Annotated in this window: 52 protein-coding genes and 4 tRNA genes (2 of these 56 cut by a window edge); 28 read left to right on the top strand and 28 right to left on the bottom strand. The window is 69.2% G+C overall.

Going from position 1 to position 55,849, the window contains the following annotated elements; all coding sequences use genetic code 11:
- The 4 genes from BMZ45_RS01260 to BMZ45_RS01250 form a co-directional block, all read left to right on the top strand.
- Window positions 1-473, top strand: partial view of a hypothetical protein gene (locus BMZ45_RS01260; protein ID WP_091631495.1) — the 3' portion only. Its footprint begins 370 nt before the window's first position; only the last 473 of its 843 coding nucleotides appear in the window; the start codon falls outside the window, past its left edge; it ends in the stop codon at window positions 471-473.
- Window positions 474-505: 32 nt separating this feature from the next.
- Window positions 506-1,228 carry a hypothetical protein gene (locus tag BMZ45_RS01255; protein WP_091631494.1) on the top strand — a complete coding sequence of 241 codons (723 nt, stop codon included), beginning with the start codon at window positions 506-508 and terminating at the stop codon, window positions 1,226-1,228.
- A 469-nt stretch (window positions 1,229-1,697) separates the two neighbouring features.
- Window positions 1,698-2,321 (top strand): DUF5343 domain-containing protein, encoded by a 624-nt coding sequence (locus BMZ45_RS21030; RefSeq protein ID WP_343124194.1) that lies wholly within the window; start codon window positions 1,698-1,700, stop codon window positions 2,319-2,321.
- A complete protein-coding gene (locus tag BMZ45_RS01250) occupies window positions 2,314-2,901 on the top strand; it encodes a Swt1 family HEPN domain-containing protein (protein WP_091631492.1) in 588 nt (195 codons plus the stop codon). Before BMZ45_RS21030 ends, BMZ45_RS01250 begins: the two co-directional genes overlap by 8 nt.
- A 126-nt stretch (window positions 2,902-3,027) precedes the next feature.
- On the opposite strand, the gene BMZ45_RS01245 is transcribed toward BMZ45_RS01250, so the two are convergent.
- Window positions 3,028-3,104 (bottom strand) — tRNA-Asn (locus tag BMZ45_RS01245).
- A gap of 755 nt (window positions 3,105-3,859) precedes the next feature.
- On the opposite strand from BMZ45_RS01245, the gene uvrB reads away from it, so the two are divergent.
- The 13 genes from uvrB to BMZ45_RS01180 all read left to right on the top strand — a co-directional run bounded on the left by uvrB (window position 3,860) and on the right by BMZ45_RS01180 (window position 16,639).
- Entirely contained in the window at window positions 3,860-5,893 is a 2,034-nt protein-coding gene (uvrB, locus tag BMZ45_RS01240) for an excinuclease ABC subunit UvrB (protein ID WP_091633940.1), read from the top strand.
- A gap of 121 nt (window positions 5,894-6,014) precedes the next feature.
- Window positions 6,015-6,089: transfer RNA gene (locus BMZ45_RS01235), tRNA-Val, on the top strand.
- Between the two features lie 447 nt (window positions 6,090-6,536).
- Window positions 6,537-8,438, top strand: coding sequence for a threonine--tRNA ligase (thrS, locus tag BMZ45_RS01230; protein ID WP_091631491.1), 1,902 nt, complete (start codon window positions 6,537-6,539; stop codon window positions 8,436-8,438).
- Window positions 8,439-8,540: 102 nt separating this feature from the next.
- Window positions 8,541-9,065 carry a translation initiation factor IF-3 gene (gene infC, locus BMZ45_RS01225; RefSeq protein ID WP_082576627.1) on the top strand — a complete coding sequence of 175 codons (525 nt, stop codon included), beginning with the start codon at window positions 8,541-8,543 and terminating at the stop codon, window positions 9,063-9,065.
- Between the two features lie 338 nt (window positions 9,066-9,403).
- Window positions 9,404-10,078: an ankyrin repeat domain-containing protein gene (locus tag BMZ45_RS01220; RefSeq protein WP_217643132.1), complete on the top strand. Its 675-nt coding sequence runs from the start codon at window positions 9,404-9,406 to the stop codon at window positions 10,076-10,078.
- A gap of 77 nt (window positions 10,079-10,155) precedes the next feature.
- Window positions 10,156-11,352: an XVIPCD domain-containing protein gene (locus BMZ45_RS01215; protein WP_091631488.1), complete on the top strand. Its 1,197-nt coding sequence runs from the start codon at window positions 10,156-10,158 to the stop codon at window positions 11,350-11,352.
- A 230-nt stretch (window positions 11,353-11,582) separates the two neighbouring features.
- Window positions 11,583-11,780, top strand: coding sequence for a 50S ribosomal protein L35 (gene rpmI / locus BMZ45_RS01210; protein WP_055902747.1), 198 nt, complete (start codon window positions 11,583-11,585; stop codon window positions 11,778-11,780).
- A 13-nt stretch (window positions 11,781-11,793) separates the two neighbouring features.
- Window positions 11,794-12,153, top strand: a complete 360-nt coding sequence (gene rplT, locus BMZ45_RS01205) for a 50S ribosomal protein L20 (protein WP_056181730.1) — start codon at window positions 11,794-11,796, stop codon at window positions 12,151-12,153.
- 157 nt (window positions 12,154-12,310) lie between these two features.
- Window positions 12,311-13,321 (top strand): phenylalanine--tRNA ligase subunit alpha, encoded by a 1,011-nt coding sequence (pheS, locus tag BMZ45_RS01200; protein WP_091631486.1) that lies wholly within the window; start codon window positions 12,311-12,313, stop codon window positions 13,319-13,321.
- A gap of 91 nt (window positions 13,322-13,412) precedes the next feature.
- Window positions 13,413-15,818 (top strand): phenylalanine--tRNA ligase subunit beta, encoded by a 2,406-nt coding sequence (gene pheT / locus BMZ45_RS01195; RefSeq protein ID WP_091631485.1) that lies wholly within the window; start codon window positions 13,413-13,415, stop codon window positions 15,816-15,818.
- Window positions 15,819-15,869: 51 nt separating this feature from the next.
- Window positions 15,870-16,169: an integration host factor subunit alpha gene (ihfA, locus tag BMZ45_RS01190; protein ID WP_055902738.1), complete on the top strand. Its 300-nt coding sequence runs from the start codon at window positions 15,870-15,872 to the stop codon at window positions 16,167-16,169.
- Window positions 16,150-16,506, top strand: coding sequence for a MerR family transcriptional regulator (locus BMZ45_RS01185; RefSeq protein WP_055902735.1), 357 nt, complete (start codon window positions 16,150-16,152; stop codon window positions 16,504-16,506). Before ihfA ends, BMZ45_RS01185 begins: the two co-directional genes overlap by 20 nt.
- Window positions 16,507-16,562: 56 nt before the next feature.
- Window positions 16,563-16,639, top strand: a tRNA-Pro gene (locus BMZ45_RS01180).
- A gap of 52 nt (window positions 16,640-16,691) precedes the next feature.
- Here the strand turns inward: BMZ45_RS01180 and BMZ45_RS01175 are convergent.
- Complete coding sequence (locus BMZ45_RS01175) at window positions 16,692-17,696, bottom strand: TraB/GumN family protein (protein WP_091631482.1); 1,005 nt, start codon at window positions 17,694-17,696, stop codon at window positions 16,692-16,694.
- Window positions 17,697-17,919: 223 nt separating this feature from the next.
- Here BMZ45_RS01175 and BMZ45_RS01170 point away from each other — a divergent pair, with 223 nt between their 5' ends.
- Genes BMZ45_RS01170 through BMZ45_RS01160 form a run of 3 tightly spaced genes read left to right on the top strand, consistent with a single transcriptional unit; the run spans window position 17,920 to window position 20,165 of the window.
- Window positions 17,920-18,255, top strand: a complete 336-nt coding sequence (locus tag BMZ45_RS01170) for a hypothetical protein (protein WP_217643131.1) — start codon at window positions 17,920-17,922, stop codon at window positions 18,253-18,255.
- Between the two features lie 10 nt (window positions 18,256-18,265).
- Window positions 18,266-19,825 (top strand): PepSY-associated TM helix domain-containing protein, encoded by a 1,560-nt coding sequence (locus BMZ45_RS01165; RefSeq protein WP_091631481.1) that lies wholly within the window; start codon window positions 18,266-18,268, stop codon window positions 19,823-19,825.
- Between the two features lie 10 nt (window positions 19,826-19,835).
- Entirely contained in the window at window positions 19,836-20,165 is a 330-nt protein-coding gene (locus tag BMZ45_RS01160; RefSeq protein WP_091631479.1) for a DUF3325 domain-containing protein, read from the top strand.
- Between the two features lie 308 nt (window positions 20,166-20,473).
- Here BMZ45_RS01160 and dxs read toward each other — a convergent pair whose 3' ends face one another.
- From dxs to BMZ45_RS01110, 10 genes are all read right to left on the bottom strand, one after another.
- A complete protein-coding gene (gene dxs / locus BMZ45_RS01155; RefSeq protein WP_091631478.1) occupies window positions 20,474-22,381 on the bottom strand; it encodes a 1-deoxy-D-xylulose-5-phosphate synthase in 1,908 nt (635 codons plus the stop codon).
- Window positions 22,382-22,497: 116 nt separating this feature from the next.
- Window positions 22,498-23,709, bottom strand: coding sequence for a hypothetical protein (locus tag BMZ45_RS21785; protein WP_217643130.1), 1,212 nt, complete (start codon window positions 23,707-23,709; stop codon window positions 22,498-22,500).
- A 247-nt stretch (window positions 23,710-23,956) separates the two neighbouring features.
- Window positions 23,957-24,571: an HNH endonuclease gene (locus BMZ45_RS01145; RefSeq protein ID WP_254776549.1), complete on the bottom strand. Its 615-nt coding sequence runs from the start codon at window positions 24,569-24,571 to the stop codon at window positions 23,957-23,959.
- A gap of 201 nt (window positions 24,572-24,772) precedes the next feature.
- Window positions 24,773-26,563 carry an acyl-CoA dehydrogenase C-terminal domain-containing protein gene (locus BMZ45_RS01140; RefSeq protein WP_091631475.1) on the bottom strand — a complete coding sequence of 597 codons (1,791 nt, stop codon included), beginning with the start codon at window positions 26,561-26,563 and terminating at the stop codon, window positions 24,773-24,775.
- Window positions 26,564-26,664: 101 nt separating this feature from the next.
- Window positions 26,665-27,138: an NDR1/HIN1-like protein gene (locus BMZ45_RS01135; RefSeq protein ID WP_091633933.1), complete on the bottom strand. Its 474-nt coding sequence runs from the start codon at window positions 27,136-27,138 to the stop codon at window positions 26,665-26,667.
- A 279-nt stretch (window positions 27,139-27,417) separates the two neighbouring features.
- Entirely contained in the window at window positions 27,418-28,068 is a 651-nt protein-coding gene (locus BMZ45_RS01130) for a response regulator (RefSeq protein WP_056181754.1), read from the bottom strand.
- 46 nt (window positions 28,069-28,114) lie between these two features.
- Window positions 28,115-28,831, bottom strand: a complete 717-nt coding sequence (locus tag BMZ45_RS01125; RefSeq protein ID WP_091631473.1) for a sensor histidine kinase — start codon at window positions 28,829-28,831, stop codon at window positions 28,115-28,117.
- An 8-nt stretch (window positions 28,832-28,839) separates the two neighbouring features.
- Entirely contained in the window at window positions 28,840-32,160 is a 3,321-nt protein-coding gene (locus tag BMZ45_RS01120) for a serine/threonine-protein kinase (RefSeq protein ID WP_091631472.1), read from the bottom strand.
- The gene (locus BMZ45_RS01115; RefSeq protein ID WP_091631470.1) at window positions 32,157-33,035 is read right to left on the bottom strand and encodes an FHA domain-containing protein; all 879 of its coding nucleotides are present in this window, start codon (window positions 33,033-33,035) and stop codon (window positions 32,157-32,159) included. The genes BMZ45_RS01120 and BMZ45_RS01115 overlap by 4 nt, the downstream gene beginning before the upstream one ends.
- A 44-nt stretch (window positions 33,036-33,079) precedes the next feature.
- The gene (locus tag BMZ45_RS01110; RefSeq protein WP_091631469.1) at window positions 33,080-33,913 is read right to left on the bottom strand and encodes a DUF6689 family protein; all 834 of its coding nucleotides are present in this window, start codon (window positions 33,911-33,913) and stop codon (window positions 33,080-33,082) included.
- 225 nt (window positions 33,914-34,138) lie between these two features.
- Here BMZ45_RS01110 and BMZ45_RS01105 point away from each other — a divergent pair, with 225 nt between their 5' ends.
- A complete protein-coding gene (locus BMZ45_RS01105) occupies window positions 34,139-35,530 on the top strand; it encodes a S8 family serine peptidase (protein ID WP_139215348.1) in 1,392 nt (463 codons plus the stop codon).
- A gap of 287 nt (window positions 35,531-35,817) precedes the next feature.
- Here BMZ45_RS01105 and BMZ45_RS01100 read toward each other — a convergent pair whose 3' ends face one another.
- From BMZ45_RS01100 to BMZ45_RS01050, 11 genes are all read right to left on the bottom strand, one after another.
- Entirely contained in the window at window positions 35,818-36,357 is a 540-nt protein-coding gene (locus BMZ45_RS01100) for a lipocalin family protein (RefSeq protein WP_091631467.1), read from the bottom strand.
- A gap of 20 nt (window positions 36,358-36,377) precedes the next feature.
- Window positions 36,378-37,463 (bottom strand): SAM-dependent methyltransferase, encoded by a 1,086-nt coding sequence (locus tag BMZ45_RS01095; protein ID WP_091631465.1) that lies wholly within the window; start codon window positions 37,461-37,463, stop codon window positions 36,378-36,380.
- Window positions 37,460-38,263 carry a DUF1295 domain-containing protein gene (locus BMZ45_RS01090; protein ID WP_091631464.1) on the bottom strand — a complete coding sequence of 268 codons (804 nt, stop codon included), beginning with the start codon at window positions 38,261-38,263 and terminating at the stop codon, window positions 37,460-37,462. The genes BMZ45_RS01095 and BMZ45_RS01090 overlap by 4 nt, the downstream gene beginning before the upstream one ends.
- Window positions 38,260-38,817, bottom strand: a complete 558-nt coding sequence (locus BMZ45_RS01085) for a DUF2878 domain-containing protein (protein ID WP_091631462.1) — start codon at window positions 38,815-38,817, stop codon at window positions 38,260-38,262. The genes BMZ45_RS01090 and BMZ45_RS01085 overlap by 4 nt, the downstream gene beginning before the upstream one ends.
- Window positions 38,814-40,091, bottom strand: coding sequence for an SAM-dependent methyltransferase (locus tag BMZ45_RS01080; RefSeq protein WP_091631460.1), 1,278 nt, complete (start codon window positions 40,089-40,091; stop codon window positions 38,814-38,816). The genes BMZ45_RS01085 and BMZ45_RS01080 overlap by 4 nt, the downstream gene beginning before the upstream one ends.
- Window positions 40,088-40,870 carry a DUF1365 domain-containing protein gene (locus BMZ45_RS01075; protein ID WP_254776496.1) on the bottom strand — a complete coding sequence of 261 codons (783 nt, stop codon included), beginning with the start codon at window positions 40,868-40,870 and terminating at the stop codon, window positions 40,088-40,090. Before BMZ45_RS01075 ends, BMZ45_RS01080 begins: the two co-directional genes overlap by 4 nt.
- Window positions 40,867-42,174 carry an NAD(P)/FAD-dependent oxidoreductase gene (locus BMZ45_RS01070; RefSeq protein ID WP_091631459.1) on the bottom strand — a complete coding sequence of 436 codons (1,308 nt, stop codon included), beginning with the start codon at window positions 42,172-42,174 and terminating at the stop codon, window positions 40,867-40,869. Before BMZ45_RS01070 ends, BMZ45_RS01075 begins: the two co-directional genes overlap by 4 nt.
- 3 nt (window positions 42,175-42,177) lie before the next feature.
- A complete protein-coding gene (locus BMZ45_RS01065; protein WP_091631457.1) occupies window positions 42,178-43,161 on the bottom strand; it encodes an acyl-CoA desaturase in 984 nt (327 codons plus the stop codon).
- A 68-nt stretch (window positions 43,162-43,229) separates the two neighbouring features.
- Window positions 43,230-44,000, bottom strand: coding sequence for an anti-sigma factor (locus tag BMZ45_RS01060; protein WP_091631455.1), 771 nt, complete (start codon window positions 43,998-44,000; stop codon window positions 43,230-43,232).
- Window positions 43,997-44,572, bottom strand: a complete 576-nt coding sequence (locus BMZ45_RS01055; RefSeq protein WP_091631454.1) for a sigma-70 family RNA polymerase sigma factor — start codon at window positions 44,570-44,572, stop codon at window positions 43,997-43,999. Before BMZ45_RS01055 ends, BMZ45_RS01060 begins: the two co-directional genes overlap by 4 nt.
- A gap of 167 nt (window positions 44,573-44,739) precedes the next feature.
- Entirely contained in the window at window positions 44,740-45,552 is an 813-nt protein-coding gene (locus BMZ45_RS01050; RefSeq protein ID WP_091631452.1) for a hypothetical protein, read from the bottom strand.
- Window positions 45,553-45,881: 329 nt separating this feature from the next.
- On the opposite strand from BMZ45_RS01050, the gene BMZ45_RS01045 reads away from it, so the two are divergent.
- Entirely contained in the window at window positions 45,882-46,940 is a 1,059-nt protein-coding gene (locus BMZ45_RS01045; protein ID WP_091631450.1) for an MBL fold metallo-hydrolase, read from the top strand.
- 229 nt (window positions 46,941-47,169) lie between these two features.
- Here BMZ45_RS01045 and BMZ45_RS01040 read toward each other — a convergent pair.
- Window positions 47,170-47,245: transfer RNA gene (locus BMZ45_RS01040), tRNA-Phe, on the bottom strand.
- Window positions 47,246-47,429: 184 nt separating this feature from the next.
- Here BMZ45_RS01040 and BMZ45_RS01035 point away from each other — a divergent pair.
- Entirely contained in the window at window positions 47,430-47,906 is a 477-nt protein-coding gene (locus BMZ45_RS01035; protein ID WP_091631448.1) for a DUF6491 family protein, read from the top strand.
- Window positions 47,907-47,924: 18 nt separating this feature from the next.
- On the opposite strand, the gene BMZ45_RS01030 is transcribed toward BMZ45_RS01035, so the two are convergent.
- The 4 genes from BMZ45_RS01030 to ftsY all read right to left on the bottom strand — a co-directional run bounded on the left by BMZ45_RS01030 (window position 47,925) and on the right by ftsY (window position 51,880).
- Window positions 47,925-48,197 carry an oxidative damage protection protein gene (locus tag BMZ45_RS01030; protein WP_056181800.1) on the bottom strand — a complete coding sequence of 91 codons (273 nt, stop codon included), beginning with the start codon at window positions 48,195-48,197 and terminating at the stop codon, window positions 47,925-47,927.
- Window positions 48,198-48,276: 79 nt separating this feature from the next.
- On the bottom strand, window positions 48,277-49,356 hold the full coding sequence (gene mutY, locus BMZ45_RS01025) for an A/G-specific adenine glycosylase (protein WP_175488957.1): 1,080 nt from the start codon (window positions 49,354-49,356) through the stop codon (window positions 48,277-48,279).
- 29 nt (window positions 49,357-49,385) lie between these two features.
- Window positions 49,386-50,675: a hypothetical protein gene (locus BMZ45_RS01020; RefSeq protein WP_091631447.1), complete on the bottom strand. Its 1,290-nt coding sequence runs from the start codon at window positions 50,673-50,675 to the stop codon at window positions 49,386-49,388.
- A gap of 20 nt (window positions 50,676-50,695) precedes the next feature.
- On the bottom strand, window positions 50,696-51,880 hold the full coding sequence (gene ftsY, locus BMZ45_RS01015; protein WP_091631445.1) for a signal recognition particle-docking protein FtsY: 1,185 nt from the start codon (window positions 51,878-51,880) through the stop codon (window positions 50,696-50,698).
- Between the two features lie 65 nt (window positions 51,881-51,945).
- On the opposite strand from ftsY, the gene rsmD reads away from it, so the two are divergent.
- The 5 genes from rsmD to ggt all read left to right on the top strand — a co-directional run.
- On the top strand, window positions 51,946-52,542 hold the full coding sequence (gene rsmD / locus BMZ45_RS01010) for a 16S rRNA (guanine(966)-N(2))-methyltransferase RsmD (protein WP_091631444.1): 597 nt from the start codon (window positions 51,946-51,948) through the stop codon (window positions 52,540-52,542).
- Window positions 52,543-52,728: 186 nt separating this feature from the next.
- Window positions 52,729-53,235, top strand: a complete 507-nt coding sequence (gene coaD / locus BMZ45_RS01005; RefSeq protein WP_091631442.1) for a pantetheine-phosphate adenylyltransferase — start codon at window positions 52,729-52,731, stop codon at window positions 53,233-53,235.
- A gap of 22 nt (window positions 53,236-53,257) precedes the next feature.
- Window positions 53,258-53,764, top strand: coding sequence for a hypothetical protein (locus tag BMZ45_RS01000; protein WP_091631440.1), 507 nt, complete (start codon window positions 53,258-53,260; stop codon window positions 53,762-53,764).
- A gap of 164 nt (window positions 53,765-53,928) precedes the next feature.
- Window positions 53,929-54,177 (top strand): YfhL family 4Fe-4S dicluster ferredoxin, encoded by a 249-nt coding sequence (locus BMZ45_RS00995; RefSeq protein ID WP_056181822.1) that lies wholly within the window; start codon window positions 53,929-53,931, stop codon window positions 54,175-54,177.
- A gap of 4 nt (window positions 54,178-54,181) precedes the next feature.
- Window positions 54,182-55,849, top strand: partial view of a gamma-glutamyltransferase gene (gene ggt / locus BMZ45_RS00990; protein WP_091631438.1) — the 5' portion only. Its footprint extends 57 nt past the window's final position; 1,668 of the gene's 1,725 nt are visible here — the first part of the coding sequence; its start codon is at window positions 54,182-54,184; its stop codon lies off the right edge, out of view.

Here is a 55,849-nt window from a genome sequence, read left to right as displayed (position 1 = left end):
GCAACTACAGCGTCGAGATCGACGCGGCTGGGCGTCCGTACAGCATCAAGCTAGAAAGCGACGAGCATTTGCTCGGATTCCCAAAGGGCGAGGGCGATTTCTGGAAGGAATTTCGCGCCGCCGTGCTTTCCGGCGAGTTCGCTCGGATCGAGCCATGGCTGCGGCCGGATGTCGAGGTGTATCGCGGCGGCAAGACCCTGTGGATCGACCGGCGCTATCGCGATTACGTGTCCGCGCCGGATGCCGAAATGCGACAGGCCCTGGTCGGCGACCGCCGCAGCCTGGTCTCCGCCCTGCGCCGCTTCGAGCCGGAGCAAAGCGTGCGCCTCACGGATACCATGGGGATAGGCATGGTGTTCAAGTTTCCCGCCGACGCCGAGCTGGAGGAACTGGCGTTCTTTCCGTATGCGGGGAGCTACCGACTGTACGAAGCCAAGTTCCGCGAAGGGTCGGAGCCGGTTACCCATAAGTAGAAGGAGCGTGTCATGACAGGGAGTGGTCTCAGGTGCTGACCGGCATTGCACTGATCGCGGCCACCGCTGCCTCGTCGTGGACGGTCGTCGAACCTGCGCGGACCGAGCTGGACTGGCACTGCACCAGCATGGCCCAGCAGGAGTGGAGCGCGCGCGTGGCCGGGGACCGGCTGATGTTCGCGCCGCGCGCGCAGGACGCCAGGAACGGCGACCTGGTGTGGGCGGTCGGCCAGCGCGGCCGGCTGGTGGGGCGCAATCAGGGCATGCTCGGCGGCACGGTGGAGTGGGTGACCGACGGGGGACGGCAGCGACGCACGCTGCTCGACGTCAATCCGATCGGCTTCGCCCAGCACCGCGGCGATGTCTATGTCGTCGGGCTGTCGAATCGCACCTTTCGCGACGGGTCCATCCATCGCCTGCGTTCGAACGGCGGCAAGGGCTGGCAGATCGAGCAGGTGCTGCGCCTGGAGGAACCGCCGCTGGCGGCCTATGCGCGCGGCGGCAGCTGGTACCTGGTGACCGTGGTGGGCGTGACCCGGCTGGATCTGCAGACGATGCAGGCCACGCGCCTGCATAACAACATGCAGTGGTGGCGGCTCAATCCGTCCAGCATCGTCGAACATCGCGGGCGCTGGTACATCGGCGCGCGCCGCGGCGTGATCCGGCTCACCCGCGACAGCGAGGGCTATCGCGAGCAATGGATGGTGCCCTCGGACTGCAAGGCCTACGCCGGAGACTGCCAGTGCGCATCCTGAGCGGGGCAGCGGGCTCCAGCGGGCCGGAATGTGGCGGCAGGTAGCGCAGGATGGCCACCGCGCGCGATTCAGGTCGCGTGATGTTGGACGGCCGCGCGAATTTTGAGCGGCGACGCCACCAAAGCAAAAAGGCCCGCATCGCTGCGAGCCTTGGTGCTTAAACGAATCTTGGCGCCCGAAGTTGGACTCGAACCAACGACCCCCTGATTAACAGTCAGCTCTATAGTGCATATAAATCAAATGGTTAGGGTTATTAATTTTATGTGCAGGCGCCATATAAGCCACTGAATTGCTTATGTGGCCAAGGCAATTTTAGGTGTGGGCTTGTTGCCGCAAACTCCTTCCAATAGGCTCAGCCGAGGAAGAGGGGACGGCATGGCCGACGGGCACTGGATGGGTACTCAACTGATCGGATGAGACCCGTGTTCACGGACGTGTTCCATCGGATTGGATCACAGGAGGACGGTAGATGCTCTCTAGTCGCTATATGACGAGCGTGAAGAATCTTCCCGCAATAATGCAGAAGATTATTGATGGCACGGCGCCGGACAAGTTCACCGTAGCTCATCTAAAGAGCATTGGTTTCAAGAGCAGCAACGATCAAGGAGTTCTGCCGGTCCTTAAGGATCTCGGCTTCTTGACAGCGGATGGATCGCCTACCAAACGATATCTCGATTACAGAGACAAATCGCGTTCGAAGCAAGTGCTGGGTCAAGCTCTTCGGGAAGCGTATGAAGACCTCTTCCATATCAATGAAAATCTCTCTGACTCCGACCGCCAGGCAATCATTGGTCGATTCAAGTCGGCGCACAATGTCTCGGACGTCGTAGCAGAACGGCAAGCTTCTACCTTCTTGAACCTGTTGAAGTTGGCTGACATATCCAGCTCGGTGGGGCATTCAAAGCATAAAACGGCTTCGGCTGCCAATGAGCCTATTCAAGAGGCCCCAAAGTCGGAGCGAGCTGCTTCGGCGCATCCGCTACATTTCAATGGCTTGCGATACAACATCGAGATACACCTTCCTGCCACGAAAGATGTCGAGGTCTATAACGCAATATTCAAATCATTGAAGGAGCATCTGCTCGATGATTGAAGCCAAGGATCTGCGTGATTGGCTTTTCCGTGGACTGATGTTCGAAGCCGAAGCCGATCGATTTCGTGCTGCTGGTATTCGAGTGGGCGCTAACACGGAAGATGCCGAGCGTGAGCTATTTGCTGAAACTCTTACGCCGTTTGGTGTCGACTTGCGGGGTGAGGCGATGCGCATGGCGCGCTTGTACTCGCTTCTTTACTGCTTTGAAAATTCGGTGCGCGCCCTCATCACAGAGCGCTTATTTGAGCGTCATGGCGCAGGGTGGTGGATTTCAAGAGTGCCGAAGAAGGTTCAGGAATTTGCTGCTGGTCGGCAAAAGGACGCGCAGGAAAATTCATGGCTCGAAGGTCAGAGCGCGGATCTGCTCGGCTTCGTGCAGTTCGGACATCTTGCGGACATCATCGTCGCGAATTGGGAAGACTTTTCAGATCTTGTCCCCACCCAGCATTGGTTGAAACAACGCCTAGATGAGCTTGAGCGCGCGCGAAATTTCATCGCGCACAACAGATTCCTTCTGTCCGCCGAGTTTCAGAGAATCGAGATGTACGTAAACGACTGGAATCGCATGGTGGGTCTGTGACGCTGTGTGACTAGCAAGACAGCTCAAACCGACGGACAACAATGAAGGACGTTGTCAACCTAGGAAAACCTATTTTAGGTGCACCTAAAAAGAAAGGCCTGCGATCGAATCGCAAGCCTTTGGTTTTGGCGCCCGAAGTTGGACTCGAACCAACGACCCCCTGATTAACAGTCAAGTGCTCTAACCGGCTGAGCTATTCGGGCGGGGACGCATATCCTAGGGGGAGGCCCCGGGAGGGTCAAGCCCTGGGCGCGTAATCGCGCGCAGGGCGGTCGCGATGGGCGGCGTGAGGGGTGTTTTGGTCGCTTGGTCTGAATCTGGCAGGCGCCGTCGCTGCGGATTTGGCCCGGCCAGGTCTCGCGGCCGAGCAGGCCGGAAACGAGAGCCCTTGACGGGATCGCAGTCGTCGCGGCCATAGCGCCGCAGGGGCCGGCTGCGAATGGAGCGAATGCTCGGCGCGCGCCGCGTGTCGGTGATTCGCACGATGGCTTAGCGGTGTCCGGGCCCCACCGCCGTCGCGGTCGTCGAAGATCGGCCAGCCTGACGGCCCGGAACCCGTTCGGCCGGCGGCGTCCATCTGCGCTGCGCAGGCGCCGCACGACTTGAGTCCGGCGCGCGGCGGCCGCACATCTTGCATAGGCGGCGCCGGCGCCGAGCGCCTGCAGGGTGTTGGACCGTTCTTGACGATCTCCAGCCTGCGCTCCGGCGCATCGTCGTCGGCCATCCCAGCCGCTGTTGCGCAACTCCAGGACCCACAGAAACTTCGCCCAACCACGGCCGCGTGCGCGACTTCGTTGCCCTGCGTTCATCTCGGCCGATGCCATTCGGGCCGGGCGCTAGCAACCACGCGGGCGCACCGCCCAAGCATCGCAAGGACCCTCGGGGTCGTGCAGCAAAACCGACCGATCGCGCTTCGCGCAGTCTGGGTACACTTGAGGATCGACCGCAGCCGATGACCATGAACGAGCTCATTCATCCCGCAGGTTTTCAACTGGTCGCGCCGTATTCGCCGGCCGGCGACCAACCGCTCGCGATCGACAGCCTGATCGCCGGCTTCGAGAACGGCCTGGCCCAGCAGACCCTGCTGGGCGTGACCGGCTCGGGCAAGACCTACACCATCGCCAACGTGATCCAGTCGGTGCAGAAGCCGACCCTGGTGATGGCGCCGAACAAGACCCTGGCGGCGCAGTTGTACGGTGAGTTCAAGGCTTTCTTCCCGCACAACGCGGTCGAGTACTTCGTCAGCTACTACGACTACTACCAGCCCGAAGCCTACGTTCCGTCCAGCGACACCTTCATCGAGAAGGACAGCTCGGTGAACGAGCACATCGAGCAGATGCGGCTGTCGGCGACCAAGGCCCTGCTGGAGCGTCGCGACACCATCATCGTGTGCACGGTGTCGGCGATCTACGGCCTGGGCGATCCCAACGAATACTTCCGCATGGTCCTGCACATGGTGCGCGGCGAGCGCATCGATCAGCGCGAGCTGATCCGCCGCCTGACCGAGATGCAGTACGCGCGCAACGATACCGAGCTGCGCCGCGGCACGTACCGGGTGCGCGGCGAGGTCATCGACGTGCATCCGGCCGAATCGGAGATGGAGGCGCTGCGCATCGAGCTGTTCGACGGCGAGATCGAGAACCTGACCGCGTTCGATCCGCTCACCGGCGAGACCCTGCGCAAGCTGCCGCGCTACACCATCTACCCCAAGTCGCATTACGTGACCACGCGCCGCACGGTGCTGGACGCGATCGATGCGATCAAGGACGAGCTGCGGCTGCGTCTGGAGCAGCTGTACGCGCAGAACAAGCTGGTCGAGGCGCAGCGCCTGGCCCAGCGCACCCAGTTCGATCTGGAGATGCTGGCCGAGGTCGGCTACTGCAACGGCATCGAGAACTACTCGCGCCATCTGACCGGGCACATGCCGGGCGAGCCGCCGCCGTGCCTGTTCGACTATCTGGCGCCGGACGCGCTGCTGGTGGTGGACGAATCGCACGTGACCGTGCCGCAGATCGGCGCGATGTACAAAGGCGACCGCTCGCGCAAGGAAACCCTGGTCGAGTTCGGCTTCCGCCTGCCGTCGGCGCTGGACAACCGGCCGCTGAAGTTCGAGGAGTGGGAAGGCCGTTCGCCGCGCGCGATCTTCGTCTCGGCCACGCCCGGCCCCTACGAGCTGCAGAAGTCGGAAGGGCAGATCACCGAGCTGGTGGTGCGCCCGACCGGCCTGATCGATCCGGTGGTCGAGATCCGCCCGGTCGGCACCCAGGTCGACGACGTGCTCAGCGAAATCAACGAGCGCGTCGCGATGGGCGATCGCGTGCTGATCACCACCCTCACCAAGCGCATGGCCGAGAACCTCACCGAATACCTCGGCGAGCACGGCGTGCGTGTGCGCTACCTGCACTCGGACGTGGATACGGTCGAGCGCGTCGAGATCATCCGCGACCTGCGCCTGGGCAAGTTCGACGTGCTGGTGGGCATCAACCTGCTGCGCGAGGGCCTGGACATGCCCGAGGTGTCGCTGGTGGCGATCCTGGACGCCGACAAGGAAGGCTTCCTGCGGTCGACCGGCTCGCTGATCCAGACCATCGGCCGCGCCGCGCGCAATCTGCGCGGCAAGGCGATCCTGTATGCCGACAAGGTCACCCGTTCGATGCAGGCCGCGATCGACGAGACCGACCGCCGCCGCGCGCGTCAGGTCGAATACAACCTCGAGCACAACATCACCCCGAAGTCGGTGTCCAAGACCGTGGTGGACCTGTTCGAGGGCGCGCGTGCCGATCCGTCCGAGACCGCGCGCGGGCGCGGCAAGACCCGCAAGGTCGCCGAGTCCATGGTCGACTACGCCGCGCTCAGCCCGGCCCAGTTCTCGGCCAAGATCAAGGCGCTGGAGCAGCAGATGTACCAGCACGCCCGCGACCTGGAATTCGAGGAGGCTGCGGCCGTGCGCGACCAGCTGCGCAAGCTCAAGGACGCCGGTTTCGCGGCCTGAGCGCGGTGGCCGGGCCGGCAGCCGCGCGCCGGTCGCGCGCGCCGCGCGGACGCTTGTCGGCCGCGCGCCGCTGGGCTACACTGCGCGCCCCTCGCCGGGGAGTTTTCGCAAGTTCGGCGACGGGCGATTAGCTCAGCGGTAGAGCACTACCTTGACATGGTAGGGGTCACAGGTTCGAACCCTGTATCGCCCACCAATTCGGTGACGAAAGGCCTGGCGCAAGCCGGGCCTTTCTGTTTTCGGGTTGCGGCCGATGGCGGGCGCGCCGATGCGCTCCAGGCCCGATCGGCGCGGCCGCCGGCGTCGCGCTCGTTGACTTGGCCCCTTCCGTCCCCAACTATTAGCAGTATCGACGCGGCATCCGGCCGCGTCCCGCGAACAGGTGGCCCGCCTAACCGCCGGCCTAGCGTGCGACATGGACACTACCCGCGCCCATCGTTGAACCGCCCGAGGCAGCTGCGTACGCAGGCGCCCTCGCGGCGCTTTTTTCTTGCTGCCGCCCCCGATCCCGCTTTGCACCGCCTTCCCTGAACGCCAGGGCGCCCGCGACCCGGGTCGCGCCCCCGCCGTCCAGGCGACGGTTCCCGCATCTCCCGGGCGCCACCCGCGCCGCTTCCCTACAAGAACCCAGATCCCGAACGCCATGATCGCCATTACGCTCCCCGACGGCAGCCGCCGCGAATTCGAACAGCCCGTATCCGTCATGGAGGTCGCCGCCTCGATCGGCGCCGGCCTGGCCAAGGCCACCGTCGCCGGCGAAGTCGACGGCAAGCTGGTCGACGCCAGCGACCGCATCGACCACGACGCCAAGCTGCGCATCATCACGCCCAAGGATCCGGAAGGCGTCGAGATCATCCGCCACTCCTGCGCCCACCTGGTCGGCCACGCGGTCAAGCAGCTGTATCCGAGCGCGAAGATGGTGATCGGCCCGGTGATCGAGGAGGGCTTCTATTACGACATCTGGTACGAGCGCCCGTTCACGCCCGAGGACCTGGCCGCGATCGAAGCGCGCATGATCGAGCTGATCGACAAGGACTACGACGTGATCAAGAAGGTCACGCCGCGCGATGAGGTCATCCAGGTGTTCGCCTCGCGCGGCGAGGACTACAAGCTGCGCCTGGTCGAGGACATGCCAGACGAGAAGGCCATGGGCCTGTACTACCACGAGGAATACGTCGACATGTGCCGCGGCCCGCACGTGCCGAACACGCGCTTCCTCAAGGCCTTCAAGCTGACCCGCATTTCCGGCGCCTACTGGCGCGGCGATTCCAAGAACGAGCAGTTGCAGCGCGTCTATGGCACGGCCTGGGCCGACAAGAAGCAGCTGTCGGCCTATATCCAGCGCATCGAGGAAGCCGAGAAGCGCGACCACCGCCGCATCGGCAAGCAGCAGGACCTGTTCCACCTGCAGGAAGAGGCGCCGGGCCTGGTGTTCTGGCACCCCAAGGGCTGGTCGATCTGGCAGGTGGTGGAGCAGTACATGCGCCGCGTCTACCGCGAAAGCGGCTACGGCGAGGTGCGTTGCCCGCAGATCCTGGACGTGTCGCTGTGGCAGAAGTCCGGCCACTGGGACAACTACAAGGAGAACATGTTCTTCACCGAGTCGGAGAAGCGCACCTACGCGGTCAAGCCGATGAACTGCCCGGGCCATGTCCAGGTGTTCAACCAGGGCCTGCACAGCTACCGCGACCTGCCGATCCGCTACGGCGAGTTCGGCTCCTGCCACCGCAACGAGCCCTCCGGCGCGCTGCACGGCATCCTGCGTGTGCGCGGCTTCACCCAGGACGACGGCCACATCTTCTGCCTGGAAGACCAGATCGAGGCCGAAGTCACGGCCTTCCACCAGCAGGCGCTGGCGGTCTACGGCGATTTCGGCTTTGAGGACATCCAGATCAAGATCGCCCTGCGCCCGGACTCGCGCCTGGGCGACGACGCCACCTGGGACAAGGCCGAGGCCGCCCTGCGCAGCGCCCTGGGCGCCTGCGGGGTGGAATGGCAGGAGCTGCCCGGCGAGGGCGCCTTCTACGGCCCCAAGATCGAATACCACCTCAAGGACGCGATCGGCCGGACCTGGCAGCTGGGCACCATGCAGGTCGATTTCATGATGCCGGGCCGTCTGGGCGCCGAATACGTGGACGAGCACAGCCAGCGCCGGACCCCGGTCATGCTGCACCGGGCCATCGTGGGCTCGATGGAGCGGTTCATCGGCATCCTGATCGAGCACCACGCCGGCCAGTTCCCGGCCTGGCTGGCCCCGATCCAGGCCACGGTGATGAACATTACCGACGCCCAGGCCGATTATGTGGAGGAGGTCCGGAAACTCCTTGCAAATCAAGGGTTCCGGGTTCAGTCCGATTTGCGGAACGAAAAGATCGGCTATAAGATTCGCGAGCACACGCTGCAGCGCGTGCCGTACCTGCTCGTGGCCGGCGATCGCGAGAAGGAAAATGGCATGATTGCGGTACGCACTCGGGGAGGGGAGGACCTGGGGACGATGACCGTCGCCGAGTTCGCCTCGCGTTTGCACGACGAGAGCGTCGCTTAAGCGCGCAGCACCCAGTTTCAGGCCAGCTTGTTCAGACTCCGTCCCGGTGTGATCCGGGACGGCCCGACACGGAAAGCCGTGTCTACATTGGAGATTGCAACAATCAGTACCCCCGAGAAGCCGAACCGTAAGAACCAGGAAATCCGCGTACCGCGCGTGCGCGTGATCGGCAGCGATGGCGAAATGATCGGCGTGCTCACGCGCGACGAAGCGTTGCGCCAGGCCGAAGAGGAAGGCCTGGATCTGGTCGAAATCCAGCCCAACGCCGATCCGCCGGTCTGCAAGATCATGGACTTCGGCAAGTTCCGCTTCGAGCAGCAGAAGAAGGCCAACGAGGCCAAGAAGAAGCAGAAGCAGGTCGAGATCAAGGAACTCAAGTTCCGTCCGGTGACCGACGAAGGCGACTACCAGATCAAGCTGCGCAACATGCGCCGGTTCCTGGAAGAAGGCGACAAGGTCAAGGTCAACATCCGCTTCCGTGGCCGCGAGATGAGCCATCAGGAACTCGGTCGCGAGATGGCGGCCCGGATCGAGGCCGACCTGGGCGAGGACATCGTGATCGAGTCGCGTCCGCGCCTGGAAGGGCGGCAGATGGTCATGATGATCGCGCCGAAGAAGAAGACCTGATCGCCCGGCATCCGCTGGGTCGGTCCGAAAGCCCCCGCCGCGTGCGGGGGTTTTTGTTTGTGGGCGGTCGTGCGGACTGTCGCGCAGGACGACGAGACGGCCGGGGCGGGCCGGCAAAACTGTGATACGCGGCCCAGACCCGCGCCGGCGACCCAGGGGGCGCGACTTGTCGCCGTCATCCCTACACGGCACCATGCGGTGGGGTAGGTGCGCACTGCGCGCGCCACGAGGTGCTGATGCGACTGGATCGCGCGAAGGCCCGAAGGATGGCGATGTCCGTCCTGTTGATGACCGCCGCATGCGCGGCCTGTACGACTTGCGCCATGGAGAACAACGCAATGCTCGCAACCGAAGCCCGCCCACGCGCGCAACAGATCTTCGCCGACCCGGCGGTCGCGGCCCTGGCCGAAGCCGTCGCCGAGGGCGATACCGCGCGCATCCGCACGCTGGCGCCCGGCGCCGATCTGTCCGCGCGCGGCGACAAGCAGGTGACCCTGCTGCAGTGGGCGCTGCTCAATCAACGCCTGGACAGCCTGAAGGCGCTGCTGGACGCGGGCGCGGATCCCAAGCAGCCCGGCGTGGATGGCGACACCGTGGTGCACATGGCCGCGGCCGCCAACGATGCCTCTTATCTGACCGAGCTGCTCGCGCGCCGCGTCGATGCGAACGTGCGCAATCCCGAATCCGGCGCCGGCCCGCTGCGCTCGGCGCTGATGGGCGAGCGCGAAGCGCAGTTCCGCGCGCTGCTGGCCGCGGGCGCGGATCCGAACCTGGCCGACCGCGTCGGCAATACGCCGCTGCATATCGCCGGCCAGATCAACGATCCCGAGCGCGCGCTCGACCTGCTCGAGGCCGGTGCCGACGCGAATGCGCGCAACGCCCAGGGCGAGACCTTCCAGCGCTATCTGTTCATGACCCGCGCCTCGCTGCTGAACGCGCAGACGCGCAAGCAGCGCGAAGCGGTCGAGGCGTGGTTGAGCGCGCATGGCATTGCGCTGGAGGGCGCGCGCTGAGCGCGTGAGAGCAGGACAGGGCGTCGGCCGAATGCGGCCGGCCGTATCCGGGGTGTGGGGTTAGGGGAGCGTCAAGGATGAATGCACAGATCGATCCGGACCGCGTGCGCGGACAGGCCCAGCGGCCTTCGTTCGCCGATGAGGTGCGCGGGCAGGGCGCGCTGCCGGTGGACATGACCCTGGCCAAGCTGATGCGCGACGTTTACGACTACGACCGCAGCGGCAGCCAGGAAGGCGTGGGCCCGTGGAAGCCGCTGGGCGAGGACGAGCTGCGCAAGGTCGGCATCGATCCGACCCTGCTGAAGAACCAGAGCAGCGGTTTCCTGGCGGTGGTCTACGGCGACGGCCAGGGCCGCCACGTGCTGGCCTACAGCGGCACCGACGAGCCCAAGGACTGGCTGACGAACTTCGGCCAGGGCCTGGGCTTCGAGACCTCGCAGTACAACCAGGCGATGGCGCTGGCGCGCCAGGCCAAGGTGGCGTTCGGCCAGGACATGGTGATCACCGGCCACTCGCTGGGCGGGGGCCTCGCGGCCGCCGCGGCCGTGGCCACCGACACCCCGGCGGTGACCTTCAACGCCTCGGGCGTGCACGACAAGACCTTGGAGCGCGTGGGCCTGGACCCGGACGTGGTCAAGCGCGAAGCCGGGCAGGGGCTGATCCGCCGTTACGCGGTGGACAACGAAATCCTGACCGAGCTGCAGGAGAACAAGCCGATCATCCGCCACCTGATGCCGGACGCGCTCGGTCACAAGATCGAGTTGCCCGATCCGGATCCGCTGAGTTTCTGGCAGAAGCTCAACCCGGTGAAGTCGATCAAGCACGGCGTCGAGATGCACTACATCGACTCGGTGATCGAGGCCCAGGAGAAGGTGTTCGGCAAGGATTTCGAAACCCGCAACGCGCGCATGAACGATCCCGCGCATCCGGCCAATCCGCTGTATCGCCAGTCCTACGACGGCGTGCAGGGCCATGCCGCGGCGCGCGGCCTCAACGGCGCGCAGACCGAGCAGCTGGCCGGGGCGTTGGCGCTGGAAGCCCAGCGCGGCGGCCTCAACCGCATCGACCAGGTGGTGTTCGGCGAGGATGGCCGGCGCGCGTTCGCGGTCGAGGGCCAGCGCCCCGAATCGCAGCGGGTCGCCCACGTCGACGTCGCCAGCGGGCGCGAACAGCCGCTGGCCCAGAGCAGCGAGCAGTCCCTGCAGCTGGCGCAGCGCACGGCCGCGGCCGCGCCGGCGCTGGAACCCCAGCTCAGCGCCGCCCGCGGCCGCTGAGCCCGCGCCCGGGCGGCTCCCGCCCGGCGCCGACTAAACCGCTGATTTGCATCGGAATCCCCGGGTCTGCATAATGTGCGGCCCGGTTCGCCGGGTTTGTTGTGCGCATCACCCAGGACCTGTTGCTGATCTCGTTTCAGATCAATGACTTACAAGCCGGCAAGGGCAGGACGGAAAGAGTGGCCATGCCACCGCCCAGGCCAGTGACATAACTCCGAAAGGACATCGCAATGCCCAAGATCAAGACCAATCGGGCGGCAGCCAAGCGCTTCCGGAAGACCGCTTCCGGCAAGTTCAAGTGCGGCCACGCCAACAAGAGCCACATCCTCACCAAGAAGGCCACCAAGCGGAAGCGCAACCTGCGGCAGACGAACCATGTTCGTCCCGAGGACGCGGGCCGTCTGGTTCGCATGCTGCCGTATCTCTGAGGAGGACTGAACAATGGCACGAGTTAAGCGTGGTGTTACGGCGCGCCGCCGTCACAAGAAAATCCTGAAGCAGGCCAAGGGCTACTATCACGCCCGCCGCAAAGTCTTCCGCGTCGCCAAGCAGGCGGTCACGAAGGCTCTGCAGTACGCCTACATCGGTCGTAAGCAGAAGAAGCGCAATTTCCGTTCGCTGTGGATCACCCGCATCAACGCGGCGGCCCGCATCAACGGCCTGAGCTACAGCCGTTTCATGAACGGCCTGCTCAAGTCCGGCATCACCCTGGACCGCAAGGTGCTGGCGGATATCGCCGTGCACGATGCGACGGGTTTTGCGGCGCTGGCCGAAAAGGCGAAGAGCGCGCTCGCGGCGTAACCTGTTTCCATCCCCGTCCCGAGCCACGTGCCCCGCACTGGTTCGGTGCGAGGGACAACGTGGTTAAGGCATGGGGAAGGGCGCAAGTCCTTCCCCATTGCCGTTTTTGGGCTCCCGTAATCCGTTGCTGCGTAAGCGAACCAGGAAGCAGACCCCCATGGGTGAAATCGAGCAACTCAGCCAGCACTCGCTCGCGCAGATCGCGGCGGCCACCAGTTCCGACGCGGTCGAGGCCTTGCGCATCGCCCTGCTGGGCAAGTCCGGCAGCATCACCGCGCAGCTCAAGCAGCTGGGCGCGCTGCCGCCGGAGCAACGCAAGACCGCGGGCGAGGCGATCAACCGCGCGCGCGACGAACTGACCGCCGCGCTCAACGAGCGCAAGCAGGCCCTGGACAACGCCGCGCTCGACGCGCGCCTGGCCTCCGAATCGATCGACGTGACCCTGCCGGGCCTGGATGCCAGCGTCGGCGGCCTGCACCCGGTCAGCCGCACCATGGAGCGCATCGCCGACATCTTCGGCCGGCTCGGTTTCGCGCTCAGCGACGGCCCCGAGATCGAGGACGACTGGCACAACTTCGAGGCGCTGAATTTCCCGCCGCACCATCCGGCGCGGGCGATGCACGACACCTTCTATTTCCCGCCCGACGAGGCCGGCGTCGCGCGTCTGCTGCGCACCCACACCTCGGGCGTGCAGGTGCGCTACATGCTGCAGCACCAGCCGCCGCTGCGCATGATCGCGCTGGGCAAGGTCTACCGCAGCGACAGCGACCAGACCCATACCCCGATGTTCCATCAGTGCGAAGGCCTGCTAGTGGACGAGCACGCCAGCTTCGCCGACCTCAAGGGCACGCTGAGCGAGTTCGTGCGCGCGTTCTTCGAGCGCGATTTCGAGATGCGCTTCCGCCCCAGCTATTTCCCCTTCACCGAGCCCTCGGCCGAGGTCGACATCGCCTGGCAGCAGCCCGACGGTTCGACGCGCTGGCTGGAAGTGCTGGGCTGCGGCATGGTCCATCCCAGCGTGCTGCGCAACGTCGGTATCGATCCGGAGAGGTACACCGGCTACGCCTTCGGCCTGGGCGTGGAGCGCTTCGCGATGCTGCGCTACGGCGTCGACGACCTGCGCAGCTTCTTCGACAACGACGTGCGCTTCCTCAAGCAGTTCGCCTGACGCGCGGCGGGCGCTAGCCCGCTGGCCGCCAACCAAATACCTAGTGATCGAAGCCGGTGGGCCCGGGCCCACCCTACGGACGACCAACGACATGAAGTTCTCCGAAAACTGGCTGCGCCAGCACGTGCCGACCGACGCCAGCCGCGAACAGCTGGCGGCGACGCTGACCGCGATCGGCCTGGAGGTCGAGGAAGTGACCGCCCTGGGCGACGGCCTGGACGGCGTGGTCGTGGCGCGCATCGTCAGCGCCGAGAAGCACCCCGAGGCCGATCGCCTGCAGGTGTGTCAGGTCGAGATCGGCGAAGGCGCCACGGTCCAGATCGTGTGCGGCGCGCCGAATGCGCGCGCCGGGCTGAAGGCGCCGTTGGCGACCGTCGGCGCGAACCTGCCCGGCGGCATCGCGATCAAGGCCGCCAAGCTGCGCGGCGTGGAATCCTTCGGCATGCTGTGCTCGGCCAAGGAACTGGGCGTGGATCCCGACGCCTCCGGCCTGCTCGAATTGCCGGCCGACGCGCCGGTGGGCGCGCCGCTGGCGCAGTACCTGGGCCTGCCCGACGCCAGCATCGAAATCAAACTGACCCCGAACCGCGCCGACTGCTTCAGCGTGCGCGGCATCGCCTACGACGTCGCCGCCGCCTGCGGTTCGGAAGTGGTGGCGTTCGACGCCACGCCGATGCCGGCCCTGATCGGCACCGAATTGGCGGTCGAACTGGACGCCGGCGCCAAGGTGCCGCGCTTCGTCGGCCGCGTGATCGAAGGCGTGAACGCCGGCGCGGTCACGCCGGTGTGGATGGTCGAGCGCCTGCGCCGCAGCGGCGTGCGCCCGATCAGCTTCCTGGTCGATGTGACCCAATACGTGATGCTGGAACTCGGCCAGCCCATGCACGCCTTCGACCGCGACACGCTGACCGAACCGGTGGTGGTGCGTGGCGCGCGCGCGGGCGAGGAAACCAAGCTGCTCGACGGCCGCACGGTCGCGCTGGATCCGGACTTCCTGGTGGTGTCCGACAGCCAGGGCGGTCGCGGCGCGCGCGCCGTCGCCCTGGGCGGCATCATGGGCGGCTACGACACCCGCGTCACCGACGCCACCCGCAACGTCTTCCTCGAGGCCGCGCACTGGATTCCGTCGGCGATCATCGGGCGCGGCCGCAAGCTGGGCCTGCACACCGACGCCGGCCACCGCTTCGAGCGCGGCGTCGATCCGGAGCTGCCGCGCCAGGCCGTGGAAGTCGCGACCCGTCTGATCGTCGAGATCGCCGGCGGCGCGCCCGGCCCGGTCACCGAGGCCGTGCTGCCGCAGCACCTGTCGCAACCGCAGCCGGTGCGCCTGCGCCGCGAGCGCCTGGCGCGCGTGCTCGGCCTGCGTATCGCCGACGGCGAGGTCGAGCGCATCCTCACGGCGCTGGGCCTGGCGGTGAGCGCCGCCGCCGACGGTTGGAGCGTGACCGCGCCCAGCCGCCGCTTCGACATCGCGATCGAAGAGGATCTGATCGAAGAGATCGCGCGCATCCACGGCTACGACGCCATCCCGACCACGCTGCCGGGCGGTAATACGCGCCTGGTCGCGCCCAGCGAAACCCGCGTCGAGGCCGGCGTGCTGCGTCGCCAGCTGGCCGCGCGCGACTACCTGGAAACGGTCAACTACGCCTTCGTCGACGCCGACCTGCTCGCGACCTGGCAGCTCGGCGAGGGCGCGGTGGCGCTGGCCAATCCGCTCAGCGCCGAACTCGGGGTGATGCGCACCGGTCTGCTGCCGGGCCTGGTCGCCGCCCTGGGTCGCAACGCCGCGCGCCAGCAGTCGCGCCTGCGCCTGTTCGAGCTCGGCAACGCCTTCGCCGCGCGCGCCGGCGAGGCGCCGCTGGAGATCCAGCGCATCGCCGCGGCCGCCTGCGGCGACGCCGGCCCCGAGCAGTGGAACGGCAAGGGCCGCGCGATCGGCTTCCACGACCTCAAGGGCGACCTCGAGAGCCTGGCCGCCCTGGCCGGCGCCCGTCTGGAGTACCGGCCCTCGCAGCCGGCCTGGGCCCACCCGGGCCGCTCGGCCGACGTCTACCGGGCCGATGAGACCGGCCAGGCCCAGCGCCTGGGCTGGATCGGCCAGTTGCACCCGCGCCTGCAGCGCGCCCTGGACCTGGACGTCGAGGTGGTCGCGTTCGAGCTGGATTTGGCACCGTTGTCGCAGCGCGCCGTGCCGCGCGCCGGCACCCTGTCCCGGTATCCGTCCGTCCGCCGCGATCTCGCGTTCGTCGTCGCCGAGGACGTCGCCTGGGCGGCGATTTCGGCCTCCGTTCAGGCGGCCGCGGGCCCGTCCCTGCGCGATCTGGTGGTGTTCGACCGCTACCAGGGCAAGGGGGTGGAAAACGGATTCAAGAGTCTCGCTATGGGCTTGATTCTGCAGGATGAATCACGCACCCTGACTGACCGCGATGTAGAGGAAGTGGTGGCTGCGGTGATGGCGGCGATCGAGCGCGAACACGGCGCCAAGATCCGTGCCTGACCAGAGCCGCGCCTGAAGCGCGCATCGCGGGTTCAGCACAGGGGAAACGATGTGGCATTGACCAAGGCGGAAATGGCGGAGCGGCTGTTCGACGAAGTCGGACTTAACAAACGCGAAGCCAAGGAATTCGTCGACGCGTTCTTCGACGCGTTGCGCGAGGCGTTGGAGCACGGCCGGCAGGTCAAGCTGTCGGGCTTCGGCAATTTCGATCTGCGCCGCAAGAACCAGCGGCCCGGGCGCAATCCGAAGACCGGCGAGGAAATTCCGATTTCGGCACGGACGGTCGTGACCTTCCGTCCGGGACAGAAACTCAAGGAACGGGTGGAGGCCTATGCTGGATCCGGGCAGTAATCGCGAACTTCCGCCGATCCCGGCGAAGCGCTACTTCACCATCGGTGAGGTCAGCGAGCTGTGCGACGTCAAACCGCATGTGCTGCGTTACTGGGAAACCGAATTCCCGACCCTCAACCCGGTCAAACGCCGCGGCAACCGCCGCTACTACCAGCGCCACGAGGTGCTGATGGTGCGGCAGATCCGCGGCCTGCTGTACGAACAGGGCTACACCATCGGCGGCGCGCGCCTGCGCCTGGAAGGCGAGGCCGCCAAGGACGAGTCGGCACTGAGCTCGCAGATCATCCGCCAGGTGCGGATGGAGCTTGAAGAAGTGCTGCAGCTGCTGCGGCGCTGAGTCTTTGCCGCTATACTTGCCGCCCGCTCGCAAGGGCGGGGACATCGAAACACGTTCGGGGCGTAGCGCAGCCTGGTAGCGCATCTGCCTGGGGGGCAGAGGGTCGTCGGTTCAAATCCGGCCGTCCCGACCATTCCGATGTCATCGCAACGCCCGGCCCGCGCCGGGCGTTTGCGTTTACGGCCTCAGGGGGCCTCGATGGTGTAGCCGCGCGCCTGCAGCCGCGCCAGGTAGCCGTCGGGTTTGAACAGTTCGGCGACCGGCAGGCTGGCGAAGCTGACCCGGTTGTTGAGCAGGGCGCGGTCGGCATTGGCCAGCCAGGCCTGGATCACGCGCTCGCGCAGGTCGCCGAAGCCCAGCCGCTGAGCCACGCCGGAGGCGGTGACCGCGCGCAGGCAGACTTCGTATTGATCGCCCTGCGGCAGCGCGCGCAGCGCTTCGATGTCGCCGATCGCCCAGGCGTTGGCGCGCGCGCGCATGGTCTCGATGTCGCCCTCGATCCGGCTCAGGGTCTTGGCGAAGCAGTCGGTGTCGCTGAGGGTGGTGTGGGCGAAGTCCTTGAGCACGGCCTTGGGGTCCTTGATCTTCATTTCGATCTTGGACTGGGTGATCTTGACGTCGTGCTGCTTGGCGCTGCGCTCGACCATCGGCCAGACGATGCCCTTGAGCGACAGGTCGGAGCGACGCATCGCGGCTTCGTAGAGCTCCTGGGCGGCGAACACCGGGCGCCATTTCTCGACGCCGCGATCGCTGCCGATGTAGCGCGCCTTGAGCGGCAGCCAACGCGCGTACAGGTCGGCGGGCACCACTTCGCGCAGGGTCTTGTCGTCGGGGTTGCGGCGCGCCTTCAGCGCCGAGGGGATCAGCAGCATGCTGCGGAACATGCCCAGATCGGTGCCGATCGACACCGTCGGCGGCTCCAGCACTTCCTGCGATTGCGCGATCGTCGCTTCGACGTCGCGCGACAGCCATTCCATGTTCTTGGGCACCGGGCTCAGGGTGCCGAGGATCCACAGCACGTGTTCGCCGCGGCTGACTTTCCACATGCCCGGGCCCGGCTGCACGCCGGAGACCACGATGGTGTCGATGTCGCGAATGGTCTCCTGTGCCGGCGGCGGCGTTTGCGCGCGCGCGGGCGCTACGAGCGCGGCGAGGGAGAGCGCGAGGCAGGCGAGCAGGGCAGGGCGCATCCGTTGCGTTTCCGTGTGGGGGATCGAGCCCGGAGCCTGCCAGATTCGCGCCTCGCGGCGCAGTGCGGATCGGCGGCGGCGCGACGCGCCGTGCGGAATCCATTCAGGCGAACGCGACGGCTGATTTGCTAATGAGAACCATTAACAATTAGACTGCAGGCCTACTCCGACGCGCGCAGGGCCGATCCGCTCGCGCCCTGCCGCCACTCCAGCCAGTCGCCGTATGAGCCCGACCTCCGCCACCGCCGCGCCCGCGCGCAAACCCAAGATCGTGCCGCTGCGCTATCGCATCGAGGTCGGCGTGCGCGCGTTCGCGGCGATCGTGGTCGGTTACCTGCTCGCCTATGGGTCGACCGCGTTCCTGACCGTGGTGCTGCCGTTCTCGCGCAGCGACCGCGTGGTCACCGCCAGCCTGCTGTGCTTCGCGGTGTGGTGCGCGGCGGCGATGTACGCGTTCGCGGCCAAGAGCGCGGCGCGCGCGGTGCTCGCGCCGCTGCTGCTCGCGCTCGCCTTGTACGGCGTGGCCCTGGCCTTCCCCGAATTCGCCGCCCGGCCGTGAGCACGCAGGCATGAAGAACAGCTTCTCGCAGGCGATGGCCTGGCTGCACACCTGGGCGGGGCTGATCATCGGCTGGCTGCTGTTCGTGATCTTCGTCGGCGGCACCCTGGCCTGCTTCGACAAGGAAATCGGCAACTGGATGCGCCCTGCGCTGCACGGGGCGCCGCCCGCGCAGCTCAGCTTCGCGCCTGCGATCGCCTCGGCCCAGCGCGACGCCAAGCCGCACGCGCACGCCTTGTACGTGACCGCGCCTACCGAGCGCGAGCGCGCGACCTCCGCCTATGTCTACTACGACGACGGCAGCTTCGACGAGCGCGCGCTCAATCCCGCCACCGGCGAACGCCTGCCGGATACCGCCGGCGGCGATTTCTTCTTCACCCTGCACTACAACCTGCACGCGGGCACGATCGGCATGTACCTGGTCGGCGTCGCGGGCATGTTCATGCTGGTCGCGATCGTCACGGGCATCGTGATCCACAAACGCATCTTCAAGGACTTCTTCACCTTCCGTCCCAAGGCCGGCGGCCAGCGCGCCTGGCTGGACGGGCACAACCTCACCGGCGTGCTCGGCCTGCCGTTCCATCTGATGATCGCCTACACCGGCGTGGCGATCTTCGTCGCCTCGTACATGTTCGCGGGCGTGCAGGTGGCCTACAACAGCGACGCCGAGAAGTTCTTCGCCGAGGCCGGCGACAGCTACGAGCGCGCGGAGACCGGCAAGCCGCTGGCCCAGCTGTATCCGGTCGACCGCCTGCTCGCCGACGCGACCCGTCGTCTGGGCACGCAGCCGACCTGGGTCAACGTGCACCACCCCGACGACAGCAGCGCCACCATCGCCTTCGGCGGCGACCACAGCCGCCACGTGGCCTGGAACTTCGACCAGGTCGTCTACGACGCCAACGACGGCAAGCTGCTGCACGTGTCCAAGCCGTCGGCGACCGGCTACAAGGTCTACACCTTCCTCGGCGGCCTGCACATGGCGCAGTGGGGCGGCAGCGCGCTGCGCTGGCTGTATTTCTGCATGGGCCTGGCCGGTTGCGTGATGCTGGCCAGCGGCATGCAGGTCTGGGTCAACAAGCGCGCCAAGAAGGTCGCCGAGGCCGGCGCGGTGTCGGGCTATGGCCTGGTGCAGAGCCTCAACCTGGGCGTGGTCGGCGGCATGCCGCTGGGCTGCGTGGCGATGCTGATCGCGAACCGCGTGCTGCCGGCCGGCCTGGCCGAGCGTGCGAGCTGGGAGATCGGCGCGTTCTGCGCGGTCTGGATCGCGGCGGCGCTGTACGCGTTGATCCCGTCGGTGCGCCGGCGCGGCTGGGGCCGCTACTTCGGCTTGAACGCGATCGCGCTGGCGGCGCTGCCGCTGATCAATCTGGCGACCGCGCCCAAGAGTCATCTGTTGGCGACCCTGGCGCGCGGCGATTGGGCGTTGGCCGCGGTCGATCTGACCGCGCTGGGTCTGGCGCTGGCGTTCGCCTTGCTGGCCTTGCGCGCACGCAAGGCCGCGCGCGCTGCCGTCAGCGAACCCGCGCGCTTGCGCGGCGGCGAGCGCCAAACCGCGCTCGCCGAGCGCTGAGGAGCCTGCAATGCTGTGGTTGGGATTCGCGGTGTCGCTGCTGGCCTGGTGCCTGTTGAGCCTGGGCATGGAGAAGCACTACGCGCAGGCGTGCGCGGGCCGTTACGACGCGCGCCGCGCGCGCGTCTGGCGCGGTCTGGGCTGGGCCCTGCACGCGGCGGCCTTCGCCGGTTTCGCGGCCTGGAAGGGCTGGGAGTTCGGGCCGATCTTCTGGGCGGTGGTGCTGATGCTGTCGGCGCTGGCCTGGTCCTTGAGCCTGACCCTGTGGCCGAAGGCTAGCGCCAAGCTGGTCGTGGCGGTGTTGCTCAGCGGCGTGGCGACGGCGTTGCTATTGGGCTGAGGCGCGCTCGGCGTCGGGGTGCGGCGACGATGCTGCGTTGTCGATTCGCGTTACTGCCCGGCTTTCTGTGGGAGCGGCGTAAGCCGCGATTGAACCCCGCCAGAACCGCGCAGCCCGGCGGCGTGGTCGCGACTTGCGTCGCTCCTACAGGGAGCTGGTCGTAGATTCGCGTGCGAGAGAGGCGACGTCAGCCATCGAGTAGGGTGTGGTTAGCGCAGCTAACCGCACCATGCGCAGCTCCAACCAAGCGTGCGATGCGGTTCGCTGCGCTCACCGCATCCTACGGCGACGGAACTTGCGCGTGTGCCTCAAAGCGCCGCGCTGCGCGGCGGCGCTTCGCGCAGTTCCGGCCAGCGTGCGAGCACGGCGCCGCGGATGCCGGCGGCGTCGAGGCCGGCTTCGGCCAGCAGTTGTTCGCGGCTGGCGTGGTGCTGGAATTCGTCGGGCAGGCCCAGGTGCAGGATGGGCAGAGCGATGCCTTCGGCCGCGAGCAGTTCGGCCACGCCGCTGCCGGCGCCGCCGGCGACCACGTTGTCCTCGAGGGTGACGAAGCCGCGGTGGCTCTTGGCCAGCTCCAGAATCAGGGCTCGGTCCAGCGGCTTGACGAAGCGCATGTTGACCAGGGTCAGGCCGAGCTCGGCGGCGACGGCTTCGGCGGCCGGCACGATCGCGCCGAACGCGAGCAGGGCGATGCGACTGCCGCTGCGGCGCAGCTCGGCCTTGCCGATCGGCAAGGTGTCCAGGTTGGGCTGCACGGGCACGCCGGGGCCGGTGCCGCGCGGGTAGCGCACCGCGGCCGGGCCTTCGTAACGATGGCCGGTGCTGAGCATCTTGCGGCACTCGTCCTCGTCGGCCGGCGCCATCACCACCATGTTCGGCACGCAGCGCAGATAGGACAGGTCGAGGTTGCCGGCGTGGGTGGCGCCGTCCGGGCCGACCACGCCGCCGCGATCGATCGCGAACAGCACGTCCAGGTTCTGGATCGCGACGTCGTGCACGAGCTGGTCGTAGCCGCGCTGCAGGAAGGTCGAATAGATCGCGACCACCGGCTTGGCGCCTTCGCAGGCCATGCCGGCGGCCAGGGTGACCGCGTGTTGTTCGGCGATGGCGACGTCGAAGTAGCGGGCCGGGTATTCCTTGCTGAAGCGCACCAGGCCGGAACCTTCGCGCATCGCGGGCGTGATGCCGAGCAGCTTGTCGTCGGCCGCGGCCATGTCGCACAGCCACTCGCCGAACACGTCGGTGTAGGTCGGCTTCTTGGCGCCGGGCTTGCTGACCAGGCCCTTCTCGGGATCGAAGGGGCCGACCGCGTGGTAGCCGATCTGATCGCCTTCGGCCAGTTCGTAGCCTTTGCCCTTGGTGGTGATGATGTGCAGCAGCTGCGGACCCTTGAGGGTCTTGAGCGTCTTCATCGCGCCCAGCAGAGCCGGCAGGTCGTGGCCGTCGATCGGGCCGGTGTAGTGGAAGCCGACCTCCTCGAAGAAGGTCGAGGGCACGAACATGCCCTTCCAGTGTTCTTCCCAGCGGCGCACGAACTTGGCCGCCGGCTTGCGCTTGTCGCCCAGCAGCTTCTTGCCGCCTTCGCGCAGCGCGTTGAGCGTGCGGCTGCCGGTCAGGCGACCGAGCATCTTGGTGACGCCGCCGACGTTCTCCGAGATCGACATCTGGTTGTCGTTGAGGATCACCAGCAGGTTCGGCTCGGGATCGGTCATGCCGCCGGCGTGGGCCAGGGCTTCGAAGGCCATGCCGGCGGTCATCGCGCCGTCGCCGATCACCGCCACCACCTTGCGCTCGTCGCCGGCGCGCTGCAGCGCGATCGCCATGCCCAGCGCGGCCGAGATCGAGGTCGAGCTGTGGCCGACGCCGAAGGTGTCGTACTCGGACTCCTCGCGCTTCGGGAACGGCGCCACGCCGTCCTTCTGCTTGACGGTGTGGATCTCGTCGCGGCGGCCGGTGAGGATCTTGTGCGGATAGCACTGATGGCCGACATCCCAGACCAAACGGTCCACCGGCGTCTCGAACAGCCAGTGCAGGGCCACGGTCAGTTCGATCACGCCCAGGCCCGCGCCGAAGTGGCCGCCGACCAGGGCGACCTGCTCGATCAGGTAGGCGCGCAACTCCTCGGCGATCGCCGGCAGTTCGTCTTCGCCGAACTGGCGCAGGTCGGCGGGAACTTGGATGCGGGAAAGACGCGGGTAGCGCTGCGGATCGATCATTACCGACGGGTTCTGGCGTTCAGTCGGTCATTGTCCCGCCCCTGTGTGAGGCGGGCAAGAAGCGGGTGCGTGGCGGGTTCAGGCGCGGCGGCCGAAACCGCGCCTGGAACGCGCGATCAGCGCCCGCGCAGGCGCCCGAACAGGCCGCCGGCCTTGGCCGGCTCGGCCGGATCCGGCTCGGCCTCGGGTTCGGCGAAGCCGGTGGCGAGGTTGGCGTTGACGAAGTCGGCCACGTCCGCGGCCGGCACGCCGCTGGCCTCGGTGATCTCGGCCAGGGTCGCCGGGCCCTTCATCATCACCGTGGCGATGCGGAAGTGCTTGGGGAACTCGCGTTCGGTCTGCGGCCACTTGACCATCTGATAGCGGCGCTGCGGGTCGTAACCGGGCGCCAGGGCGCCGTGGCCGGCGAGCAGGCTGCCGAACCAGACCAGGCGCGCGAGCGGCATGGGATCGCCCAGCGGCGCGACGGTCATGCCCCAGGTCTTGTCGTCGACGGCGATGAAGTCGGCCGCCGTCGCGTTCTTCTCGAAATAGGCCGATAGCGGCTTGAGCGCGGAAGGACCGTGGTACTGGCGTTGATCGGCGTCGATCAGCAGCGGTTCGTCGCCACGCAGGCGCACGCGGCCGCGCAGGCGGCCGGAGGTCAGCCAGGCCAGCAGGGACTCGCCGGTGGCGACCGCGGGTGCGGGTGCCGGCGCGGGAGCGGGTGTCGGAGCTGCGGGAGCCGGAGCTGCGGGAGCCGGAGCTGCGGGAGCCGGAGCTGCGGGAGCCGGAGCGGGCGCCGCTGCGACCGGAGCGGGCGCAGGTGCCGGAGCCGGAGCCGGCGCGCGCACGGGCGCGGCCGGAGCGGGCGCAGGTGCCGGGGTCGGCGCCACGCCGAGCGGAATTTCGACCGCGCGATCCAGCGTCGGCACCGGTTCGGCCGGCGCGGGCTTGGGCGCGGCCGGGGCCGGGCTCGGCGCCGCCGGGCTGGGTGCGCTCGCGATCGTCGTCGTCGCCGGCGCGGTTTCCAGCGGCTGGCCGGCCTGGGTCGCGATCTCGCGTAACAAATCGCCGATAGCGTTGGCGTCGAAGGGCTGGCCGAGGCGGTAATCGGCCTGGGTGCGCTGCGCGCTGGTCAGCGCGATCACGCTCTTGCCCGCGGCATGCAGACGCAGCCAGCTCATCGGGCCGTACATGCTGTCCATGTCCACGACGACGTAGTCGGCCTGGCTCTCGGGCAGCAGCTGCCAGCGCCCGCCGAGGCGGGAGTTGGCGTCCTTGAAGGCCGCCTGCAGTGCGGTCTCCGTCGCCGGGTCCATTCCGGTCAGACCGAGGGTCAGGGCCATCGTTGCGTCCATCGTTGCGGTGGTGGACGAGTGTTGCGGACCGCAATCACGTCGTCAACGCGCGCAACGCGTCGCAAATCAGCGTTCTTCGGCAGGTGCCCACTCAGGCGGCCGGCAGATCGCGACCGGCGTCACGGCTTAATGCGCAAAGTCCCGGCGAAACGAGGCTTTTGCGTGCGCGGGCGGAACTGGCGGAGGAGGGCGACGCGCGCGATTCACGACCCGCCGCGATCGGCGGAAGCGGGCGTCAACCGCTCAGGCGAGCGTTCTTGGGCAGTTGATTGCGCAGGAATGCCATCTGGTCGGCGAGGATGTTGCGGTTGGACAGGATCAGGTGCTCGACCCAGCTCGGCCGATACGGCACCGCCAGCAGCGGCATGCCGGCCTGCTGCGGGGTGCGGTTGCCCTTGCGCGAATTGCAGTGGAAGCAGGCCGCGACCACGTTCTCCCAGATATCGCGGCCGCCCTTGGACACCGGGATCACATGATCGCGGGTCAGGTGCGGGCGGTTGAAGTCGCGGCCGCAGTACAGGCACAGGTAGTCGTCGCGCGCGAACAGCGCGGCGTTGGTCAGGGCCGGGGTCGGGGCCAGCGCATGCGCGCGCGCATGGCCGCGCGCGGCCACGATCGGGTGCAGTTCGATCAGGCTTTGTTCGCCGCTGAGGCGGCTGGTGCCGCCGTGCACGCGCAGGCAGGGATCGCCTAGGGTCCAGGCCACCGCGCCGCGCACGTACAAACAGGTCGCCTCCTGCCAGTTCATCCAGTCGAGCACGCGGCCGTGCGCATCGAGCGACAGCAAGCGCACCGCGTTGAGGCGGTCGACGGGCGGGCGGGGGTATGCGTAGCGCTGGGCGAGGTCCAGTCCGGAGACGCCGAGGATTTCCGGCTCACGCAGCAGTCGCTCTGCGTGGGTTCCGGTTCGGACCAAGCGTAGGCTCGCTCTATCGGTCTCCATCGGGATATCAGCTTATACCCGTTTGATGACGATTTGGGTAGCCGATGGAGCGGCAGGCGTCGCGCCCGCGGCGCGGCCGTCCTTGGCCGCGCGGGTGGTGGCGTCGGATCAGACGTCGAACGCGTCGGCGTCCAGCGCGGTCAGGGTCGACAGCGGCGCGGCGATCGCTTCGGCGTGCGCGCGCGTGCGCGGCAGCAGGCGCGCGAAGTAGAAGCGCGCGGTCTCGCGCTTGCCGGCCTTGAAGCGCTGCGACTGCGAGGAGGCTTCGCTGGCGGCGACGCTGCGCGCCCACCAATAGGCCAGCGCGACATAACCCGAATACATCAGGTAGTCGTAAGCGGCCGCGCCCACTTCGTCGGCGTCGCCGACCGCGCGCTGGCCGATCCGCAGGGTCAGCTGCTGCCACTGCGCGGCCTGTTCGCGCAGCGGGCCGATGAATTCGGCGACCGCGGCGTTGTCGGCGTTGGCGGCGCAGAAGGTTTCGATCTCCTCCAACATCACGCGCAGGCCGGCGCCTTGCAGCTGCATGACCTTGCGGCCGAGCAGGTCCAGGGCCTGGATGCCGGTGGTGCCTTCGTACAGGGTGGTGATGCGGGCGTCGCGTGCGAGCTGCTCCATGCCGTGCTCGGCGATGTAGCCGTGGCCGCCGTAGCACTGCAGTGCGTGGTAGGTGCATTCCACGCCCCATTCGGTGAGGCAGGCCTTGACGATCGGGGTCATGAAACCGACCAGCGCGTCGGCACGTTCGCGCTCGGCGGCGTCCGGCGCGTTATGCGCGATGTCGACCAGCAGGGCGCCGTGATAGCCCATCACGCGGCCGCCCTCGACCAGCGCCTTGCAGGTCAGCAGCATGCGCCGCACGTCGGGGTGGACGATGATGGGATCGGCCGGCTTGTCGGGGAACTTCGCGCCCGACAGCGAGCGCATCTGCAGGCGCTCGCGCGAGTAGGTCAGCGCGTTCTGCAGGGCGCGGTCGGACAGGCCCAGGCCTTGCAGGCCGACCGCGAGGCGGGCGGTGTTCATCATGGTGAACATCGCCATCAGGCCTTTGTGCGGCTGGCCGATCAGGTAGCCCTGGGCGCCGTCGAAATTCATCACGCAGGTGGCCGAGCCGTGGATGCCCATCTTGTGTTCGAGCGCGCCGCAGCGCACCGCGTTGGCGGCGCCGATCGCGCCGTCGCGGCCGACCTTGACCTTCGGCACCACGAACAGCGAAATGCCCTTGCTGCCGGCCGGTGCGTCCGGCAGGCGCGCCAGCACCAGGTGGACGATGTTGTCGGTGAAGTCGTGCTCGCCGGCGGTGATGAAGATCTTGGTGCCGGTGATCGAATAGCTGCCGTCGTCCTGCGGTTCGGCGCGGGTCTTGAGCAGGCCCAGGTCGGTGCCGCAATGCGGTTCGGTGAGGCACATGGTGCCGGTCCAGCGGCCCTCGACCAGCGGCTTGAGGAAGACCTCCTGCTGCCAGGCCTCGCCGTGGTGCAGCAGGGCCTCGGTGGCGCCGTGCGAGAGCAGGGGGAAGTTGCCCCAGGCCAGGTTGGCGGCGTCGATCATTTCCTTCAGCGGCACGCCGGCCGCGTGCGGCAGGCCCTGGCCGCCGAATTCGCCGGGCGAGACCAGGCCGGCCCAGCCGCCTTCGACGTACTGCGCATAGGCCTGCTTGAAGCCCGGCGGTGTGGTCACCGCGCCGCTGGCCTTGTCGTAGCTGCAGCCGATCTCGTCGCCGACGCGGTTGAGCGGGGCGAGCACGGTTTCGGTGAAGCGCGCGCCTTCTTCGAGCACCGCGTCGAGCACGTCGCGCGTGGCCTCGGCGAAGCCCAGGCGTTGGAACGCGGCTTCGGCGCCGAGCACGTCGAACAGGGCGAAACGCATATCGGCGAGGGGGGCTTTGTAGGTGCTCATGGGCAGGGATTCGTGATTGGGGATTCGGGATTGGTAAAAGCGAGGGCGAAGGGGCGGGATAGGGTTGCGAATCTCTAATCCCGAATCCCTAATCTCGGCCGTTAGCGCAGCACGCCGGGCAAGCCGGGCGCCGGACTCAGCGCGCTGCTGCGGTCGATCGCGAAGTTGCGCTGTTTCTTTTCGTCGGGCGTGGCGTCGATGCTGCCCTTGAGGGTGTAGGACAGGCTGCGGCCGCTGGCCAAGGCGTCGGCGACGGCGAGCTTGGCCGCGCCGCTGGGGCGCAGGTTCACCGCGATCACGTCGGCCGACTCGGGACCGATCGACACCGCCGGGGTGCCCTGCAGGCGGCCGGCTTCGTCGCTGCCCAGGCTCAGGGCCAGGTCGAAGCGGTCGAAGCGCATCGGGATGCTGCTGAAGTTCTCGATCCGCAGCTCGGCCGACCAACTGCCGTCGGCGCGTACGGTCAGCTGCTGGATGCGCGCGGAGGGTTCGGACACGCGGCGCACCGGGCCGCCGACGCAGGCGGCCAGCAGCAATACGCAGCCCGCCAGGGCCAAACCACGAGTCCAACGCATCGCCTTCATGCTGCCGCTCCGCCGTAAGCCGTAATGGGGAGCTGAGGATACTACGGCGTAGGGTGGGCTTTGCGGGGGCTGGTAAGGCAAGAGCAAATCCCTCCTGGCCCCCCTTTTTCAAAGGGGGGAACAAAGGGCGTTTGTGAGGGGTAGGAGGCGCACGGATTCGATGGCTTCCGTACTCTCATGCGCCTCCGCATCCCCGCGGTTGCGCCCTAGGACTCGATGCGGTCCCCCCTTTGAAAAAGGGGGGGCAGGAGGGATTTGCTTTACCGCCCCTCAGTCCACCAGACCCTTGCGCAGCGCGTACCGCACCAGCTCGGCGGTGTTGCGCACGTCCAGCTTGGCCAGCACGCGGGCGCGGTGGTTCTCGGCGGTCTTGACGCTGATCGTCAGCTCGCGCGCGATTTCCTTGGTGGTGTGGCCTTCGGCGATCAGATGGAAGACCTCGCGTTCGCGCGCGGTCAGGCGGCCGTAGGGGTCGCCGAGGTCGCGTTCGGGGTGCTGCAGCTGTTCGGCCAGCGCGCGCGCCGCCTGCGGGCCGAAGTAGCCGTGGCCGGCGTGCACGCCGCGCACCGCGGCCAGCAGTTCGGAGGCCGCGCTGTCCTTGACCATGTAGCCGGAGGCGCCGACCCGCACCGCTTGCAGCACGTATTCGTTTTCCTGGTGCATGGTCAGCACCAGCACGCGGGTGTCGGGCAGGGCCTCGCACAATCGGCGTACCACTTCTATGCCATTCAAGCGCGGCATCGAAATATCGGTGATGACCACGTCGGGCCGCGTCGCGACCGCCTTCTCCAGGGTTTCCAGCCCGTCGGCGGCCTGGGCCACGACCTGGACGTCGCCTTCGGCCTGCAACAGGCCGACCAAACTTTCCCGGACCATGGTGTGGTCGTCAGCGATCAGTACCCGCACGGTCTTGGTCCCCATGGCGCTTACGCTGCTCGTGTGTCCGGCGCTCGTCAAGCGCCGGCGTTCAGGGTGGCGACAGCGGCACGCGCGCGCTCAGGCGCAGGCCCTCGCCGGGCGCGCTGCGCAATTGCAGCACGCCGCCGTACAGACGCAATCGCTCGCGCATGCCGCCCAGACCGCTGCCGCCGGCGCCCAGCGCCTGTTCCGGTTCGCAGCCGCGGCCGTCGTCGTGCACGCGCAGCTGCAATCCTCCGTCGCGCGCGGTCAGCTGCACGTGAATATGCGTGGCGGCGGCATGCTTGGCGGCGTTGTTGAGCGCTTCCTGGGCGACCCGGAACAGCAGGGTCTGCAACTCGCCATCCAAAGTGGGTAAGGAGTCCACATCGAGCTCGATGCGCGCGCCGCAGGCTTCGGCCTGGCTGCGTACCAGCCAGCGCAGCGCCGCTTCCAGGCCCAGATCGTCGAGGATGGGCGGGCGCAACAGGCGCGAAAGTTCGCGCGTGTCCTGCAAGGTGTCGCCGCACAGCGCCAGCGCGGTGGCCAGCGCGGCGCGCGCGTCGACGCGGTCGGCGGGCAGGGCATCGTCGAGCTGGCCGAGGCGGTGCTTGAGCACGGTCAGATTCTGGCCGATGCCGTCGTGCAGTTCGCGCGCCAGGCGGCGGCGCTCGTCTTCCTGCACGCGCCAGACCGCGCGCCCGAGGCGGCGGAACTCGCGCTCGTTGCGTTCCAGGCGCTCCAGCAGTTCCTGGTATTGCCGGCGCAGGCTCGCGAGTTCGTCCATGACGCGGCTCAGGGCTTGCGCACCGGATCGAGCCGGGCGATCTGCGGCGAGGCCTCGAAGCCGCCGCGCAGCGGCGCGGGCAGGCGTTCGCGCACGCGTTGCAGGGCGGCCACGGCGTCGTCGCGCGCGCGCGCGGCTGAGCCGGCGTCGCCGGCCTGGCTCAGCGCCTGCGCGCCGAGTTCGTGCAGACGGAAGGCACCGGCGTAATCGCCGCGCCGCAGCAGCGGCTGGATCTCGCGATAGCGTCGCGCCGCGGCGTTGGGATCGCGCGCGGCCAGGTCCTGGCTCATCGCGGTTTCGGTCCAGTCCAGGCGCAGCGCGACGTGGCCCAGCGCCGCGACCTCGGCGCCCAGCGCGGCCGCGCTGGCGCCGGCCTTCACCGCTTCCAGGCCGACCTGCAGGCGCAGCAGGCGCACGCCGGACGCGTCGGCGTAGCGGCGCGCCTGGGCGAGGTGCTGGGCGGCGCTCTTGGCGTTGCCGCCCAGGCGCGCGAGTTCGGCGCGCAGCAAGGCGTCGATGCCGCGCTGTTCGGCCGGCGCCTGCGCCACCGGTTCGGCGATCGCGTCCAGCGCCTTGCCGGCGTCGGCGCGCGCGCCCAGCGCGATCAGGGTCTGCGCGCGCAACAAGCCGGCGTCGGCGATGCCGCGCGGGTCCTGGCCCTGGCGGAACAGCGCCTCGGCCTTGCCGGCCTGGGCCAGGGCCTCGTCGTAGCGGCCCTGCAGCAGGTCCAGTTCGGCCAGGTTGCGGCGACTGACCGCGGCCTCCTCGCTCATCTGCTCGCGCTCGGCATCGGCCAGCGCGCGCGTGAGCTGTTCGCGCGCGGGCTTCCACTGGCCGCGCGCGGTCGCGAGCTGGCCCAGGTTCTGCAGCGTGCGGATCTTGCCGGTCTGGTCGCCGAGCTTGTCGTTGATCGCCGCCGATTGCAGCAGATAGGCCTGGGCGTCGTCGTAGGCGCCGAGCTGGTAGTGGGCGAAGCCGATGTCGTTGAGCGCCTGCGCGATTTCCCATTCGTCGCCGATCTGCTGCCAGCTTTGCAGCGCGCGCCGGAACGCGGCGAGCGCGGCCGGGTAGTCGCCGCGTTCCTCGGCGAGCACGCCCAGTTCGCTGTCGACCGCGGCCAGGCCGCGACGGTCGTCGAGGGCGAGGTTGAGCTCGCGGGCCTGGCGCAGGCTGGCGTCGGCTTCGTCGTAGCGGCCCGACAGCGACAGCGCGGTGCCGAGGTTGCGCAGGCTGGTGGCGACGCCGCGGCGATTGCCGACCGCGCGCCGCAACTCCACCGCCTTGCGGTATTGCTCCTGGGCGTGGTCGTTCTGGCCGAGGCGGGCGTAGCCGATGCCCAGCGCATTGACCGTTTCGGCTTCGCCGTAGCGGTTGCCGCTGCGCTTGTAGAGCACCAGCGCGCGCACCAGGTATTCGTCGACCGCGCGCCGCGCCTGGCCGTGCAGGATCGAGAACTTGCCCAGTTCGTACCAGGCGCGCGGGTCGTTGGCGTCGCGCGCGGTCAGCGCCTGCAGTTGTTTGACCGCGCCGGCGAAGTCGTTGCCGGCGCCGAGCGCGCGGCCCAGTTCGAGTTCGGCGTAGGTGTCGTCGGGCGTGGCCGCGAGCTGCGCGCGCCATTCGCGCGCGGCGGTCTCGGCGTCGCCGTCCAGCAGGGCGCGCTCGGCGACGATGCGGCGGCGCAGTGCGGGCACGGCGTTCGCGGCCGCGCGCTGGGCGCGTTCCAGCGCGTCGTAGGCGCCGTCCTGATCGCCGATCGCGTTGGCGGCGTCGGCCGCGCCCAGCCAGGCCGGCGCGAACGCGGGCGCCGTCTCGAGCGCCTTGCGGAACGCCGCCAGCGCTTCCACCGGCGCGCTGTCCTGATGCGCGCGCAGGCCTTCGCCGTAGGCGTCCAGCGCGGCCGGCGGCGTCGGCAACGCCAGCGCCGGCGGCGCCTTGAGGTCGAGCATGCGCAGGAAGGACGGATCGGCCGGCAACGCCGCGAACGCGGCCATGGCGTCGGCGCCGCGGCCGCTGCCGCGATGCAGACCGCCGCGTTCGTCGTGCAGTTGCGCGTCGGCGATCCAGCCCGCGCCGTCGCGACGCAGGCTCACCTGCAGCACGCGGTCGGCGCCGACGGTGCGGCGCAGCGCGGCCGGGTCCAGGGTGGCGCTGCCGGTGGGGTCGAGCTGGCGCAGCGCCTGTTGGGTGCGGTCTTCGTCGACCATGGCGAAGCCGGGCACCGCCGCCAACGCCGCGCGCAACTGCGCCGACAGCGCGGCCGCGCGCGCCGCGCCCAGGGCGGGATCGTCGGCGGGCGTGGCGACCGGCAGCACCAGCAGGCGATGCAGCGGCGCCACCGCGGCCACGCCGGCGGGCACCGGCGCGGCGCGCGTGCGCCAGTACACGGCGCCGCCGATCGCGCTCAGGGCCAGCACCGCGGCCAGCGCCAGCCAGGCGCCGCGGCGCGGGCGGTAATCGCGCGCGAGCTTGCGCTGCTCAAGCACGCGCACGACCTCGTCGGCGCTGCGCAGGCGATGCGCGGGTTGCGGACGCAGCAGGCGGTCGGTCAGACGCGCCAGCCAGGGCGGGGTCTGCGGCCGTTGCCGGGTCACCGGCGCGGGCGCGCGCAGCATGCGTTGCGCGAGCACCTCGTGCACGGTGCCGCCGGCGAAGGGCTGGGCGCCGGCGAGCATTTCGTAAAGGATCAGGCCCAGCGCGTAGAGATCGCTGCGCGCGTCGACGGTCTCGCCGCGCGCCTGTTCGGGCGACAGATAGTCGGGCGTGCCGACCACCGCGCCGGACTGGGTGAGACCGGTGCTGGCCAGCGAGCGGGCGACGCCGAAGTCGGTGATGCTGGCGTCGCCGGCGCGGTCCACCAGTACGTTGGCGGGTTTGAGGTCGCGATGGATCACCCCGCGCGCGTGCGCCGCGCTCAAGCCTTCGGCGACCTGGCGCGCGATCCGGATCGCGTCCTCGATCGGCAGCGGGCCTTCGCGGTCGAGCTTGCGGTCCAGCGCCTCGCCGTCGATGTAGTCCATGCCGATCAGCCATTGGCCGTCGTGCTGGGCGAGGTCGTGGATGCGCACCACGCGCGGGCTGGAGACCTGGCGCGCCATCAGCAGTTCCTGGCGGAACCGCTCGAAGGCATCGGCGCGCGTGGCCAGTTCGGGGCGCAGCAGCTTGATCGCGACTGGCACATCCAAGGTGAGATCGGTGGCGCGGTAGACCACGCCCATGCCGCCGACACCGAGCACCGCCTCGATCCGGAAGCGTCCCGCCAGCACCGTGCCGGGCGCCAGCCGCTGCTGCGCGTAGAGCCCGGTGGCGGTCGCCGCGGAAGAATCGGTCATGGTGTGCTGCCGTGCGGGCCCGCCACTATCGTGCTCCAACGCGGGGCATCGTCCAATGCCTCCACGGCGCTGCGCGCGAGCAGCCACAGGGCGGCGCTCTCGGCGAAGGCGCTGAGCAGCTCCAGGTCGAACTGGGTGATCGGCTCGCCCGGGGTGCGGCGGTCGGCGTAGATCGCGCCCAGGGTGCGCGGGCCGTCCAGCAGGGGCAGGCAGACCAGGCTTTTCAGGCCGCTGTCGACGATCGAAGCGCGCTCGGCCGCCCAGTCGCTGCGCGCGACCTCGTTGACCACCACCGGCTGGCGCTGGGCGAGCGCGCGTTCGACCGCGCCGACGCTGCCGGAGAACACCCGCGCGCGCAGCGCGGCCGGGTCCAGCTCGACGCTGGCGCGCACGGCGTAGTCGCCGCCGCTGGCCAGCAGCAGGAAGCCGCGGCTGCAGTCGGCCAGCTCGACCACGCCGCGCAGCACTTCCTCGGGCAGGCGGGCGTGGTCGGATTCGGCCTCGACCCGGCGCGTGAGCGCGAGCGAGAAATCGCGGCGTTGCTGCTGGCGCAGGCGCAGGCCGTTGCTCTGGGCCTCGTTGAACTCGGCGAAGTCGCAGTGCACATCGCCGAAGCGCAGCCAGGACGGCACCGCCAGGGCCGCCGAGTCCTCGACCGCGATGCCGTCGATGTAGCTGCCGTTCTTGCTGCCCAGATCGCGCAGCTGCCAGCGCTGGCCGTCGTGGCTGAGTTCGGCGTGGGCGCGCGAGACCGACGGGTGTTCCAGCACCAGGTCGCAATCGGCGGCGCGGCCGATGCGCAGACGCCCGCCCGCCGCGATCCAGCGCGTGACCGCTGCGGTTTCGGGCGGGTAAGCGATCAGGCGCGCCGGCATGGGCGCATCTTAAGCGCGGCCGGCGGCCCTATAGCGAATGCGCATCACTGTCCGTAGTCGCGCTGGTAGATCACGCTGAAGCGCAGGGTCGAGGCGCCAGCGACCAACTCGCCGGCGTCGTTGACCGTGCTCAGATCGGCACGCCACTCATTGCCCAGATAGGTGCCGGCGCGGGCCTGGGCGCGCGCGCGGATGGCGTCGATCGCGGTCAGCGCGGCCGGGTAGTCGTCGATGTCCAGCGCCGCCTCGGTGTCGTCGAGCAGGGCGGTGAAGGCCGGGCGCTCGGCGACCGGCAGGCCGGCCACGCGGTTGCGCAGGCGCAGGATCTTCTCGTCGATGACCATGCCGGTGGGGCGCAGGTCGATCAGGATCAGGAACTGCGAGAAACCGCCGTAGCGGCCGCGCGCGCGCACGCTGCCCTGGGCGATCTCTTCGGTGATGTCCTGGAACTGCCCGCCCAGCGGCGCCTTGAACACGCGCAGCGAACTGCCCAGCGCATAGGGCAGGACATGGGTATGCAGTTCGAAGCGGCCGGTGCCCTGGAAGCGCAGGCCGCCGCTGGCCGGCGGCTGGATCGTGATCAGCACCGGCAGGGCCGCGGTCAGCGAGGTCAGATTGAGATTGGGCAACCGCCCCTGCAGCAGCGGATTGAGCGGGCTGACCACTTTGGCGCCGATGCCCAGGCTGTTCGCCGTGAGGCCCTGGGCGTTCTCGAATTCCAGGCTCAGGTCCAGGATGGTCAGACCGGGCAGGCCGACGTAGGCGCTGGCCTCGTTGCCCGAGATGGTGACCTGCACCGGCAGCGATTGCGCGTTCGCCGGGCCCCCGCCGCACCACAGCACTGCCGTCAGCAGCGCGCTCCACGCCCACTTCGCCATGTCACACCCCCCGTGGACCGTGGCCCAGGTCGGCGTCCGCCGTGGGCGCAGACAGAGCAACGGCATGCGCCGAGCGTACTCCGCGTGGCCCCTTCAAGTCTCTAGGGATTTTCCCCCAGGCGCTTTGGGCGTTCATCCGGATGGCTGGACCCTGAGCCGGCCGGCGATGGTGCCGATGCCGGCGTAGACCGGCGCCGACCTGCCGCATTCATGGAGATCCACCGCATGCACCGCAACCGCCGCAACTTCCTCAAGCTGTCCGCCCTGGCCGTAGGCATGATGGCCAGCGGCATGGCCCTGGCCGGCGCCCATATCGACGCGGCCCTGAACAAGGTGCTCGGGACCGCCGCCGCGCTGGACAAGCTCGAGGTCGTGGTCTCCTACGACCAGCAGGGCCCGGTGCGCAGCACCCAGTTGCAGGCCCTGCGCACGCTCGGCATCGGCAAGGGCATCAGCATGCGCAACCTGCCGGTCGCGGGCGCCCTGGCCACGCCGGCGCAGATCCGCGCCCTGGCCCAGCGCAGCGATGTGCGCGCGATCCACCTCAATCGCAATCTGGAGTACTACAACCAGGAGGCGCGCGAGCTGTCCGGGGTCAACCGGGTCCAGGCCAATCCCGGCGATTTCGGCCGCACCACGCCCTACACCGGGCGCGGGGTGACGGTGATGATCAACGACTCCGGCATCGACGCCACCCACGCCGATCTCAAGTACGGCGTGCGCGTGGTCCAGAACGTGCAGGCCCTGACCAATCTGCATTCGGTGCTCGACTTCCTGCCGGTGGTGGTGCTGGAGAACCAGCTCAACACCGACCTGGGCTCCGGCCACGGCACCCACTGCGCCGGCACCGTCGGCGGCAGCGGCGCGCAGTCGGCCGGCCTGTACCGCGGCGTCGCCACCGGCGCCGATCTGGTCGGCTACGGCTCCGGCGCGGTCATCTCGATCCTGGACGCGGTCGGCGGTTACGACTACGCGATCAGCAAGCAGAACAGCTTCGCCTCGCCGATCCGGGTGATCTCCAATTCCTGGGGCACCTCGGGCGCCTTCGACCCCACCGATCCGGTCAACGTGGCCAGCTACGAGGCCTACAAGCGCGGCATCGTCAGCGTGTTCGCGGCCGGCAACGACGGCCCCGGCGCCAACACCCACAACCCCTACGCGCAGGCGCCGTGGGTGATCTCGGTCGGCGCCGGCAACAAGGACGGCACCCTGGCCGACTTCTCCTCGCGCGGCAATCCGGGCGAAAGCGCCAGCTTCACCATGCCCGACGGGGCGAGCTGGACCTACACCAACCAGCCCAGCATCGTCGCCACCGGCGTGGACATCGTCTCCACGCGCGCGCTGACCGGCGTGCTGCCGCTGCTGGCCGTGCAGCAGGACCTGTCGCTGGGCGCCAGGGCCCTGTCCTATACCCACATGAGCGGTACTTCGATGGCCACCCCGCACGTGGCCGGCATCGTCGCCCTGCTGCTGGAGGCCAATCCGTCCCTGAACCCGGCCGAGGTCAAACAGATCCTCACCGCCACCGCCAATCCCATGCCCGGGCGGCTGCCCTACGAGGTCGGCAGCGGCCATGTCGATGCTTACGAGGCCGCGCAGGTCGCGCAGGGCTACTGAATCCCCCGGCTTTCCCGGCCAAGGACGGCCTGGGAACGCCTGCGAGCGACGCTCTCTCCCACTCGCACTCTCCGCCGATTTCATCGGGGGCATCCGGGTCGTAGCGGATGCCCATTTTTTTGCCCGGGCCGTCCCGTCGCACGCTTTCCGGCGCGACTTGGCCGCCCGCGGCCGCCAGCCGCGTTGGCCCCTTCAGAGCAGGTGTGGATCTCACCGCATCCCCCTCGCCGTTCCGGCGAGACTGGGCCCGGCCTTCGCCGGGCCTTTTTTTGTCCGCAGGCGCGGGCTCAGGGCGCAGCCGGCTCCGGCCAGGCCTGCGGCACTTTGCGCAGCCCGTCGAGGGAGTAGCCCAGCGCGCGCAGACGCGCGAGGTGGCGCTGGTAGTCCGGCTCGGACAGGGTGGGGGTGCGCGCCATGATCCAGGCGTAGTCGCGCTTGCTGCGGCCGATGATGGTCTGGGAGTAGTCCGGGCTCAGGTAGACGACCACGTATTCGGCCTGGATCGGCCAGACGAACTGCATGCCCCAGACCGCGTTGCCGGTGCCGGCCTTGACCGTGCCGACCGGATGCATGGTCTCGACGGGGCGATCGAACCCGCCGTCGCGGTAGCGGAAGCGGGTCAGGATCTTGCCGTCGTCCGCGCGCCGGTAGTTCTCGATGGCGTTGTAAGCCTCGCGCTCCGGGCGCGAGGGAATGTGGGCGATCACGTACCAGTCGCCCATGAACCGATCCAGATCGACCGAGGCCACGGGCGTGATCGGGCGTACGTTGCCCGAGCAACCCGCGATCAGGCTGGCGAGGATCAGCGCTATTCGGTGTGCGGCCATGTCGGTATGCCTCGCGGCGTTCAAGTGGAGGGATCGCGTACGAATCGGTAGTGCGCCACCAGCCATTCCTGTCCGTCGGCGTAACCGAACATTTCCGCGCAGGCCATCCAGAACATGCGCCAGCGTTGGAACCACAGCCCGGCCTGGGCGCCGTAGGCGTCGCCCAGCACCGTCATGACCTCCGCGCTGCGTTGGTCCTGGTTGCGCAGCCAATGATTGGCGGTGCGTTCGTAATGGCGGCCATCGACCTGCCAGCGTTGTTCGATGCGCAGCTCGCGCTGGAACCACAGCAGGGTGTCCGCGGCCGGCATCAGCCCGCCGGTGAAGAAATGCCGACCCATCCAGTTGTCCTCGCCCTGGGTCTCGAACGGATACAGCAGTTCGCGATGGGCGAAGATGTGCACGAACAGCTTGCCGCCCGGCGTCAGCCAGCGCGAGATGCGCCGCATCAGCCGCTCGTAGTTGCGCATGTGCTCGAACATCTCCACCGACACGCAACGGTCGTAGCGGTTCTCGGGCAGCTCCAGCCGGTTGACGTCCTGGGTCAGCACTTCGACATTGAACAGGCCGCGTTGGCGGCACTGGGCTTCGATATGCGTGCGCTGCGCCTGTGAGTTCGACACCGCGGTGATGCGCGCGTTGGGATAGCGCTCGGCCATCCACAGCGTCAACGAGCCCCAGCCGCATCCTAGTTCGAGGATGCGCTGACCGTCGCGCAGCTCGGCGCGTTCGCCGTACAGGGCCAGCATCGCGTCCTCGGCCTGGTCCAGGCTCTCGTCGCCGCGCGCGTAGTAGCAGCCCGAGTACTTCAGGCGGCGCCCCAGGCACAGTTGGAAGAAGGCCGGCGGCAGTTCGTAATGCTGGGCGTTGGCGACGTCGGTATGGATGGCCACCGGACTGCGCCGCAGCTGCTCTATGCGCTGCTGGTAGCGATGCGCGCGCGGTTCCAGGCCGCCGCGTCGTTCTTCGCGCAGACGTTGCGCGCACAGCCGGCGGATCCCGGCGCGCAGCAGCGCGTCCGGCACCCGGCCGCGTTCGGCCCAGCCCAGCACGCCCGCGGCGGGCCGGTCGTGTTCGAGTTCGTCGGCGACGGCGCTGCGGTTCATGGGGCGGTCCTCTTGTCGTGTGCGTCGTTGCGCGGAAACCAGGGAATCAGCATCGGCGTGCTGCGTTGATAGGCGGCGTAGTCGTCGCCGCGCGTGCGTAGCGCCTGCGCTTCGGTGTACGGCACGCCGCTGATCCAGCGCAGGAACACGTACATCACCACCGGCCCGCTCCAGGCCAGCCAGGCCCAGGGCGAGCCCACGGCCAGGGCGACGTAGGCGAACCAGTGGGTCCATTCGAAGAAGTAGTTGGGATGACGCGAGTAGCGCCATAAGCCGGCACGGCAGGTGCGGCCGCGGTTGCCGGGATCGGCGCGAAAGCGCGCGAGCTGACGGTCGGCGATGGTTTCGCCGGTCACGCTCAGCAGCCAGATCGCCACGCCCAACGCCGACCACAACGTGGCTTCGCCGACCGGGTTGCGCGCCACCGCCGCGAACGGCAGTGCGAACAGCACCACCAGCGCGGCCTGGAACTGGAAGAACAGCCAGAACTTGCCCTGATGGCCCTGCCAGTGCGCGCGCAGATGACGATAGCGGCCGTCTTCTTCTTCGTCGCGCACGCGCCGCCACAGGTGGCGCGCCAGACGCAGGCCCCAGACCCCGCCGAGCAGGGCAAGCACTACGCGCGGCAGCATGGCGCCATCGCCGAGCGCGGCCAGCAGCACGGCGCCGCCGCCCACACCGGCGGCCCAGATCGCATCGACGATGCCGGCGTTCTCGCGCCGGCGCTGCCAACGCCAACCCGCGCTCATCGCCAGCGCGGCGCCCAGCCATACCATCGCCAGCGGCCACCATGGATTCATCGCTCTCTCCTTAACACCGGTGCGGTGACCGCGTCGTCGCCGCCTTGCATGCGTTGCGCCAAGCGCGCCAGCAGGGTCAGTGCCACCGCCCAGCCGATGGCCAGGGCCAGTACGGCGGGCCAGATCGGGGCGGCGAAGGTCACGGCCTGCCAGCCGCGCGCCGCGCCCAGGTAAGCCAGCGGCGCGCCGACCGCGCCCAGCAGCGGCGCCAGCCACGCGCGCCTGCGCAGGACCGACAGCGACTGGGCCAGGGTCAGGGCGAACGCCGACCACAGCGCTAGGATCCACAGCGGAGCGCCGCCGGGCGGTAGCGCAGGCTGGGCCGCCGCGTAGACCGCCAGATCCGAGCCGGCCAGCCCGCCATCGACCAAGCCACCCGCGACCACGGCCGCGACGACCAGCCGCCACTCGCGCGCGCGTCCCGGCATCGACAGCTGCCAGGCGACGAACAGCGCCGCGGCGATCGTGCCCGGCCACGGCGTGCCGCGGCCGGCGCCGATCACGGCGGCGAACCAGACCAGTTGGTAACCGATCAGATTGCTCCAGAAGCTCACGACGGCGTCTCCTCGCGACGGTCGTCCCGCTCGGGCCCCGGGCGCGCGAACAGCATCTGGGCGACGCCGATCGAGGCTTCGCGGAAACCGCCCTCGCAATAGACCAGGTAGTACTCCCACATGCGGATGAAGCGCTCGTCGTAGCCTTGCGCGCGGACCTGCGCGAGCTGGGCGAGGAAGCGCTGGCGCCAGGCCTGCAGGGTGCGCGCGTAGGAGCGCCCGTAGTCGTCCAGGCGGATCAGGGCCAGATCGCTGCTGCGCGCCTTGGCCGCGAGCAGCGCGGCGATCGACGGTATGAAGCTGCCTGGGAAGACGTGGCGCTTGATGAAGTCGACCGAGGCGAGGGCCTGCGCGTAGCGGTGGTCCTCGATCGTGATCGCCTGCACCAGCGCGCGCCCGCCGGGGCGCAGCAGCCGACCGATCTGGGCGAAGTAGCTGTCCAGATTGGCCGCGCCGATCGCCTCGACCATCTCGATCGAGACCAGCTGGTCGTACTGCCCGCGCAGATCGCGATAATCCTGGCGCAGCACTTCGACGCGATCGCCCAGGCCGGCCTCGGCCACGCGCGCCTGGGCCAACGCGTATTGCTCGCCCGAGATCGTGGTGGTGGTGACGTGGCAGCCGTAGTGGCGCGCCGCATGCACGGCGAAACCGCCCCAGCCGCTGCCGATCTCGATCACGCGGTCGCCCGGCCGTAGTTCGAGCTTGCGGCAGATCAGATCGAGCTTGCGCGCCGATGCGGCTTCCAGGGTGTCCTCGTCGCCTTCCCACACCGCCGAGGAGTACATCAGGTCCGACGACAGGAACAGGGCGAAGAACTCGTTGCCGAGATCGTAGTGGGCGGCGATGTTGCGGCGGCTGCCGGCGCGGGTGTTGCGGCGCAGGGCATGCCAGGCGCGCATCGCCAGCCCGCCCAGGCGCGCGACACCGCGCTCCATGCCGTCCAGGCGTTCGCGATTGCGCACCAGCAAGCGGATCAGCGCGACCGGATCGTCGCAGTCCCAATAGCCTTCCATATACGCCTCGCCCGCACCGACGCTGCCGTTGCCGGCGACCGCGTGGTAGAAGCGCGGGTCGCGCACGCTCAGGCGCACCTGCAATTGCGGCCGCTGTTCCGCCGGCGGGCCGAACTCGACGCGGCCGAGCGCGTCCTCCAGCACCAGTCGCCCGTGTTCCAGGCCGCGCATCTGGGCGAGCAAACGCTTGCGCAGGAAGCGCGTGCCGGCGCCGTAGCCCGCGGCCGGGCGCTGGAGTGCGGATGCGGTGGTGTTCATGGCGGTCCTCGCTGCAAATCGGGATGGGCGTAAACGGGGTTGCGCTTCAGCCACAGCCGCAGCGCCTGCCAATGGATCGCGCCGACCACGCTGGCGGTCATCAGCGGGTAGCGCCACAGCACGCGCGCGAGTGCGCCGGCGTCCAGGGCGCGGCGCTGCAGGTGCAGGCCGGCGTCGAACTCGACGCCGGCCGCGTCGTGAACTTGCATGCGCACGTGCAGATCGCGCTCCGGTGAGGTGAAGCGCCAGTCGTAGCGGCGCTGCATAGGCATGAAGGGCGACACGTGGAAACGCTTGTCGAAGCCCCAGCTCAGGGCGCGTCCGCGCCGGCGCGCCTCGCCCACCGGCAACACATAGGTGTGGCGCTCGCGCCAGGGGGTGTTGGTGATCTCGGCCAGCACGCATTCCAGCGCGCCATCGGGATCGTGGCAGTAGTAGAAGCTGACCGGGTTGAAGACGTAGCCGGCATAGCGCAGGTGGGTGAGCAGGCGGATCGGTCCGAGCGGACGACGGCCGCTGACTTGTTCGACGCGTTGGCGCACGGCTTCGTCCAGCGGCAGCGCGGCGGGTCCGAGATAGTCGCTGCGACGGAACTCGGCCAGGTTGGGTCGGTCCAGCGACCACAACCGCCGCCCCGCGAACACGCGCTGGAGTTCGGACAGGTCCAGATAGAGCTGGGCGATGCGGTACTCGAACCGATGCGCATGCGGACGGAAGCGGCGATGACGCACCACGCCCTCGTAAACCGCGCTGTGCAGGGGCGCGTCTGCGCCGTTCACGCGGCCAGCTCCGTCATGACCGGCGCACCGACGGCACTGTCGACGGCGGCCGTCGCCGAGCTTACCCAGGGCGCATCCAAGGCTTGCGCAACCTCGACCGCGCTGCGCATGCCGTCTTCATGAAAGCCCCAACCCCAGTACGCGCCCGCGAACCAGGTGCGGCGGCGGCCCTGGATCTCGGACTTGCGCGCCTGCGCGGCGACCGAGGCGTGGCTGTAGACCGGATGCGCGTACCGCAGCCGGCGCAGCACGCGCGCGGGATCGATCGCGGCGCTGCGGTTGAGGGTGACCACGAACGGCTCGGGCGAGTCGATGCCCTGCAGCAGGTTCATGCAGTAGCTGACGGTGCAGGCCTCGCCGGGGTCGCGCGGCACGCAGGCGTTCCATGCGGCCCAGGCTTTGCGATGGCGCGGCAGCACCGCGGCATCGGTGTGCAGCAGGGCTTCGTTGGCCTGGTAGGGAATCGCGCCGAGGATCTCGCGCTCGCGTGGATCGGCGTCGGCGAGCAGGGCCAAGGCCTGGTCGCTGTGGCAGGCCAGCACGGCGTGATCGTAACGCTCGCTGCCGTGGATGCTCTCGATCTCGACAGCTTCGGCGTCGCGGCGCAGGGCGCGTACCGCGCAGCCCAGGCGTTCGCGCACGCGCCAGCCGGCGCGCATGGCATCGACGTAACGCGCCGAGCCGCCGCGCACCACCGCCCATTGCGAGCGTCCGGCGACTTGCAGCATCTGGTGGTTAGCCATGAAGCGGACCAGATAGCGCGCAGGAAACGCCAGCACCGCCGAACTCGGCGCTGACCACAAGGCTGATGCCATCGGCACCAGATGTTCGTCGCGGAAGGCGGCACCGTAGCGGTGCTCGGACAGATACTCGCCCAGCGTCGGTCCGTCGCCTTCGCGGTCCAGCAGCGCCGGCGCCTGCCGGTAGAAGCGCAGCAGGTCGGCGACCATGCCCAGGAAGCGCGGTGATGCCAGGTTGCGGCGCTGGCAGAACAGCGCGTCCAGGGTCGAGGCGTTGTATTCCAGCCCGCTGGCTTCGTTGCGCACCGAGAAGCTCATCGTGGTCGCCTGTGTCGCCACCCCGAGTTCGCCGAACATCCGCGTCAGCAGCGGATAGTGGCGGGGGTTGTGGACGATGAAGCCGCTGTCGATGGCGTAGCGGCGGCCATGCAGCTCGATATCGTGGGTATGGGTATGCCCGCCGAAATAGTCGTTGCTCTCGAACAGGGTCACGTCATGCCGGCGCGACAGCAGCCAGGCCGAAGCCAGGCCGGCGATGCCCGATCCGATCACCGCGATGCGCATCGCTCAGCCCCGCGCCTTGGCCGCGACCCAGGCCGGAATGGGCTTGAGGTCGCGCACCAGTCCCAGCGCCGCCATCGCGCGCAGGACGTACCAGGTCAGGTCGATTTCCCACCAGCGGAAACCTTGCCGGACCGTGCCGGGAAAGAAGTGATGGTTGTTGTGCCAGCCCTCGCCGAAGGTGATCAGCGCCAGCCAGACGTTGTTGCGGCTGTCGTCGGCGGTGTCGAAGCGGCGCGTGCCGTAGCGATGGGCGAGGGAATTGATCGTCACCGTGCAGTGGAACAGCACCGTGGTCGAGACGAAGAAACCCCAGACCAGCATCTGGCCGCCGCTGGTGCCCAGGTCCGGCGCGTAGCGCTGCAGCAGCGCGCCCAGTCCGTACAGCGCGGCGGCCAGTGCCACCGGCGCCGCGGTGTCGTAGCGGTCCAGCCAACGCAGTTCCGGATAGCGCGCCAGATCGGGCACGCGCGTCAGATCGGTGCGGAACGCGTGGGGGGTCAGGAACCAGCCGACGTGGCTCCAGAGAAAGCCGTGCACGCGGGGCGAATGCGGATCCAGCGCGGTCTCGGTGTGGCGATGGTGGTTGCGATGATGCGCGGCCCACCACAGCGGACCGCGTTGCACGCAGGAGGCGCCGATCAGGGCGAACAAAAATTGCACCGCGCGCGAAGTGCGGAACGTGCGGTGCGAAAAGTAGCGGTGATAGAACGCGGTCAGGGCGAACATGCGCAAGGCGTACAGCGCCGCCGCCACGACCAGCGCGATCGGCGAGACGCCGACCCAGAACACCGCTACGCAGGCCAGGTGCATGGCCAGAAACGGCGAGGCACGCAGCCAGTCGATGCGCTCCTCGCGATTGTGCGGGTCGCCGTCGTCGCCCGCGCTGGTATCGATCCAGCGCCACAACACCGACCAGCGACGCCGGGGCGCGGGCGTGTCCGACGCTACGGCGCTGGCGGTGGAAGACGTGGACGGCGGCTGCGGCATGGAACTCTCCCGATGAGCGTGTCATCAGGAGGTACGGGGCCACGCCCGCGGCGGATGCACCGCCGCGGTCAGATCGTCTGCAGACCGCCCTTGGCGACGATGGGGCCGGTGGGGATGCCTCGCGGCGCGCCGCCGGCCGGTTCCAGGGTGATCGCCAGGGTCGAGCCGGGTTTGAGCGCGCGCAGCAGGTCCTTGGGCACGGCGACCGTATGCGCCTTGTCGATCGAGACCAGGCCCAGGGAGCGCGGCGCTTCGCCGGCCGGGATCAGCCACAGTTCGGGCACGCGGCCTTGGGCGTCGGCGGGCGCGGGCACCGGCACCATCAGGACCTTGCCCTGCTTGATGTCCAGCGAGGCCAGCCAGCCCGGCGAGCCGTCGTCGTGGGCCAGGGTGGTGACCGGCTTGGCCTGCTCGGCCGGCTCCACCGCGATAGGCGGCGTCGCGGGCGGCGTCGGCGTTGGCGTCTGCGGCACGCGGCCCACGAATAGCGCCGCCAGCGCCGCCGCGGCGGCGACCGCGGTCGCGGCGCGCCAGAAGCCGAGGTTCTGCCAGACCCCTCGGGGTTGCTCGCCTACCGGCGACAAGCCCAGGTGCGTGCGCAGGCGCGGCCACAGGTGCGCCGGTACGTCGACCGGTGCGATCTCGTCCAGCAGGGTGGCCAGGCGCCGCTCCCAATCCGCCACAGCGCGCGCGAACTCCGGGTCGGCGGCGATGCGCGCTTGCGCTTGCCTACGTTGCTGCGCATCGAGCACGCCCAGCACGTACTCGCCGGCGTGCACATCCGAATCGGGTGGCTCCGGCCCGGTCTCGTCGTCGAAGCGGGGGTCTTGGGCGCTCATGATTCCAGGCACGCCCGCAGTTGGCTCAGACCGCGCCGGATCCAGCTCTTGACCGAACCCAGCGGCGAGCCGATCCGGGCCGCCAGTTCTTCATAAGTGGCGCCGTCGAAGAATGCGGTACGGATCAGCGCGCGCCGGCGCGCCTCCAGCCGCTGCATGCAGATTTCCAGACGGCTCTGGTCGTTCGCGGCCTCGGCCTGCTGCAGCGGCGTGGCGGCGTGATCGACGATGTCGTCGGCCAGTTCGATCGGGGCCATGCGCTGCGGCGCCGGCAGCGTGCGCGCGCGGTCGATGGCCTTGTTGCGCGCGACCATCGCCAGCCAGGTGATCGCGCTGGCGCGTCCGGCATCGAACTGCACGGCCTTGCGCCAGACGCTGGCGTAAACCTCCTGCAAGACGTCCTCGGCTTCCGCGCGATCGGGCAGTACGCGCAGGCAGACGCCCAGCAGCTTGCCGGAGGTGGCGCGGTAGAGCGCCTCGAACGCGCCGGTGTCGCCGTCGGCGACGTCGCTCAACAGACCGTCCAGACGTTCGCTTTCCGGTGTGCGCTGACGTTGCGGGGACTCGGGCATTCCTGCACCTGTGGATACCAAGCGGATCGGAGCCGCGGCGATAACCGCATCGCCGGGCGACATGCGGCCGCAGTGCGCGGACGGGGGCGGCGCGACTATAGGCCATCGGCGCCGGCTTCGCGGTGAAGGCGGGGCGGTGGCCAGGCCTTGGGGGACGAGAGCGCGCCTCATACCGAGGGCGACCCCGCGCCGCAGCTGCGGACCAGGGGCATGGCGGCCGCGCGCTCGATTTCGGCGCGGGTCGCGTCGCGGGCGACGGCGTCGGCGGGAAAGGCGATGCGCACGTCGAGGGGGCGGCCGCGACGGTCTCGGACGGTGCCGATGCCGCGGAATTCGAGCAGGCGCCGATCCGCGTCCGCGTAGGTCAGTTCGACGGCCGGTATGGCGAAGCCGTACCAGCGATCCAGCGACATCCGCAGGCGCCGCGCCGGGCGGCCGTCGACGCGCGTGGGCGCGGTCGCGGCGAGTTTGAGGTCGAGGAAGTCGAAACGGCTGGGCAGCAGGAACGGGATCGCGATCGAGCGGCCTTGCGAGAGCGTGTCCCAGCGTGCCCGCACCATGGCGTCGAATCCGGCGTCGATGACCGCGTCGCGTGGCAGCTTCAGGGCGCGCGTGCGCAGCGGCGCGCGCGCGTCGTCCTGCACATAGACCTCGCGCCCGCCGCCCCGGCCGCGCACGCCTTCGCGGTAGCCGTCGCGGCCATCGCTGAAGTCGAAGTTGGGTGCTTCGGCCTGGGCGCCGTCGATCACGCGCTTGCGTGCGAACGCCTGGCCGTCGGGGCAGCGGTACAGCACCAGCCGCTGCGCGACCTTGGCGTCGGCATAGCGCCAATGGGTTTCCCGGTAGAGCAGGCGGGCGCCGTCGCGGGCGTAGGCCAGCCCGTCGTAGCGCTCCACGTCGTCCGCACCGGCCGCGCCACAGGCGCAGCACAGCAGGCACAGGAGCGCGATGCGCCCGACGAGGCGGGGAAGATGGGCCATGGGCGCTCGCAGGGTGGGAGCCATGCAGACCTATACGAGGCGGGGCCCGAAATTGATGCAGGCGCCCGTGCGGCGCGTCGGCGGCGCACACCGCTTGTGGATAAGTGCCTGGGGCTGCTTCGATCCGAGGGCCGGCTGGCGGGTGTCTCGTGCCAGCCGGCACATCACAGGCGTAGCGCAGCGGGTTCGGCGGGCACATCCGATCCGAAGGCCTGTCGCGAAAACTGGACAGGCCGCCGCGATTTGCGATTCATTGCGGATGACGGCCGCGTCCTGTTTCCGAAGGCGGTGCCAACGATGTTTGAATCTTCCACAAGAACGGTGACCTAATGCGCGCGTGGCGACTCCTGGCCGCTTCTTTTATCGGCAGCCTGCTGCTGGGTTGCGCCGAACAGTTGGTCGATTCCAAGGATATCTGGGGCGACCTCCGGCCAGGGCAGAACTATGCGCCCGCCTCCAGGATGATCGACGGCTGGTACGCGGTCGAAGCGATCGATGCGCGGACGTTCGCCATCAACGAGCCGAAATCCGAGCAGTACAACACCTCCTATCTGATCGTCGGCAGCACGCGCGCGATCATGTTCGACGCCGGTTGCGGCGAGCGGCCCGCGGGATCGAAATCCATGCGCGAGGTGGCGCGGCGTCTGACCGACAAACCCATCACCCTGATCCTGTCGCACCACCATTACGACCACACCGGCGATGCGGCTAGCTTCGAAGACGGCGTCACCCTGGTCGACCGGCCGGAGTTGCGCGCACGCATCGACAACGGCCGCTACACCATCGGCGCGCTCGAGAGCGGCGGCGCGGTTCCGCCGCCGCTGAAAGTCGCGGGCTTCGTCAAGGATGGCGACACGATCGATCTCGGCGACCGCCGGCTGTCGGCGTACAACCTGCCGGGCCATACCAACGAGAGCGTGGTGTTGGTCGATCGCGTGCGCAATCTCGCCTTCACGGGCGACCACGTCTACCAGCACCTGGGCGGGATCGTGGCGATGACGCCGCAGTCGGATCTGCCGATCTACAAGGCGAATGTCGACCGCCTGTTGGCGCTGACCGATGCCAACACGCGTTACCTCGGCGCCCACGGCGATCCGCACTTCGATCGCGCCTGGGTGAGTTTGATCGACAGCGAACTGGGCAAGATGGTGGCCGGCACCGCGACCTACCGCTACGCCAGTCACTACCTGGTGCCCGGCAAGATGCCGTTGCGGGTGCTGCAGAACGGGGACCTGTACATCTACACGACGCCCTGGGTCGACCCGTCGTTGTTCTGGTCCAAGTGGAGCCTACTGGCGATCGCCGCAGTGCTGTCGCTCGCGCTGTATCTGTTAGCGCGGCTGTTCCGCCTGCTGCGCGGCAGATCGCGATCCCGTCCGGAGGCCTGATCGCCCTGTCGACGGGCGCGCCGCGGCTGGCCGCTGCGCAGGTCCGGGCCCGCATGCGCGATGCGCGCGGACGGTCTGTCGGTAGGGGGCAGTCGTTGCGAGAGCGCCGGCCGGGTAGGGGATGGGGCGCGACCGGCGAAATCGGAGCCACCGGCCGGTCCGGGCCCCACAAACAGAAAACCCCGCAGGGCGGGCGCCATGCGGGGTTGACGGTTCAAGGCTTGCGAAATGGTGGCCGGGGAGGGAATCGAACCCCCGACACGGGGATTTTCAATCCCCTGCTCTACCAACTGAGCTACCCGGCCATTTCACGGCAGGCCGTGATGAGGAGCGGCATGATACGGAGCGCCGGACGATCTGGCAAGCCGCATGTGCGCTGAACGGTTTGCGCGGGGACCCGCGCAGCGTGCCAGCGGCGGCGCATGATGGTGCCAGGCCTTTAGGCATGGACTCGTAGGCATGGACTGTACGCCCCAAACAGGAGCCGTCATGAAACGCATTCTCTACGCAGTATCCGCCGCGCTGACGCTGTTCGCGATGAGCGCGTGCGCAACCGATCCCAAGATGCGCGACGCCGATCGCCTGGCCTTGTATCGCGCCCACGCCGGCGAGCCGGTGCCCGCGTTCCAGTACTACGGCCGTCTCGACGGCTGGACCCCGCTGGGCGACAGCGCGCTGGCGGTGTGGACGCGGCCGAACCAGGCCTATCTGCTGGAACTGCAGGGCCGCTGCTCGGACCTGGACTTCGCTTCGGCGATCACCGTCAGCAATCAGGCCGGGCGGGTCTATGCGCGCTTCGACAAGGTGATGGTGCTGGGCCAGGGCGCGCTGCCGTTCCCCTGCCACATCGGCCAGATCCGTCCGCTCGACGTCAAGGCGATCAAGCAGGCGCAGCGCGACCGGCGTTCGGCCGGCTCGATGCCGGAAAGCCGCGACGACGGCGTCACGCCGCAGGACGGCAAGTAAGCCGGGTCACGGCGCCGGTCAGCTCTCCGGCGCCACGTAGCCGGCCGGCTTGTCGGCGCCGCCGGCGAACAGGAACTTCTCCATCTCCGCTTCCAGGAAGGCGCGGTGTTTGGGGTCCAACGGCGACAGCCGGTTCTCGTTGATCAGCATGGTCTGATGCGCGAGCCAGGCGGCCCAGGCGGTCTTGCCGATATGCGCGTACACGCGCTTGCCGAGTGCGCCGGGCCAGGGCACGAAGTCCAGGCCGTCGGTGTCGCGGTGTTCGTATTCGCAATGGACGGTGCGTGGCATCGGAGTTCCTGATTGGCGGCTCGCGGCGCAAGCCGCGGGCGTGAAAGGGTGGAGCAGGCCGGATTCGAACGCGCGCGCGTCAGGCGTCGCTTTCCAGCAGTCTGCGGATCGGCGCGGGAATGCCCAGCTCCGACAACTCGGCGCGCGCGACCCAGCGCAGTGCGTCATTGTCGCCCACCGCGTCGCGCAGGGCGATGCCGCGCCAGCGCAGCGGCTGCAGTTCCAGTTTGTAATGGCTGAAGGCGTGCGCGATCGGCGCCAGGCGCTGGGCGGCTGCGAAGTCGCCATGCGCGTGCGCGGCGAACCAGGCTTGCGCCGCCGCGGCGTCCTCGGCTTGCGGCAGCGTCCACAGCGAGGCCCAGATGCCGACCGGCGGTCGCCGCTGCAGCAGCACGCGCGCTTGCGCGTCCTGCAGCCACAGCACCTGCGCATGGCGTTGCGGCACGGCCTTGCCGGGTTTGGGCGTGGGCAGTTCGGCGACCCGGCCTTCACGGCGGGCGACGCAGTCGTCCTGTAGCGGGCACAGCACGCAGGCGGGATCGGCGCGCGTGCACAGGGTCGCGCCCAGGTCCATCTGCGCCTGGGTGTAATCGGCCAGGCGCGTGTCCGGCAGATCGGGACTGGCGACGTGGCGTTCGGCCAGCGCCCACAGCTGTTTCTCCACCGCCGGCAGGCCGGGATAACCGTCGATGCCGTGATAACGGCTGAGCACGCGTTTGACGTTGCCGTCGAGGATCGCGTGGCGGTCGTTCCAGGCCTGCGACAGGATCGCCGCGGCGGTGCTGCGGCCGATGCCGGGCAGGGCGGTGAGTGCGTCGAGATCGCGCGGCAGCTCGCCGCCGTGTCGCTCGACGCAGCCTTGGGCGGCCGCGTGCAGATTGCGCGCGCGGGCGTAGTAGCCCAGGCCCGACCACAGCGCCAGCACCTGGTCCTGCGGTGCGGCCGCGAGTTCCGGCAGGGTCGGCAGGGCGGCGACGAAGCGTTCGAAGTAGGGCGCGGCGGTCTTGACCTGGGTCTGCTGCAGCATGATTTCCGACAGCCACACCCGGTACGGCGTGCGCGGATGCTGCCAGGGCAGGTCGTGGCGGCCGCAGACGTCGAACCAGCGCAGCAGTCGGCTCGCGAATGCATCCACGCCCGCGCCCGCGGCAACGGGCACGGCGGCGGATTTGGCGCGCGCGGCGCGGCTCACGGCAGGTCCTCGTCGCCGAGTTCGATCTCGACCGCTTCGAGGGTGGCGCCGGAGATTTCCAGCTTGGGCGTGCGCAGCTTGGCGCGCAGCGGCGGCAGCGGTGCGCCGCGTTCGCCGGCGTCGATCCAGGCCAGCACCGCGGGCACACGGAACTCGCTGTCGGCCTGGGTCTGGCCGCGGCTCAGGCGCAGGCCGATGGTCTCCGACAGATCCGGGCGGCCGACGTAGCGCAGTTCGAACGGCAAGGGCGCGGAGGCGTCGTCCAGCGGCGTCGGCAGCGCCGGCCAGGCCTGCGGCCACTGCGCGAGCTGCCCGTCCAGTTGCAGCACCAGGCGCCGGCCCAGCGCGAGCGCGCCGGTCGCGTCCAGGCTGGGGATGGGATTGCCGGCGTCGCCGCGCGCGCGCAGCGCCAGCGCCACCGGTTCCAGCGACCACACCGCCTCGTCGAACTTGAGCGGGCCGTGCAGGCCCAGCGCGAACGGCAGGCGGGTGTCGCCGGATTCGTAGCTGGCCGCCGCGCCCAGCAGCGCCGGCACGATGGTGAGTTCGTCGTCGCCGATGCGCAGCGGCCCGGACAGGGCCACCGTGGCCGGCAATCGCCAGCCGCTTTGCTCGATCGCGATGCGGCCGTTGGCGCCCAGCCCGGCCGCCGGCGCGGGCCGCGACAAAGCGACCGCGAGATCGAACGGGATCGCCATCGGCGCGTCCAGGTAACGGCCGCGCAGACGCGCCCGCACGGGACGATCCGGATACAGCGCGGGCAGCTCGGCCTGGATGTTCTCGATGCGCCAGTCGTGATTGACGATGCGGCCGTCGACGATGCGCAGGCCGTCGGTGAGGGTGGGGATGCGGGTTTGCGGCGACGGCGGACGGCTCGCCAGCCAGTGCTGCATCGCCGGCAGATCCAACAGCGGCGCGTCGAGTTCGATGCGTTCGACCGTGAGCTGATCGCCGCGGCTGCGCAGGGTCGACCAGGGCAGCGACAACTGGATGCGTTTCGCACTGAGCAGCGGCGTGGCGGCGCCGGGTTCGCGCACGATCACCTCGCGCACCAGCAGCATGGGGGTGCCGCGCAGGCGGTACTCGCTGACGCCGGCGGCGCTGATCTCCAGGCCCAGCGCGGCGCCGGCGCGATCCAGGATCAGCGCGGCGGCACGGTTCGGGCGCGAGACCCAGAGCAGCGCGAGCACGGCCAGCAAGCCCAGCACGGCGAACGCGAGCAAGCCGCGGCGCGCGCGTCGCGGCGGCGCCGGTTTGGCGGCGGTATTGGCGGTGTCGGCGACCATGCGCGCGCCGGCGGCCGGGCTCAGGCGCCTAGCGCTTCGGGCAGCAAGGCGTCGACGAAGGCCTCGGCGTCGAACACGCGCAGATCTTCGGCGCGCTCGCCGATGCCGGCGTAGCGGATCGGTATGCCGAACTCGCGCGCCAGCGCGAACACCACGCCGCCCTTGGCGGTGCCGTCCAGCTTGGTCACCACCAGGCCGGTCACGCCGACCGCGGCATGGAACTGGCGCAGCTGCGACAAGGCGTTCTGGCCGGTGGTGCCGTCGATCACCATCAGCACTTCGTGCGGCGCCTCGGGGTCGACCTTCTGCAGCACCCGCTTGATCTTGCCCAGCTCGGCCATCAGGCCCTGCTGGGTGTGCAGGCGGCCGGCGGTGTCGGCGATCAGCACTTCGGTGCCGCGCGCCTTGGCCGCCTGCAGCGCGTCGAACGCGACCGAGGCCGCATCGGCGTTCTGGCCCTGGGCGATCACCGGGACGCCGTTGCGCTCGCCCCAGGCCTGCAGCTGCGCGACCGCGGCGGCGCGGAAGGTGTCGCCGGCGGCCAGCATCAGGGCGCGGTTCTCGTCGCGGAAGCGCTTGGCGAGCTTGCCGATGGTGGTGGTCTTGCCGACGCCGTTTACGCCCACGGTCAGCAGCACGAACGGGCGAGCGGCCGCGTCGATGCGCAGCGGCTGCGCGACCGGGCGCAGCAGGGCGATCAGGTCGGCGCGCAGGGCGGCGAGCAGGGCCGGGGCGTCGGCGAACTCGCGCGCCTTCATGCGCCGGCGCAGGCTTTCGATGAGCTGGGTGGTCGCGGTCACGCCGACGTCGGCGGTGATCAGCGCGGTTTCGATCTCGTCCAGCAGATCGTCGTCGAGCTTGGGATTGCGCGAGAACAGGCCGCCCAGGCTGCGCGCGAACGCGCTGCCGCGCAGGCGCTCGCGCCAACCGGGCTTGCCGGCGCTGGCGGGCGGGGTGGCCGGTTCGGCCGCCACCGCCTGGGCGACGTCGGCGTCGACCTCGAGCGCGGCGGCGATCACTTCGGCCGGCACCGGTTCGACGGCCGCGGCGACCGGCTCGGCCACGACCGGCTCGACCGCGACGGGCTCGGCAGGAGCAGGCGCCTCGGCGGGCGCCGACGGGAATGCGGCGGCCAGTTCCTCGGTGCTGAGGCGGGGTTCGCTGGCGGGGGTTTCGGGCTTCTTGCGGCGGAAAAAACCGATCATCAGGGGGAAGCGTCACGAATGCGCGAGAATGCGCACATGCTAGCACCGGCCCCCGCACGTCCCCGATGAACAAGCCCACCGCAGGCCGGCCCGCGCGCGCCGCCACCACCCCTGGCCGGATCCGCATCATCGGCGGCCGTTGGCGCGGCACCCGCCTGGACGTGGCCGAGGCGCCGGGCCTGCGCCCGACCTCCGACCGCGTGCGCGAGACCTTGTTCAACTGGCTGATCCCGGCCTTGCCCGGCGCGCGCGTGCTCGACCTGTTCGCCGGCACCGGCGCGCTCGGCCTGGAAGCGCTGTCGCGCGGCGCGGCCGCCGCGACCCTGGTCGAACGCGACCCGGCCCTGGCCGCGGCACTGCGCGCGACCGCCGCGCGCCTGCCCGGCGGCGACGCGGCGCAGGTGGTGCAGGCCGACGCCCTGGCTTGGCTGGGCGGGCAGGCCGACGGCGGCTACGACCTGGCCTTCGTCGACCCGCCGTTCGCGGCCGGTTTGTGGGACGCGGTCTGGCCGGCGCTGTTGCCGAAACTGTCCGCAGGCGCCTGGCTGTACGTCGAGGCGCCGCAGGGCACGGCGCCGGTGCTGCCGCCGGACTGGCTGCGCCATCGCGAGGGCGGCACGCGCGAGGTCAGCTACGCCCTGTACCGGCACCGTCCGGCCTAGGCCCCGCCGGGTAGGCCGGCCCGGAACGGTGCGGCGCCCGGCCGCGGTCGCAGCGGACCCTGCGAATGCGCCCGACTGCTACACTTCGTTCCGTCCCGACGGACGCGTCGCGACGGTAGCGTTGCCCCTGGGCCCGCACCGGCGCGCCTCCGCCGCCTTCCGCCAGCAGACGCGAACGATCACTCCATGAGCGTGGCCCGTACTCGAATCGCCGTCTATCCCGGCACCTTCGATCCGATCACCAACGGCCACATCGACCTCGTCGACCGCGCCGCCCCGCTGTTCGAACGCATGATCATCGGCGTGGCCGCCAGCCCCGGCAAAGGCCCGGCGCTGCCGCTGGAGCTGCGCGTGGAACTGGCGCGCGAGGCGGTGGCCCACCATCCGCATATCGAAGTCCGCGGCTTCGACTGCCTGCTCGCGCATTTCGTCGCCGAAGTCGGCGGCGGCGTGCTGCTGCGCGGCCTGCGCGCGGTGTCGGACTTCGAATACGAATTCCAGCTGGCGAGCATGAACCGCCACCTGATCCCGGAGGTGGAGACCTTGTTCCTCACCCCTGCCGAGCAGTACGGATTCATTTCCTCGTCGCTGGTACGCGAGATCGCCCGCCTCGGCGGCGACGTCTCCGGGTTCGTACCACCGGCGGTAGCCGAAGCGCTGCAGGCCGAATGGCAGCGCAATCAGAAACGATGACTTCCAACACACGGGGATCCCGATGAACACCACCTCCCGCCTGATGCTGATCGCCTGCCTCGCGCTGCCCTTCGTGGCCGCGTGCAAGAAGGAAGAAGCCGCGCCGGCCGCCGCCGTGCAAGCCCCGCTGACCGCGCCCACCACCAGCGGCGACGCCGAGTGGAGCAAGTACCTGACCGACGTGGTCAAGCGCAAGGTCGACGCCGAAGGCATCTCCGTCAGCCCCTACCTGTACTACCTGCCGGCCGAGAGCAGCCCGGACTTCCAGGGCTATTACGACCGTCAGGTCGAGAAGGCCAAGCTGGACATCGCCCGCGGCATCGTCGAAGGCAACCTGCTGGCCTATGGCTCGCCGGCCTCGGCCAAGATGGCCGACCTGATCGTCGCTTCGTTCCCGGCGCCGACCAAGGAAACCCCGCCGATGAAGGGCGTGAAGGTGCTGTTCATCGGCGCCGCCGCCGACAGCGAGCGCGTCAAGGCCGCCGTCACTCCGTACGGCGTCGAGTACTCGTTCATCGAAGTCAAGTAATCCCCGCTGGCGCGGTCGCCGTACGGCGGCCGTGCCCCGCGGTACAGGCACGGTCAGCCCAGGCGGCCGTGCCGGCACCGTCGCCGCGCCTGAGCGCGGCGACGGTTTCGCGATTCGCGTACGCGCCGGTTCTCAAGCGCGCGTTCCGCCCCCATGATGTCCTCATGTCCCTGCGCATCAACGAGCTCTGCGTCAACTGCGACGTCTGCGAACCGGCCTGTCCCAACCAGGCGATCGCGCAAGGCGAGACCATCTACGTGATCGATCCGGCGCGCTGCACCGAATGCGTCGGGCACTACGACGAACCCCAGTGCGTGGTCGTCTGTCCGGTCGAATGCATCGACAACGATCCGGCCCATCCCGAAACCCACGAACAGCTGCTGGCCAAACTGCAGCGTTTGCAACAGGAGTGACACGATGCGCAAGGCGCCCGCGATGCACGCAGGTCTGATGTCCCTGGTGTTGGCGAGCGCCTGGCTGCTCGTGGCGCCTGTGCAGGCCGCGCAGGCGCCGCAGGCCGGCAGCGCGCATCCGCCGGGCGCGGCCATCGCCAGCGCGCATCAGCTGTCCACCGACGCCGGCCTGGAGATCCTGGGCCAGGGCGGCAACGCCTTCGACGCCGCGATCGCGGTGTCGTCGACGCTGTCGGTGGTCGAGCCGATCAGCTCCGGCATCGGCGGCGGCGGGTTCTTCCTGCTGCACGACGCCAAGAGCGGGCGCGACGTGTTCGTGGACGCGCGCGAGACCGCGCCGGCCGCGGCCACGCCGGCCGCGTATCTGGACAAGAACGGCGAGCTCGACCGCGACCGCGCCACCAACGGCCCCTGGTCGGCCGGCATCCCCGGCCTGCCGGCGGCGCTGGTGCACCTGGCCGAGCGCTACGGCAAGCTGCCGCTGAAGACTTCGCTGGCGCCGGCGATCCGGATCGCGCGCGAAGGTTTTCCGATCTACCCGCGCCTGGAGAAGGGCTACGCCAGCCGCCGCGAGGTGATGGAGCGTTATGCCGGAACGCGTGCGGTGTTCCTGGCCGACGGCAGCCCGCCCAAGGCCGGCGAAATCCTCAAACAGCCCGAACTCGCCCACACCCTGGAACTGCTGGCCGGCAAGGGCTACGACGGCTTCTATCGCGGCGAAGTCGCCAAGAAGCTGCTGGCCGCGGTCAAGCAGGAAGGCGGCCAATGGCGCGCCGACGAACTGTCCGGCTACCAGGTGCGCGAACGCGAACCGCTGCGCCTGAAGTATCGCGGCTGGGACATCGTCACCGCGCCGCCGCCGTCGTCGGGCGGCGTGGCCCTGGCCGAGATCCTGCAGATGCTGTCGGGCTGGGACCTGTCCAAGCTCGACGACGCCCACCGCGTGCACATCGTCGCCGAGGCCATGCGCCGCGCCTATCGCGACCGCACCCTCTATCTGGGCGATCCGGATTTCGTGAAGGTGCCGCTGGCGCGCCTGACCAGCCCGGATTACGCCGCCGGCCTGCGCGCCACCATCCACCCGGAGAAGGCCACGCCCAGCGATCTGTTGTCGGGCACGCCGGCGCCGCTGGAAGACGACGAAACCACCCACTTCTCCATCATCGACGCCGAAGGCAACCGCGTCGCCGCGACCCAGACCGTGAACCTGCTGTACGGCTCGGGCATGGTCGCGCCGGGCACCGGCGTGCTGCTCAACAACGAGATGGACGACTTCGCCTTGCGCCCGGGCACGCCCAACGCCTTCGGCGTGATGGGTTTCTCGGCCAACGCGCCCGCGCCGGGCAAGCGCATGCTCAGCTCGATGACCCCCAGCTTCCTGGAGTCCAAGGACAAGGTGATCGCGGTCGGCGCCCCCGGCGGCAGCCGCATCATCACCCAGGTCCTGCTCGCGATTCTGGCCTACGACGCCGGCCTGGCGCCGCAGCAGGTCGCGGCGCTGCCGCGCTATCACCACCAGTGGATGCCCGATGCGATCTCGGCCGAGGCCGGCGCGCTGGACGCCGCCACGGTGAGCGCGCTGCAGGCGATGGGCCACAAGGTCAACGCCGGCGAGGCGAGCTGGGGCAATCTGCAGACGGTGATGTGGGACAAGGCCGCGGGCACGCTGTCC

The sequence above is a fragment of the Lysobacter sp. cf310 genome, from assembly GCF_900114355.1.
GTDB lineage: Bacteria > Pseudomonadota > Gammaproteobacteria > Xanthomonadales > Xanthomonadaceae > Lysobacter.
The sequence above is the reverse complement of the archived record's forward strand: the minus strand, read 5'-3'. Positions and strand labels throughout refer to the sequence as shown.

Excerpts from the sequence above, each read along its gene's own strand:
- BMZ45_RS21030 (WP_343124194.1), top strand. The coding sequence starts at position 1,698 with ATGCTCTCTAGTCGCTATATGACGAGCGTGAAGAATCTTCCCGCAATA.
- BMZ45_RS01250 (WP_091631492.1), top strand. The coding sequence starts at position 2,314 with ATGATTGAAGCCAAGGATCTGCGTGATTGGCTTTTCCGTGGACTGATG.
- uvrB (WP_091633940.1), top strand. The coding sequence starts at position 3,860 with ATGAACGAGCTCATTCATCCCGCAGGTTTTCAACTGGTCGCGCCGTAT.
- thrS (WP_091631491.1), top strand. The coding sequence starts at position 6,537 with ATGATCGCCATTACGCTCCCCGACGGCAGCCGCCGCGAATTCGAACAG.
- BMZ45_RS01220 (WP_217643132.1), top strand. The coding sequence starts at position 9,404 with ATGCTCGCAACCGAAGCCCGCCCACGCGCGCAACAGATCTTCGCCGAC.
- BMZ45_RS01215 (WP_091631488.1), top strand. The coding sequence starts at position 10,156 with ATGAATGCACAGATCGATCCGGACCGCGTGCGCGGACAGGCCCAGCGG.
- rpmI (WP_055902747.1), top strand. The coding sequence starts at position 11,583 with ATGCCCAAGATCAAGACCAATCGGGCGGCAGCCAAGCGCTTCCGGAAG.
- rplT (WP_056181730.1), top strand. The coding sequence starts at position 11,794 with ATGGCACGAGTTAAGCGTGGTGTTACGGCGCGCCGCCGTCACAAGAAA.
- pheS (WP_091631486.1), top strand. The coding sequence starts at position 12,311 with ATGGGTGAAATCGAGCAACTCAGCCAGCACTCGCTCGCGCAGATCGCG.
- pheT (WP_091631485.1), top strand. The coding sequence starts at position 13,413 with ATGAAGTTCTCCGAAAACTGGCTGCGCCAGCACGTGCCGACCGACGCC.
- BMZ45_RS01185 (WP_055902735.1), top strand. The coding sequence starts at position 16,150 with ATGCTGGATCCGGGCAGTAATCGCGAACTTCCGCCGATCCCGGCGAAG.
- BMZ45_RS01175 (WP_091631482.1), bottom strand. The coding sequence starts at position 17,696 with ATGCGCCCTGCCCTGCTCGCCTGCCTCGCGCTCTCCCTCGCCGCGCTC.
- BMZ45_RS01170 (WP_217643131.1), top strand. The coding sequence starts at position 17,920 with ATGAGCCCGACCTCCGCCACCGCCGCGCCCGCGCGCAAACCCAAGATC.
- BMZ45_RS01165 (WP_091631481.1), top strand. The coding sequence starts at position 18,266 with ATGAAGAACAGCTTCTCGCAGGCGATGGCCTGGCTGCACACCTGGGCG.
- BMZ45_RS01160 (WP_091631479.1), top strand. The coding sequence starts at position 19,836 with ATGCTGTGGTTGGGATTCGCGGTGTCGCTGCTGGCCTGGTGCCTGTTG.
- dxs (WP_091631478.1), bottom strand. The coding sequence starts at position 22,381 with ATGATCGATCCGCAGCGCTACCCGCGTCTTTCCCGCATCCAAGTTCCC.
- BMZ45_RS21785 (WP_217643130.1), bottom strand. The coding sequence starts at position 23,709 with ATGGCCCTGACCCTCGGTCTGACCGGAATGGACCCGGCGACGGAGACC.
- BMZ45_RS01140 (WP_091631475.1), bottom strand. The coding sequence starts at position 26,563 with ATGAGCACCTACAAAGCCCCCCTCGCCGATATGCGTTTCGCCCTGTTC.
- BMZ45_RS01135 (WP_091633933.1), bottom strand. The coding sequence starts at position 27,138 with ATGCGTTGGACTCGTGGTTTGGCCCTGGCGGGCTGCGTATTGCTGCTG.
- BMZ45_RS01130 (WP_056181754.1), bottom strand. The coding sequence starts at position 28,068 with ATGGGGACCAAGACCGTGCGGGTACTGATCGCTGACGACCACACCATG.
- BMZ45_RS01125 (WP_091631473.1), bottom strand. The coding sequence starts at position 28,831 with ATGGACGAACTCGCGAGCCTGCGCCGGCAATACCAGGAACTGCTGGAG.
- BMZ45_RS01120 (WP_091631472.1), bottom strand. The coding sequence starts at position 32,160 with ATGACCGATTCTTCCGCGGCGACCGCCACCGGGCTCTACGCGCAGCAG.
- BMZ45_RS01115 (WP_091631470.1), bottom strand. The coding sequence starts at position 33,035 with ATGCCGGCGCGCCTGATCGCTTACCCGCCCGAAACCGCAGCGGTCACG.
- BMZ45_RS01110 (WP_091631469.1), bottom strand. The coding sequence starts at position 33,913 with ATGGCGAAGTGGGCGTGGAGCGCGCTGCTGACGGCAGTGCTGTGGTGC.
- BMZ45_RS01105 (WP_139215348.1), top strand. The coding sequence starts at position 34,139 with ATGCACCGCAACCGCCGCAACTTCCTCAAGCTGTCCGCCCTGGCCGTA.
- BMZ45_RS01100 (WP_091631467.1), bottom strand. The coding sequence starts at position 36,357 with ATGGCCGCACACCGAATAGCGCTGATCCTCGCCAGCCTGATCGCGGGT.
- BMZ45_RS01095 (WP_091631465.1), bottom strand. The coding sequence starts at position 37,463 with ATGAACCGCAGCGCCGTCGCCGACGAACTCGAACACGACCGGCCCGCC.
- BMZ45_RS01090 (WP_091631464.1), bottom strand. The coding sequence starts at position 38,263 with ATGAATCCATGGTGGCCGCTGGCGATGGTATGGCTGGGCGCCGCGCTG.
- BMZ45_RS01080 (WP_091631460.1), bottom strand. The coding sequence starts at position 40,091 with ATGAACACCACCGCATCCGCACTCCAGCGCCCGGCCGCGGGCTACGGC.
- BMZ45_RS01070 (WP_091631459.1), bottom strand. The coding sequence starts at position 42,174 with ATGCGCATCGCGGTGATCGGATCGGGCATCGCCGGCCTGGCTTCGGCC.
- BMZ45_RS01065 (WP_091631457.1), bottom strand. The coding sequence starts at position 43,161 with ATGCCGCAGCCGCCGTCCACGTCTTCCACCGCCAGCGCCGTAGCGTCG.
- BMZ45_RS01060 (WP_091631455.1), bottom strand. The coding sequence starts at position 44,000 with ATGAGCGCCCAAGACCCCCGCTTCGACGACGAGACCGGGCCGGAGCCA.
- BMZ45_RS01055 (WP_091631454.1), bottom strand. The coding sequence starts at position 44,572 with ATGCCCGAGTCCCCGCAACGTCAGCGCACACCGGAAAGCGAACGTCTG.
- BMZ45_RS01050 (WP_091631452.1), bottom strand. The coding sequence starts at position 45,552 with ATGGCCCATCTTCCCCGCCTCGTCGGGCGCATCGCGCTCCTGTGCCTG.
- BMZ45_RS01045 (WP_091631450.1), top strand. The coding sequence starts at position 45,882 with ATGCGCGCGTGGCGACTCCTGGCCGCTTCTTTTATCGGCAGCCTGCTG.
- BMZ45_RS01035 (WP_091631448.1), top strand. The coding sequence starts at position 47,430 with ATGAAACGCATTCTCTACGCAGTATCCGCCGCGCTGACGCTGTTCGCG.
- BMZ45_RS01030 (WP_056181800.1), bottom strand. The coding sequence starts at position 48,197 with ATGCCACGCACCGTCCATTGCGAATACGAACACCGCGACACCGACGGC.
- BMZ45_RS01020 (WP_091631447.1), bottom strand. The coding sequence starts at position 50,675 with ATGGTCGCCGACACCGCCAATACCGCCGCCAAACCGGCGCCGCCGCGA.
- ftsY (WP_091631445.1), bottom strand. The coding sequence starts at position 51,880 with ATGATCGGTTTTTTCCGCCGCAAGAAGCCCGAAACCCCCGCCAGCGAA.
- rsmD (WP_091631444.1), top strand. The coding sequence starts at position 51,946 with ATGAACAAGCCCACCGCAGGCCGGCCCGCGCGCGCCGCCACCACCCCT.
- coaD (WP_091631442.1), top strand. The coding sequence starts at position 52,729 with ATGAGCGTGGCCCGTACTCGAATCGCCGTCTATCCCGGCACCTTCGAT.
- BMZ45_RS01000 (WP_091631440.1), top strand. The coding sequence starts at position 53,258 with ATGAACACCACCTCCCGCCTGATGCTGATCGCCTGCCTCGCGCTGCCC.
- BMZ45_RS00995 (WP_056181822.1), top strand. The coding sequence starts at position 53,929 with ATGTCCCTGCGCATCAACGAGCTCTGCGTCAACTGCGACGTCTGCGAA.